This is a genomic window from Acinetobacter sp. ANC 4862 (assembly GCF_004336635.1).
Lineage (GTDB): Bacteria > Pseudomonadota > Gammaproteobacteria > Pseudomonadales > Moraxellaceae > Acinetobacter.
Genome location: NZ_SJXH01000012.1, coordinates 1 through 57,671, shown reverse-complemented (window position 1 = coordinate 57,671; position 57,671 = coordinate 1). Strand labels below are relative to the sequence as shown.

Annotated in this window: 52 protein-coding genes and 1 pseudogene (1 of these 53 running past the window's edge); 35 read left to right on the top strand and 18 right to left on the bottom strand. The window is 40.7% G+C overall.

Annotation, left to right across the window (positions count from 1 at the left end; translation table 11 throughout):
- The 8 genes from E0409_RS07455 to E0409_RS07420 form a co-directional block, all read left to right on the top strand.
- Positions 1 to 647, top strand: partial view of a sulfate ABC transporter substrate-binding protein gene (locus tag E0409_RS07455; RefSeq protein ID WP_131289321.1) — the 3' portion only. Its footprint begins 373 nt before the window's first position; only the last 647 of its 1,020 coding nucleotides appear in the window; its start codon lies off the left edge, out of view; its stop codon occupies positions 645 to 647.
- A 333-nt stretch (positions 648 to 980) separates the two neighbouring features.
- The gene (rsmH, locus tag E0409_RS07450) at positions 981 to 1,904 is read left to right on the top strand and encodes a 16S rRNA (cytosine(1402)-N(4))-methyltransferase RsmH (RefSeq protein ID WP_131217400.1); all 924 of its coding nucleotides are present in this window, start codon (positions 981 to 983) and stop codon (positions 1,902 to 1,904) included.
- Positions 1,905 to 1,945: 41 nt separating this feature from the next.
- Positions 1,946 to 2,236 (top strand): cell division protein FtsL, encoded by a 291-nt coding sequence (ftsL, locus tag E0409_RS07445; protein WP_502699802.1) that lies wholly within the window; start codon positions 1,946 to 1,948, stop codon positions 2,234 to 2,236.
- Positions 2,237 to 2,249: 13 nt separating this feature from the next.
- Positions 2,250 to 4,073 carry a penicillin-binding protein PBP3 gene (gene ftsI / locus E0409_RS07440; protein ID WP_131289317.1) on the top strand — a complete coding sequence of 608 codons (1,824 nt, stop codon included), beginning with the start codon at positions 2,250 to 2,252 and terminating at the stop codon, positions 4,071 to 4,073.
- A 10-nt stretch (positions 4,074 to 4,083) separates the two neighbouring features.
- Entirely contained in the window at positions 4,084 to 5,580 is a 1,497-nt protein-coding gene (locus tag E0409_RS07435; protein WP_131289315.1) for a UDP-N-acetylmuramoyl-L-alanyl-D-glutamate--2,6-diaminopimelate ligase, read from the top strand.
- 9 nt (positions 5,581 to 5,589) lie between these two features.
- A complete protein-coding gene (locus tag E0409_RS07430) occupies positions 5,590 to 6,996 on the top strand; it encodes a UDP-N-acetylmuramoyl-tripeptide--D-alanyl-D-alanine ligase (RefSeq protein ID WP_131289313.1) in 1,407 nt (468 codons plus the stop codon).
- On the top strand, positions 6,996 to 8,114 hold the full coding sequence (mraY, locus tag E0409_RS07425) for a phospho-N-acetylmuramoyl-pentapeptide-transferase (RefSeq protein ID WP_131289311.1): 1,119 nt from the start codon (positions 6,996 to 6,998) through the stop codon (positions 8,112 to 8,114). Before E0409_RS07430 ends, mraY begins: the two co-directional genes overlap by 1 nt.
- Positions 8,115 to 8,195: 81 nt before the next feature.
- A complete protein-coding gene (locus E0409_RS07420; protein WP_131289309.1) occupies positions 8,196 to 8,999 on the top strand; it encodes a putative RNA methyltransferase in 804 nt (267 codons plus the stop codon).
- Positions 9,000 to 9,038: 39 nt separating this feature from the next.
- On the opposite strand, the gene ponA is transcribed toward E0409_RS07420, so the two are convergent.
- Positions 9,039 to 11,567: a penicillin-binding protein PBP1a gene (ponA, locus tag E0409_RS07415; protein ID WP_131289307.1), complete on the bottom strand. Its 2,529-nt coding sequence runs from the start codon at positions 11,565 to 11,567 to the stop codon at positions 9,039 to 9,041.
- Positions 11,568 to 11,732: 165 nt separating this feature from the next.
- On the opposite strand from ponA, the gene E0409_RS07410 reads away from it, so the two are divergent.
- From E0409_RS07410 to E0409_RS07335, 16 genes are all read left to right on the top strand, one after another.
- Positions 11,733 to 12,794, top strand: a complete 1,062-nt coding sequence (locus E0409_RS07410) for a pilus assembly protein PilM (protein ID WP_131289305.1) — start codon at positions 11,733 to 11,735, stop codon at positions 12,792 to 12,794.
- Positions 12,794 to 13,435, top strand: coding sequence for a PilN domain-containing protein (locus E0409_RS07405; RefSeq protein WP_131289303.1), 642 nt, complete (start codon positions 12,794 to 12,796; stop codon positions 13,433 to 13,435). The genes E0409_RS07410 and E0409_RS07405 overlap by 1 nt, the downstream gene beginning before the upstream one ends.
- Positions 13,432 to 14,157, top strand: coding sequence for a type IV pilus inner membrane component PilO (locus tag E0409_RS07400; RefSeq protein ID WP_131289301.1), 726 nt, complete (start codon positions 13,432 to 13,434; stop codon positions 14,155 to 14,157). The genes E0409_RS07405 and E0409_RS07400 overlap by 4 nt, the downstream gene beginning before the upstream one ends.
- The gene (locus E0409_RS07395) at positions 14,157 to 14,684 is read left to right on the top strand and encodes a pilus assembly protein PilP (RefSeq protein WP_131289299.1); all 528 of its coding nucleotides are present in this window, start codon (positions 14,157 to 14,159) and stop codon (positions 14,682 to 14,684) included. Before E0409_RS07400 ends, E0409_RS07395 begins: the two co-directional genes overlap by 1 nt.
- A gap of 61 nt (positions 14,685 to 14,745) precedes the next feature.
- Complete coding sequence (locus tag E0409_RS07390) at positions 14,746 to 16,860, top strand: type IV pilus secretin PilQ (RefSeq protein WP_165541312.1); 2,115 nt, start codon at positions 14,746 to 14,748, stop codon at positions 16,858 to 16,860.
- Between the two features lie 36 nt (positions 16,861 to 16,896).
- A complete protein-coding gene (aroK, locus tag E0409_RS07385) occupies positions 16,897 to 17,445 on the top strand; it encodes a shikimate kinase AroK (protein WP_067726822.1) in 549 nt (182 codons plus the stop codon).
- 17 nt (positions 17,446 to 17,462) lie between these two features.
- A complete protein-coding gene (gene aroB, locus E0409_RS07380) occupies positions 17,463 to 18,548 on the top strand; it encodes a 3-dehydroquinate synthase (protein ID WP_131289295.1) in 1,086 nt (361 codons plus the stop codon).
- Between the two features lie 3 nt (positions 18,549 to 18,551).
- The gene (locus tag E0409_RS07375; protein WP_131289292.1) at positions 18,552 to 19,397 is read left to right on the top strand and encodes a hypothetical protein; all 846 of its coding nucleotides are present in this window, start codon (positions 18,552 to 18,554) and stop codon (positions 19,395 to 19,397) included.
- 454 nt (positions 19,398 to 19,851) lie between these two features.
- Positions 19,852 to 24,327 (top strand): glutamate synthase large subunit, encoded by a 4,476-nt coding sequence (gene gltB, locus E0409_RS07370; RefSeq protein WP_131289290.1) that lies wholly within the window; start codon positions 19,852 to 19,854, stop codon positions 24,325 to 24,327.
- A 73-nt stretch (positions 24,328 to 24,400) separates the two neighbouring features.
- Positions 24,401 to 25,822: a glutamate synthase small subunit GltD family protein gene (locus E0409_RS07365; RefSeq protein ID WP_131289288.1), complete on the top strand. Its 1,422-nt coding sequence runs from the start codon at positions 24,401 to 24,403 to the stop codon at positions 25,820 to 25,822.
- Between the two features lie 154 nt (positions 25,823 to 25,976).
- Entirely contained in the window at positions 25,977 to 26,567 is a 591-nt protein-coding gene (locus E0409_RS07360; protein WP_131289285.1) for a LemA family protein, read from the top strand.
- Between the two features lie 96 nt (positions 26,568 to 26,663).
- Positions 26,664 to 27,647, top strand: a complete 984-nt coding sequence (locus E0409_RS07355) for a TPM domain-containing protein (protein ID WP_252151785.1) — start codon at positions 26,664 to 26,666, stop codon at positions 27,645 to 27,647.
- Positions 27,641 to 28,201: a TPM domain-containing protein gene (locus E0409_RS07350; protein ID WP_131289281.1), complete on the top strand. Its 561-nt coding sequence runs from the start codon at positions 27,641 to 27,643 to the stop codon at positions 28,199 to 28,201. Before E0409_RS07355 ends, E0409_RS07350 begins: the two co-directional genes overlap by 7 nt.
- Before the next feature lie 315 nt (positions 28,202 to 28,516).
- Complete coding sequence (locus tag E0409_RS07345; protein ID WP_004994346.1) at positions 28,517 to 29,053, top strand: hypothetical protein; 537 nt, start codon at positions 28,517 to 28,519, stop codon at positions 29,051 to 29,053.
- 278 nt (positions 29,054 to 29,331) lie between these two features.
- Positions 29,332 to 29,637, top strand: coding sequence for an IS630 transposase-related protein (locus tag E0409_RS07340; protein WP_131289278.1), 306 nt, complete (start codon positions 29,332 to 29,334; stop codon positions 29,635 to 29,637).
- A gap of 44 nt (positions 29,638 to 29,681) precedes the next feature.
- Positions 29,682 to 30,170: an IS630 family transposase gene (locus E0409_RS07335; protein WP_131289276.1), complete on the top strand. Its 489-nt coding sequence runs from the start codon at positions 29,682 to 29,684 to the stop codon at positions 30,168 to 30,170.
- Between the two features lie 160 nt (positions 30,171 to 30,330).
- On the opposite strand, the gene E0409_RS07330 is transcribed toward E0409_RS07335, so the two are convergent.
- Together E0409_RS07330 and truB are read right to left on the bottom strand one after the other, a co-directional pair.
- Positions 30,331 to 31,098, bottom strand: a complete 768-nt coding sequence (locus E0409_RS07330; RefSeq protein WP_131289274.1) for a sulfite exporter TauE/SafE family protein — start codon at positions 31,096 to 31,098, stop codon at positions 30,331 to 30,333.
- Between the two features lie 16 nt (positions 31,099 to 31,114).
- The gene (gene truB, locus E0409_RS07325) at positions 31,115 to 32,023 is read right to left on the bottom strand and encodes a tRNA pseudouridine(55) synthase TruB (RefSeq protein WP_131289271.1); all 909 of its coding nucleotides are present in this window, start codon (positions 32,021 to 32,023) and stop codon (positions 31,115 to 31,117) included.
- A 153-nt stretch (positions 32,024 to 32,176) separates the two neighbouring features.
- Between truB and E0409_RS07320 the strand changes: the two genes are divergently transcribed.
- The 5 genes and pseudogenes from E0409_RS07320 to E0409_RS07300 all read left to right on the top strand — a co-directional run bounded on the left by E0409_RS07320 (position 32,177) and on the right by E0409_RS07300 (position 36,959).
- Positions 32,177 to 33,205 (top strand): lipase secretion chaperone, encoded by a 1,029-nt coding sequence (locus E0409_RS07320; RefSeq protein ID WP_131289269.1) that lies wholly within the window; start codon positions 32,177 to 32,179, stop codon positions 33,203 to 33,205.
- 88 nt (positions 33,206 to 33,293) lie between these two features.
- Positions 33,294 to 34,277 carry an esterase/lipase family protein gene (locus E0409_RS07315; RefSeq protein WP_131289267.1) on the top strand — a complete coding sequence of 328 codons (984 nt, stop codon included), beginning with the start codon at positions 33,294 to 33,296 and terminating at the stop codon, positions 34,275 to 34,277.
- Between the two features lie 200 nt (positions 34,278 to 34,477).
- On the top strand, positions 34,478 to 35,443 hold the full coding sequence (locus E0409_RS07310; RefSeq protein ID WP_131289265.1) for a lipase family alpha/beta hydrolase: 966 nt from the start codon (positions 34,478 to 34,480) through the stop codon (positions 35,441 to 35,443).
- Positions 35,444 to 35,596: 153 nt separating this feature from the next.
- A pseudogene (locus E0409_RS16720) lies at positions 35,597 to 35,734 on the top strand (esterase/lipase family protein); the annotation flags it as partial.
- A 253-nt stretch (positions 35,735 to 35,987) separates the two neighbouring features.
- Complete coding sequence (locus E0409_RS07300) at positions 35,988 to 36,959, top strand: esterase/lipase family protein (protein ID WP_131289263.1); 972 nt, start codon at positions 35,988 to 35,990, stop codon at positions 36,957 to 36,959.
- Positions 36,960 to 37,028: 69 nt separating this feature from the next.
- On the opposite strand, the gene rplS is transcribed toward E0409_RS07300, so the two are convergent.
- The 12 genes from rplS to ispH form a co-directional block, all read right to left on the bottom strand.
- Entirely contained in the window at positions 37,029 to 37,403 is a 375-nt protein-coding gene (gene rplS, locus E0409_RS07295; RefSeq protein ID WP_131289261.1) for a 50S ribosomal protein L19, read from the bottom strand.
- A gap of 149 nt (positions 37,404 to 37,552) precedes the next feature.
- Complete coding sequence (gene trmD / locus E0409_RS07290; RefSeq protein ID WP_131289259.1) at positions 37,553 to 38,293, bottom strand: tRNA (guanosine(37)-N1)-methyltransferase TrmD; 741 nt, start codon at positions 38,291 to 38,293, stop codon at positions 37,553 to 37,555.
- Positions 38,294 to 38,335: 42 nt separating this feature from the next.
- The gene (rimM, locus tag E0409_RS07285) at positions 38,336 to 38,884 is read right to left on the bottom strand and encodes a ribosome maturation factor RimM (protein WP_131289257.1); all 549 of its coding nucleotides are present in this window, start codon (positions 38,882 to 38,884) and stop codon (positions 38,336 to 38,338) included.
- A 28-nt stretch (positions 38,885 to 38,912) separates the two neighbouring features.
- A complete protein-coding gene (gene rpsP, locus E0409_RS07280; protein ID WP_131289255.1) occupies positions 38,913 to 39,170 on the bottom strand; it encodes a 30S ribosomal protein S16 in 258 nt (85 codons plus the stop codon).
- A gap of 143 nt (positions 39,171 to 39,313) precedes the next feature.
- Complete coding sequence (locus E0409_RS07275; RefSeq protein ID WP_131289253.1) at positions 39,314 to 39,736, bottom strand: type IV pilin protein; 423 nt, start codon at positions 39,734 to 39,736, stop codon at positions 39,314 to 39,316.
- The gene (locus E0409_RS07270) at positions 39,736 to 40,329 is read right to left on the bottom strand and encodes a type IV pilin protein (RefSeq protein WP_131289355.1); all 594 of its coding nucleotides are present in this window, start codon (positions 40,327 to 40,329) and stop codon (positions 39,736 to 39,738) included. Before E0409_RS07270 ends, E0409_RS07275 begins: the two co-directional genes overlap by 1 nt.
- A gap of 13 nt (positions 40,330 to 40,342) precedes the next feature.
- Positions 40,343 to 44,413 carry a pilus assembly protein gene (locus tag E0409_RS16600; RefSeq protein WP_213073361.1) on the bottom strand — a complete coding sequence of 1,357 codons (4,071 nt, stop codon included), beginning with the start codon at positions 44,411 to 44,413 and terminating at the stop codon, positions 40,343 to 40,345.
- 17 nt (positions 44,414 to 44,430) lie between these two features.
- Positions 44,431 to 45,117, bottom strand: a complete 687-nt coding sequence (locus tag E0409_RS07260; RefSeq protein ID WP_131289251.1) for a pilus assembly protein PilX — start codon at positions 45,115 to 45,117, stop codon at positions 44,431 to 44,433.
- Positions 45,117 to 46,106 (bottom strand): PilW family protein, encoded by a 990-nt coding sequence (locus tag E0409_RS07255; protein ID WP_131289249.1) that lies wholly within the window; start codon positions 46,104 to 46,106, stop codon positions 45,117 to 45,119. The genes E0409_RS07260 and E0409_RS07255 overlap by 1 nt, the downstream gene beginning before the upstream one ends.
- The gene (gene pilV / locus E0409_RS07250; protein ID WP_131289247.1) at positions 46,096 to 46,584 is read right to left on the bottom strand and encodes a type IV pilus modification protein PilV; all 489 of its coding nucleotides are present in this window, start codon (positions 46,582 to 46,584) and stop codon (positions 46,096 to 46,098) included. Before pilV ends, E0409_RS07255 begins: the two co-directional genes overlap by 11 nt.
- A 19-nt stretch (positions 46,585 to 46,603) precedes the next feature.
- Positions 46,604 to 47,035 carry a prepilin-type N-terminal cleavage/methylation domain-containing protein gene (locus tag E0409_RS07245; RefSeq protein ID WP_131289245.1) on the bottom strand — a complete coding sequence of 144 codons (432 nt, stop codon included), beginning with the start codon at positions 47,033 to 47,035 and terminating at the stop codon, positions 46,604 to 46,606.
- A 163-nt stretch (positions 47,036 to 47,198) separates the two neighbouring features.
- Entirely contained in the window at positions 47,199 to 48,149 is a 951-nt protein-coding gene (ispH, locus tag E0409_RS07240; RefSeq protein ID WP_131289243.1) for a 4-hydroxy-3-methylbut-2-enyl diphosphate reductase, read from the bottom strand.
- A 134-nt stretch (positions 48,150 to 48,283) separates the two neighbouring features.
- Here ispH and gmk point away from each other — a divergent pair, with 134 nt between their 5' ends.
- The 6 genes from gmk (at position 48,284) to bfr (ending at position 53,115) form a co-directional block, all read left to right on the top strand.
- Positions 48,284 to 48,907: a guanylate kinase gene (gene gmk, locus E0409_RS07235; protein WP_131289241.1), complete on the top strand. Its 624-nt coding sequence runs from the start codon at positions 48,284 to 48,286 to the stop codon at positions 48,905 to 48,907.
- Between the two features lie 76 nt (positions 48,908 to 48,983).
- Complete coding sequence (rpoZ, locus tag E0409_RS07230) at positions 48,984 to 49,265, top strand: DNA-directed RNA polymerase subunit omega (protein ID WP_004650579.1); 282 nt, start codon at positions 48,984 to 48,986, stop codon at positions 49,263 to 49,265.
- A 220-nt stretch (positions 49,266 to 49,485) separates the two neighbouring features.
- Positions 49,486 to 51,591 carry a RelA/SpoT family protein gene (locus E0409_RS07225; RefSeq protein WP_131289239.1) on the top strand — a complete coding sequence of 702 codons (2,106 nt, stop codon included), beginning with the start codon at positions 49,486 to 49,488 and terminating at the stop codon, positions 51,589 to 51,591.
- A gap of 68 nt (positions 51,592 to 51,659) precedes the next feature.
- Positions 51,660 to 52,043, top strand: a complete 384-nt coding sequence (gene ridA, locus E0409_RS07220; protein WP_067726797.1) for a deaminase RidA — start codon at positions 51,660 to 51,662, stop codon at positions 52,041 to 52,043.
- 164 nt (positions 52,044 to 52,207) lie between these two features.
- On the top strand, positions 52,208 to 52,402 hold the full coding sequence (locus E0409_RS07215; RefSeq protein ID WP_005259971.1) for a bacterioferritin-associated ferredoxin: 195 nt from the start codon (positions 52,208 to 52,210) through the stop codon (positions 52,400 to 52,402).
- 248 nt (positions 52,403 to 52,650) lie between these two features.
- On the top strand, positions 52,651 to 53,115 hold the full coding sequence (gene bfr / locus E0409_RS07210; RefSeq protein WP_131289237.1) for a heteropolymeric bacterioferritin subunit Bfr: 465 nt from the start codon (positions 52,651 to 52,653) through the stop codon (positions 53,113 to 53,115).
- A gap of 51 nt (positions 53,116 to 53,166) precedes the next feature.
- Here bfr and E0409_RS07205 read toward each other — a convergent pair whose 3' ends face one another.
- From E0409_RS07205 to E0409_RS07195, 3 genes are all read right to left on the bottom strand, one after another.
- Positions 53,167 to 54,801, bottom strand: a complete 1,635-nt coding sequence (locus E0409_RS07205; RefSeq protein ID WP_131289235.1) for a PglL family O-oligosaccharyltransferase — start codon at positions 54,799 to 54,801, stop codon at positions 53,167 to 53,169.
- A gap of 87 nt (positions 54,802 to 54,888) precedes the next feature.
- Positions 54,889 to 55,623: a TfpX/TfpZ family type IV pilin accessory protein gene (gene tfpZ / locus E0409_RS07200; RefSeq protein ID WP_131289232.1), complete on the bottom strand. Its 735-nt coding sequence runs from the start codon at positions 55,621 to 55,623 to the stop codon at positions 54,889 to 54,891.
- Between the two features lie 199 nt (positions 55,624 to 55,822).
- Entirely contained in the window at positions 55,823 to 57,478 is a 1,656-nt protein-coding gene (locus E0409_RS07195; RefSeq protein ID WP_252151783.1) for a PglL family O-oligosaccharyltransferase, read from the bottom strand.
- Between the last annotated feature and the right edge of the window lie 193 nt (positions 57,479 to 57,671).

The following is a 57,671-nucleotide window of genomic DNA, read 5'->3' as shown; positions in this document are numbered from 1 at the left end:
TATTTATGGTACGTAAAGGTAATCCAAAGCATATTAAAGACTGGTCTGACTTAACCAAACCGGGCATACAAATTATTACTCCAAATCCAAAAACCGGCGGTTTACCACGTTGGGTATACTTATCTGCTTGGGGTTATGCACTTAAACAACCCGGTGGTAGCGATGCCAAAGCAAAAGACTTTGTCGGCAAAATGTACCACAATGTAAAAGTGATGGATTCTGCTGCGCGTGCATCGATGACGACTTTTGCGGAACGTGGCATTGGTGATGTGTTGTTGACTTGGGAAAATGAAGCTCTAGTCACTCAAAAAACCATGGGTAAAAACAAGTTCGATATTATCTATCCATCGATGTCAATTTTAACTGAACCTTCAGTGGCAATCGTGGATAAAAATGTCGAAAAAGATGGGAACAAGTGGTTGGCTAAAGGTTATATCAATTACTTGTATTCACCTTTGGGTCAAGACATGGCAGCAAAATATTTCTACCGTCCACGTAACCCGGAAGTGTTAGCCAAATATTCTGCTCAATTCCCTAAACTTAAAACCTTCACCATTGATGAAGTGTTTGGTGGCTGGGCTCAGGCACAAAAAACTCATTTTGTGAATGGTGCGACTTTTGATCAGATTTACAATACTCGTAAATAACTGATTAATTTGTGATTTAAAAAGCCTCCTGAAGTGGGGGCTTTTTATTTCTGACAAGATCTGTTTTTTAAATAAAATTTTGAATCAAAGAATACATTTTCTTTTCTTAATTTTTATAGAGAACTCTATTTTAATAAAGAATCAGAATAAATATTGAATATTAAAATGATATAAAAGCACATGAAATATGAGCTAAATCTGAGTTGAATAAACCCAGAAACAAACGGTTTTCTCTATGGAAAGTAATATTTCCCTACAAAAAGTCGTTTGGAGCTTTGTCAAAACAAGGTAATAATGTGCAGTTACATTTTTCATAGTATTGATTGAACCCTTATGTCGCATATTTCTGTATTACTTCACGAAACTGTTGATGCCTTATTGGCAGATCGAAATACAGGGATTTATGTAGATGGTACCTTTGGCCGAGGTGGTCATACCCGTTTATTGCTTTCTAAATTAGATGAAAATGCACGTGTCTATGGGTTTGATAAAGATCCACAAGCGTTGGAAACTGCGGCACTCTTAGAACAAGAAGATTCACGTTTTAAAATTATTCATGCCAGTTTTGCCGATTTAAAACAAGAGCTTGAAGCACGTGGCATTGGTTTGGTTGATGGCGTGATGGCTGACTTAGGGGTGTCTTCACCACAACTCGATCAGGCGGAACGTGGTTTTAGCTTTATGAAAGATGGCCCACTGGATATGCGTATGGACAATTCAAAAGGTCCGACCGCGGCTGAATGGCTGGTGAATATTGAAGAAGAAGCCTTGGCCAATGTTATTTTTCAATATGGTGAAGAGCGTTATAGCCGTCGTATTGCCAAAGCCATCAAAGCTGCGGGCTATATCGAAACGACAGCGCAACTGGCTGAAATTGTGAAAGTTGCCCATCCGAAATGGGAAAAAAATAAACATGCTGCAACACGAACTTTTCAGGGCATCCGTATTGCCATTAATAAAGAATTAGAAGATATTGAAGCATTCTTGCCGCAAGCGGTGGATGTGCTAAAAACAGGGGGGCGTTTAGCGGTCATTAGTTTCCACTCGCTAGAAGACCGTTTAATTAAACAGTTTATTCAAAAAGAATCCACTTTAGCAGAAGATACCAGTTGGGGTATGCCACAAGAACGGGAAGATACCCGTCGATTAAAGAAAATTTCCCGAGTACGTGCCAGTGAAGAAGAGATTAAAGCCAATTTTCGTTCACGTAGTGCATGGCTTAGAGTTGCAGAACGCTTAGCTTCGAAAGGCGAATAATGAAAACTGAAGTTGTTGAAAAGAAGACAGAAAAATTGCCGATGAAGAAATTCATCAGTTATATCATTTTGCTGGTCTTGGTCTTTTTTAGCGCAATTATGGTGGTGTTTCAGGTGTTTGAATACCGTCATGATTACCGTGAATTAAGTGCCTTTAACCGAGAAAGGGATGATCTGAATGCAGAATGGGGGCGTTTGCTCATCGAGCAGCAAACCTTTGGTGCAACAGCGCAAATTGGCACACGCGCTGTGACTCAGTTGCGAATGTACTCGCCACCTGCAGGGCAGACGGTTGTAATTTCTTTACCAATGACTTCAGAAGATAAAAAATAAGGCTAGCTGTAATATGGTGGACAAGAGAAATAAGCAAGTGCGTAAAAAACAGCAGTCTGTGACCGATAAAAACACCCTTAGTGTAGATATGTGGCGTTTTTATTTGATGTGGAGTGTGGTTTTACTCTGCTTTTTAGCTTTAGTGGGTCGTGCATTTTATGTGCAGATCATCAACAAAGACTTTTTGCAAAACAAAGCCAATGCCAATATTTTAAGAACTGAAAAAGTCAAGGCGATGCGTGGCGTGATTTATGATCGTCATGGTGTGCCTTTGGCGATTAGTACGCCGGTCATGAAAGTGGTGATTGATCCGCGTGATTATTTTGAAACCAAAAAACAGTTTGATGAAATTACTGCTGAACTAGCTAAAGATCCAAATAACCGTAAACTAAAACGTCAATTGCCGGATAAAAACCTAAACTTGGACGAGCTTGCCGATGCTGTGGGCATGGATCGTGCCGAGTTAAAAAAGAAAATGAACGAGAAGCCTCGTTCACGTTATTTAGTTCTGCAAAAAGAAATTCCACCGCAGCAAGCTGAATTGATTGCCAAGCGTGAATTCCAGGCAGTTTATACCGAGAAAAACTATAAACGTTACTATCCGCAGCCGCAGCCGAATGCACAAATTATTGGCCTAACCAATAGCGAAGGCACGGGGATTGAAGGTCTGGAAATGCAGCTGAATACGGCTTTATCGGGTCATGATGGTGAACAGCAGATTGTCCGTGATAAAAAAGGCAATCGTTTTAAAGACCCGGAAGTAATTAAAGAAGTTGAAGCCGGGGAAAATATCACTTTAAGTATTGATTCACGTCTGCAATATATTATGTACCGTGAATTGACCGCTGCTGGTGTAGCCAATAACGCCCGTTCAGCCACTGCCATTGCAGTAGATATCAAAACTGGTGAAATTTTGGCAATGACCAGTTGGCCGTCTTATAACCCGAATGATAAAAAAAGTTTAGGTAATAAAGATGCCATGCGTAACCGGGGTGCGGTGGATTCATTTGAACCCGGTTCAACCATGAAACCCCTGACGGTCGCTATGGCTCTGGAAAGTGGTAAATACACTGCAAATTCAGTGGTAAATACTTCACCAGGTAGTATGCGCATTGGTAACCATACCATTCGCGATACGCATAACTATGGTGCACTGACTTTGGGTGGCATCATTCAGAAATCATCTAACGTGGGTGTTGCGAAACTTGCATTGTCCTTGCCTTATGCCACCTTACCGACTTTTTATAAGCGTGTAGGCATGGGGCAGCGTTCGGCAGTGAAATTCCCGGGCGAAAGTGGAGGCTTGATCTTGCCACCAAGCAAATGGAATGTCTCTGAAGTGGGTACCATGGCTTATGGTTATGGTCTGAATGCGACAGTGCTGCAAATTGCCGATGCCTACGCCATGCTTGCCAATAAAGGCGTCAAGGTTCCTTTGAGTTTATATAAATTGGAACAGCCACCAAAGGGTGAGCAAATTGTTGATGCGAAAATTGCCGATCAAGTGCTCTTGATGATGGAAACAGCGACATTGCCAGGCGGAACTGCTACACGTGCCACTATTCCAGGCTACCGTGTGGCGGGTAAAACAGGGACCGCACATAAACTGCGTGCTGACCGCAAAGGTTATTCAACCAGCGAATATCGTGCTTTATTTGCCGGTGTGGCACCTGTGAGCGATCCGCGTTTGGCCATGATTGTCGTGGTGGAAAATCCCCAAGGCTCTTACTATGGCGGTACGGTTTCAGCCCCTGTCTTTGCACGTGTAATGCAAGAATCGCTACGTTTAATGAACGTGCCTTTAGATAAACCTTTAGATACTCCCAAAATCCAGTAACAGGTGATGAATGTCCATTACATTTCAAAATCTCTACACCGCTGAAAAAATCACTGGATGGATGACCAAGCCATTCAGTGGTTTTGGTTTAGATAGTCGTAAAGTTGAGCCAGGGCAAATTTTTATTGCCCTGAATAGTTTTTCTCAGCCTGAAAAAACCTTGCAGTTTGCCCAGTCGGCTTTGGCAAACGGTGCCTTGGCTGTGGTCAGTGAAGCCGATTTGGGTTTGGAAAATAGTGTAATCGTGCCGAATGTCCGTCATTTGATGGGACAATGGCAAAAGCAATATCTGCAAGCGACTCAGCCCGTACAAGCCGCACGAATTCTGGCAGTGACTGGGACTAACGGTAAAACCACCATTTCACGACTGGTCGCCGAATTGCTGATGTTGCAAGGCAAGAAATGTGCAGTGATGGGGACCACGGGTAACGGAATTTTACCGAATCTGGAAGCATCTTCGCATACCACACTCGATGCCTTGCATCTGCAAAATGCCTTGCATGACTATGCTCAAGCTGGTGCTGAATTTGCTGCGATTGAAGCCAGTTCGCATGGTTTGGAACAGGGCCGCTTGAATGGCTGCGATATTGAAATTGCTGCTTATAGCAATTTAAGCCGTGATCATCTGGATTATCACGGCACACTGGAAGCCTATGCCGAAGCCAAGTCGTGCTTATTTAAATTTGCATCACTTAAAGTCGCGATTATCAATATTGATGACGAATATGCATCGATTATGTTGGATGCAGCAAAAAATAATCCTGCACACCCGAAAATTCTGACCTATTCAACCATGCAGCCGGCGGATTATCAGGTTCAAGATATTCAATACAGTTTGAATGGCGCAAACTTTAAACTGATCACCAATCAAGGTGAGTTTGACGTGCAGAGTCCGTTGCTGGGTCATTTTAATATAGAAAACCTGGTGGCAAGTTTGGTGACTGCAGAACAAGCCGGCTTTGATCTTGCCACGCTGATTTCAACAGTTGGACAATTGAAAGGTGCACCGGGTCGTATGCAGGTGATCCGTGATGCAGACCGATTGTTCGTCGTGGATTATGCCCATACACCGGATGCCTTAATTCAGGTGCTGAAAACCTTGAAACGCCATGTCTCTCAAAATTTATGGGCGGTGTTTGGTTGTGGTGGTGATCGCGATCGTGGCAAACGTCCACTGATGACTCAAGCGGCACTCAATGGTGCTGATATTGTCTTGATTACCTCAGATAATCCACGTACTGAAGATCCAGAACAGATTTTCGCTGACATGAAAGCGAGTATCGATTTTTCTACCCATGTCATGTATGAAATTCATGACCGCCGTGAAGCGATTAAATTTGCCGTGCAAAAAGCCCAAGCAGGCGATATTGTAGTCATTGCAGGTAAAGGTCATGAAAATTATCAAGAAATTGACGGTGTGCGTCATTGGTTTGACGATGTGATTGAAGTGCAATCGGCCATTAATACACAGCATTACACACCAGATTCAGCTTATCCGGCTCAATAGGAAACAAAAATGCATACATCGACTACCAGTACAGTGCCTTTAGAGCCGTGGACAGCTGCACAGCTTGCTGATGCCACCCAAGGTTACTGGTTGAATGAGAAAGTGCCTCAAGGCGAAATTAAACGGATTTTGACGGATTCGCGTGATGCTGAAAAAGCCGATGCTTTTTTAGCTCTGCAAGGTGAACGCTTTGATGCACATGATTTTGTTGCTCAAGTTGCGGCAAATGGTTGTGAAATTGCCATTGTCAGTCATCCTGTTGATGCAGATATTTGTCAACTCGTGGTTGAAGACACGCGTTTGGCCCTCGGTCATTTAGGGGCTTATCGTCGCGCACAAAACTCACAAGTGAAAGTGATTGCGCTGACGGGTAGTAGCGGTAAAACCACGACTAAAGAAATGCTCGGTAGTATTTTATCGCGCTTGGCACCGACGCTGATTACTCGCGGTAACTTAAATAATGATTTGGGTGTGCCAGTGATGTTGATCGAGCTTCGCGCTGAACATCAATATGCAGTGATGGAATTGGGTGCAAGTCATCAGGGGGAAATTGATTACACCTCGAATCTGGTTCAACCGCATGTAGCAGGGATCATTAACATTGGTACTGCACATTTGGGGGAATTTGGTGGGCGTGAGGGCATCTGCCGGGCTAAATCTGAAATTTATGCACATATCGCCAAAACAGGTACATCGATTGTTCCTGCTGCAGATGATTTTGCAGAACCGATTCGTCAAGCCGTACAAACCGAACAGGTATTAAGCTTTGGTGAAAATGGTGATGTTTTTACCACAGAAATTGAATTACATCCGCAATCCTCTACATTCACATTAAACACACCGCAAGGTATTCGTCAGGTGAATCTTCCGTTTGCCGGCGAACATAATGTCCAAAATGCCACGGCTGCGACTGCTTTTGCACTCGCGATTGGTATTGCTTTGGATGATATTGTGACAGGTTTAGAACAGGCAACCGGTGCCAAAGGTCGCCTGAATTTTATTCCAGCTAAAAAACATTTATTTATTGATGATACCTACAACGCCAACCCAACCTCGATGCGTGCAGCAGCTGAAGTACTTGCTCAGCAAGACGGGGTGAAAGTGATGGTGATTGGTGATATCGGTGAATTAGGCGCAAGTGCGGCACAACAACACTATATGTTGGGTCGGGATCTTGTCGCAACAGGTGTCAATTTTGTGGTGGCGGTAGGTGAATTTTCACCTGCCACACAAGAAGGGGCACGCAGTACCCAATATGGTAAAAAAATGCAGGCTTTCCTGACACAGGAGCAAGCTTTGCCTTTCTTACTGAGTCTAATTGAAACACATCAACCTCAATCCATGAGTTTCCTGTTTAAAGGTTCTCGTTATACCCACATGGAAACATTGATGGCTGATTTGATGGAGAAACTTTAATGCTGTTGTGGCTATTTGAACAACTTGCGGGCTACAACAGCTCGTTTCAGGTCGTTCGTTATTTAACATTACGTGCTTTGCTCAGTGTCTTAACCGCACTGACCATTGGACTGGTCATGGGCCCGGTGATGATCCGTAAGCTACAAGCACTCAAATATGGTCAGGCAGTCAGTTCTTTTGCTCCTGAAGGTCATGCCAAGAAAATGGGTACACCAACCATGGGCGGGATTTTGATCCTGCTCTCGATCGGGATATCCACCTTGCTTTGGGCCGATTTATCCAATCCTTATGTCTGGATTGTGCTTGGGGTGATGGTGATCTTTGGTGCCGTAGGTTGGGCAGATGACTGGATTAAAGTTCGTTATAAAGACAATGCTGGCTTGCCTGCACGAAAAAAATTCTTCTGGACTTCAGTGGGTTCTTTAGGTGCTGGTATTGCATTGTATGTGATTGCGACCCAACAGGCGAATCCTGTGCATACCGCGAATATGCTGGATCTGTTGATTCCATTCTTTAAAAACATCAGTATTCCTTTTTCAGCCATTCCGCTGGGTATCGGTTTTATTATCTTTACTTATCTGGTGATTAACGGTGCATCCAATGCAGTTAACCTGACTGACGGTCTGGATGGTTTGGCGATTATGCCTATCGTCTTGGTTGCTGCAGGTTTGGGGGTGTTTGCCTACCTTGCGGGTGATGTGCGTTTTGCCAATTACCTACATATGCCTTATGTGAAATATTCATCTGAATTGGTGGTAATCTGTGCTGCAATGATTGGTGCGGGCTTAGCCTTTCTTTGGTATAACGCACATCCAGCTCAAGTCTTCATGGGTGATGTCGGTGCATTATCTTTGGGGGCGATGCTGGGTACAATTGCTGTAATGGTTCGCCAAGAAATCGTCTTTGCGATTATGGGTGGTGTGTTTGTGGTCGAAGCTATTTCGGTATTCCTGCAAATTGGATCACTGCGTATGCGTAACAAACGTGTATTCTTGATGGCGCCGCTGCATCATCATTATGAGAAAAAAGGCTGGCGTGAAACCCAGGTGGTGATTCGTTTCTGGATTATCACGATTATGCTGGTAGTTTTAGGCTTAATGACCTTAAAATTGCGTTAAGCAAATATTCGAAAAAGCCGGCATTTGCTCCCACATCTGCCGGCTTTTTTTATCGCCTGATTTTAGGCACTGGAGAAAAATATGAATCTGCTGATGTGTCCTGTATGCCGTGAAGCCCTCAAGCTGACCGAGAAAACATGGCGCTGTATCAATAACCACAGTTATGACATGGCAAAACAGGGATATGTGAATTTACATGTGGTACAGCATAAACATAGCAAAAATCCAGGGGATACCGTGGAATCGGTGCAGGCACGCCGGGCATTTTTAAGTGCTGGTTTCTATGCGCCATTGCAACAGGCGGTGATAGAGAAAATTCGTGAGTTACGTATTGAAAACCTGCTCGATATTGGCTGTGGTGAAGGGTATTACACCAATGCCATGCAGGCTGAAGTGCTGCAATGTGTGGGAGTGGATATCGCTAAAAATGCAGTACAGGTTGCGGCCAAGTTGAATAAAAAAGTGACCTGGGTGGTGGGAACCGGTGCAACACTTCCTGTTTTAGATGCTTCAATTGACTTATGCACTAGTTTATTTAGTCCTATTCCAAAGCAGGAAATATTGCGTGTATTGAAGCCCAATGCCTATTTGATGGTAGTGACTCCTGCAACTGAACACTTATATGCGATGCGTGAAGCATTGTTTGAAGAAGTGAACCCACATGAATCGCAAAAGTTCGTTGATCAATTGGCAGATGCTTTTGAATTGGTAGATCAAAGCGTGGTGGATGCGCCTTTTACGGTACAACAAGCGGACTTGAAAAACCTGATTGCCATGACCCCGTATGCTTATAAAGCAAAACCGGAACGTCGTCAGGCTTTAGAGCAGAACGATAATTTTGAGTTAAAAGGGCAGTTCCAAATTTATGTGTTTAAAAAGAAATAAGCCAAATAAAAAGCCCTCATTTGAGGGCTTTTTATTGCTTTATTGAAATACATCAATTAAACGTTCAAGTGCATCCGGTTTATTATTTTGTTTTTGTGTGTTTGAGGAATCTGTATGATCTGGAGTCGGTATTTCTTCTCCAGGCAAATCATCAAAGTCATGTTCAGGTGTTCGCACTGGGGCAACAGGTGCTGGACGATACAATGGGCGGGCCAATGGCGGGGAAGAGCGATCCTCTTTGACAGGTTCACCAATCGTTACCGTCTGGTTTCGGCTGGTCGGTGCTTTGGCATTTTTATCAAAATGTACCCACGCTGCTGGTGTGCCTTTTAAGGCATTACCCATAAAGTTGGTCCAGATCGGTAAAGCTGCAACACCACCATATTCACGACGACCGAGTGTGGTGGGTTGGTCGAAACCGACCCAAGCCACAGTCACTAATTTGCCATTAAATCCAGCAAACCAGGCATCTTTGGCATCATTGGTGGTACCGGTTTTACCGCCAATATCATCACGACCAATTTTAAGGGCTGCACGACCGGTACCCTGTTGAATTACATCACGCAGAATGTTGGCCATGTCATAAGCAGAGCTTGATTTTAAAATGCGCTGTGCTTGGCGATATTGGCTTTTTGACTCATCTAATTGCAGTTGAGCCAGTTCTTTTTCTGCTTGCAAGGTTTGATTGGTGACCTCAATCACTTCGTCATCTGGGGTCACGGGTTCAGCTGATTCTAGTTCTGCATCATTTTGATTGATACAAGAAATACAAGCATATTCTGGATTGCTTTGGTAAATCACTTTGCCATAAGCATCTTCAATACGATCAATAAAATGTGGCTGAATACGGTAACCCCCATTGGCAAAAGTTGCATAACCGGTTGCCATTTGAATTGGGAGAACTTGTGGTGTACCTAGAGCAATGGTGTAGTTACGCGGGATTTGATCTTCATGTAGACCAAAATCCATGAATAATTGGCGTGTACGTTCAATCCCGACAGTTTGTAATAATCGCACAGAAACAGTATTTCGTGATAAATACAAGGCACGACGTAAAGGAATCATCCCTAAATAACGACCATCCGAGTTTTTCGGTGACCATTTGCCAATCGTAATCGGGCTATCATTGACCATGCTATAAGGGGTCATACCGCGTTCGAGTGCCAAAGCATATACAAATGGCTTAATGGTTGAACCCGGTTGACGCCAGCCTTGTAGCGCACGATTGAATTTGGATTGATAAAAATTATATCCCCCGACAATGGCTTCAATTGCACCGTTATTCGGGTTGATTGCAATCAGTTGCCCTTGAGCTTTAGGAATTTGAACAAGTGCCCATGAAGTTTTATTGTCATTAGGACGTAATCGAATAATATCTTTAACTTTAACAATTTGAGAAGCTTGACGTGGAGCAGGGCCAACACTGTTGGCATTTCTATAAGGATAAGCCCATGACATCCCTGACCATGGCACGGTCACTGTAGACCCATCTTGCATCAGTGCTTCAAAAGAATTTCTGTCTACTTTAATGACTTTCGCGGGATAGGTGTTTGCATAAGCACTGAATTCAGTAAGTGGTTTGTCGTTTGCTTCAGCACCGCGCCAACCATGGCGACGATCGTAAGCCTCTAAACCTTCTTGTACTGCCTGTTCTGCATAAGCTTGGCGCTTGCTGTCGACGGTTGTATAAACTTTATAACCAGAATCAATGGCTTGTTCGCCAAATTTTTCAACCAGTTCCGAGCGTACCATTTCCCCGACATAGGGATATTTGTTATTGATTCCACGGTCTGGCATATCGAGGTTGACGGGTTCGGCAATGGCTTTTTGATACTGTGACTGGTTGATATAACCCAATTGCAGCATACGTCCAAGAATCCAGTTACGACGTTCTAACGCGCGTGTTGGGTTGACTACAGGATTATATTTAGAGGGCGCTTTGGGTAGACCAGAAATCATTGCCATTTGGGCAATACTCAGCTGATCCAGATTTTTGTTGTAATAAATTTTTGCTGCTGCAGCAATACCGTAGGCATTTTTTCCCAAGAAAATTTTATTCACATACAGTGTTAAAATTTCCTCTTTGGTTAAGTTTTGTTCTATTTTGCGCGCAAGGAAAATTTCAGTCAGTTTGCGTTTGAGTGTACGTTCAGGACTTAAATAATAATTTTTTGCCACCTGCATGGTGATGGTTGAACCACCCGTTTGCACATTTGATCCCGTGACTGTTTCACTGACTGCTCGTCCTAAGCTTTTAAAACTAATACCACTATGCTCAAAGAAAGAGGAATCCTCTGCTGCAAGGAAGGCAGAGATGAATGGTTTGGGAATTTGTTTGTATTCTACAGGGACGGATAGCTTGCCACCATACTCTGCAATTAGCTCATTATCGGCACTATACACCTGCAAAGGCTTGAGTAACGGCGCCTTTTTTAAAGTGGTCATTTTAGGTAAAGATGGGGCAATATAGAGATACATGCCATAGAATCCCATCGGAATTGCGACCAAGGCTATAATTATGATCAAAAAAAATGGATGAACATGGCCCGAACGAGATAGCTTTTTCATAACAAGTAAGTTTTAATAAGAGCTAATGGCAAACTAATTGGCGGTCAGTATAGCCTTTACACATACAGATTGTTAGATGCGTTATTGTATCTGTATAAAATTATAGACCAACACTGATTAGTAGGTTACTTTTATTGGGGATAAAAAAATAATAGGAATTATATAGTGCTCAGGTTATATCGTAAGCCGAATAAGGGGTTAATTGGAGTAGATATTAGTTCTACTTCTGTTAAGTTGTTGGAACTTTCTGTTAAAAGCGGTAACAGGTATTGGGTGGAAAGCTATGCGCTGGTGCCTTTGCCTGAAGGTAGTGTTGTCGAAAAAAATATATTGAATCCAGAGGCGGTAGCAGATGCATTAGAGCGAGCACTCAATCTAGCAAATACCCAATCCACAGCTGCAGCACTTGCAATTCCGACTTCAATGGTGATTACCAAAACGATTGAGATGGATGCAGATATGACGGACGATGAACGAGAAGTTCAAATTCGTATGGACGCTGAGCAATATATTCCTTTCCCATTGGATGAAGCGAGTCTTGATTTTGAGGTGTTGCCTGAGCGTTTGGCAAACCCGAATCGGGTGAATGTGCTTTTAGTTGCCACCCGTATTGAAAATGTTGAAGCACGTTCAGAAGTTTTAGAGCTTGCTGGCTTAACACCAAAAACTGCTGATGTTGAAAGTTTTGCGATCGAAAATGCCTATCAAGTGTTTTCCGATACTTTGCCTATGGGTGTGAATACTGTAGGTATTTTAGATATCGGTCATACCATGACGACCTTATCTGTGATGCAAAACAATAAGGTAATTTATACGCGCGAGCAGGTGTTTGGCGGCAAACAGCTCACTCAAGAAATTCAAAACCGCTATGGTTTGTCTTTTGAAGAAGCCGGTCGTGCCAAGAAAAGCCGTTCATTACCAGATGATTATGATGTTGAGGTTTTAGAACCCTTCTTGGAAGCAGTGGTTCAGCAGGCAGCAAGATCATTACAGTTCTTTTTCTCATCTTCACAGTTTAATGAGATCGATCATATTTTATTGGCAGGAGGTAATGCCAATATTCCGGGGCTCGCGAAGCTACTACAACAAAAACTTGGTTATCGTGTGACTATTGCCAACCCATTTTTACAAATGGGCTTTTCTCCACAAATTGATATTAAAAAGATAGAGAATGATGCTTCCTCACTCATGGTGGCATGTGGTTTGGCATTGAGGAGTTTTGATTAATGGCGAGAATTAACCTGCTCCCTTGGCGTGATGAGCTAAGAGAGAGACGAAAAAAAGAATTTATTACCATTTGTATTGGGATGGCATTAATCGGGGCTTTAGCGGTCGGATTGGCCTGGTTCTTCTATGACCATAAACTTGAAGATCAAGAACAAGCGAATCAACTGATTACCAGTACCAATCAAAACCTTGATGTGCAATTGAAATCCTTAGAAGGTTTAGAAGCTCAACGCAATGCAATTATTGAGCGCATGAAGCTGATTCAAGGTTTACAAGGACAACGCCCCATTGCGGTTCGCCTCATTGACGAAATGGTACGGGTTACGCCAAGCAATTTGTACATTACCAAATTTGCCCGTACAGGGGATAAATTTACCATTGAAGGTAAAGCGGAAAGTCCGAATACGGTTGCAGAATTCTTGCGTAGTTTGGAAGCATCAGCTTGGTACAGAAACGCATTTATGAATTCTTTTTTAGCTGTTGAAGAGAAGAAAGATAAAGTGGCAAGTTCGATCGTACCTCGTATTGAAGAAGGTTATGGTTCATTCGTCATTACTGCTGACCTGGATGAAATTGCACAACCGACGACACCTGAAGCACCACAAAATACAGCTAATTCAACAGCGGGGGCAGCACAATGAGTCTCGATGAATTTGATGAATTAAATCCAAATGAAGGTGTTGCTACGCATAAAAAGAAGATGACCTTAGATAAGTTTCTTCAGCAGTTCAACACCTTGGATCCAAATAATTATGGCAGTTGGCCATTATCCGTTAAAATCACTTGCTGGATTTTAATTATGATGATGATTGGTATTCTGGGTTATTTTGCGCTGATTAAAGGTCAAATAGACGCAATTTCCAATGCCAATGCTCAAGAACAAAATTTACTGAATGAGTTTCGTGAAAAAGATTCAAAGCTTCGCAATTTGCAACAGTTGCAAGCGCAGTTACAGGAAATGGAAGCGAATTTTAATCAGCAACTCGAACAATTACCTAAAGAAACTGAAATCCCCGGACTGGTTGAAGATATCAACGTCAGTGGGGTAAATTCAGGTCTGAAATTTAAAAATATCCGTTTAGAAAATGAAATTAAGCAAGAGTTCTTTATTGAACAGCCCATTTCTATTGAAGCAACTGGTGATTATCATGCCTTTGGTTCTTTTGTAAGTGGCATAGCAGCGCTTCCGCGTATTGTCACCTTGCATGATTTTGATATTACAGGTACGGAAAATAAAGAGAAAAAAACCGATATTCCTCAAATTACCTATAATGTTAAAGCCAAAACCTATCGTTATATCGGTGCTACGGATACTCAAGCAGCAGATGCGAATTCAACTGCTACAGCTGGGGGGGCACAGTAATGAAAATAGAAAAAATGACTTTAAGCCTGATATTCGGCTTGTTATTGGTGGGGTGTGATTCTCGTATTGATGCGGTCAATGAGCAAATGGCAAGTATTCGTAATCAACCGCCATTACCGATCGATCCGGCACCGGTTTTTCCACCTGTGCCAACATTTGACTATGCAGCCCATCAGCTGAAAAGCCCTTTTTTGCCGAGCTCACTTGCTGCTGAATTGAGAATTATGGCAGGAAAACGTGTCTATCCTAACTTGTCACGTCCACTGCAACCTTTAGAAAGCTATGCTATCGAATCCTTGAATATGAAGGGAAGTATGCGTAGCCAGTCGGGGCAGATCCTGGCATTAATTCAAACACCCGATGGCGAAATAGAGCGCGTGCAGCGTGGTAGCTACATGGGTGTGAATCATGGTCGTGTAGTGAATATCACGCCAACACAAATCGATCTAGTGGAAATTATTCCAGATGGGCGGGAAGGATATGTAGAGCGTCCAAGAAGTCTGATATTAATTGGACCAGCGCCTTAAGTTTAAAGGAATAAAAATGAATAACAGTTTGAAAGATTTTATATTTGGGGATGGCAATACAATGAACCATTTGTTCCGTCAATTTTCTATGGGTGCGGTTGCAATCGCAGTAATGCAAGTTGCCAATGCACAAGTCAGTATTACCAATATTGTGCCTATGCAAATTGCAGGTCAGGGTACAGAAATTCGTGTCATGTTTAATGGCTTACCTCCGCAGCCGCAAGCTTATCAGTTAGAGCAGCCATCACGTCTGATTCTGGATTTTGATAAAGCACAGCAAAATTTAAAGCAAAATAGCATTGCAGTTGCAACCAAAGAAGCCAGTTCTGTTGATGTGAGTTCTGATGCGCAACGCTCACGTTTAACGGTGAATTTGGCGGATGCCGGTGCCTTTACCACACGCGTGGAAGGCAATACTTTTATTTTAAAAATTAATTCAGCTGCGGGTAATGCATTTGCTACTCAGCAGGTAGCGGCTCAAAAATCTACCCAAGGAATTTCCAATATTGGCTTCCAGCGCGGTGGTCAGGGTGAAGGGCAGGTTGTTATTGATTTGCTCGGTACAAACACACAGGTTGATGTGCAGCAGCAAGGCAGTAAAGTTGTTGTACGTACTTTAGGCAGTAAAGTTCCTGCACATTTGGCGCGTCGTTTAAATGTGAATGATTTTGCAACGCCAGTTTCTACTATCGATGCAAATAATAATGGTGGAAATGGGGTAATTACCATTCAGACTTCTGGTAGCTATGAATATATGGCATATCAGGCAGACAATAAACTTACAATCAGTTTAAAACGACCTGAAGATAAAAATCCGCTTAAACCTAAAGCAGCCAATAGTTATACTGGTAAAAAGATTTCTCTAGATTTTCAGGATATTGAAGTACGTCGTGTGCTCCAGTTATTGGCAGACTTCACTGAAATCAATATGGTGACCGCTGATACAGTACAAGGGAATATTACTTTACGCTTAAAGGATGTACCTTGGGATCAGGCATTAGATATTATTCTAAAAACCAAGAATTTAGATAAACGCCGTAATGGTAATGTAATCTGGATTGCCCCTGTTTCAGAATTAATTAAAGCAGAAGAAGAACAGGCGAAGGCGATAGAGCAAAGTGTAAAATTGGCGCCAATGCAAACCGAGTATATGCAACTAAGCTATGCAAAGGTTACGGATATTGAGAAACTGATTACCCAAACAAAATCTTCAAATAACTCTAATTCTGGCAATAGTAGTAACAATAATAATTCTAATGAAAGTTTATTAAGTTCACGTGGCACGATATCTGTTGATGCGCGTACCAATACGCTGATTATTAATGATACGGCACAGAATATAGATAAAGTCCGGAAAATGGTCGACTTGCTAGATATTCCAGTCAAACAAGTGATGGTTGAAGCCCGTATTGTTCGAGCTTCAACAGAGTTTAGTAAAGAAATGGGCGTGAAGTGGGGGATCTTGTCGCAAGGTATTGCTCAAAATAATGATTTGTTGGTCGGTGGTAGTGATACAACCTTATGGGATTTAAAAACGCCTGACGATGATGGTAAATATACGATTCAACGTCCACAGAACTTAAATGTGGATTTAGGCGTAACTAATGCAGCAGGTAAAATTGCCTTTGGTTTAATCAGCTTATCTGATTTTATGCTGGATCTAGAACTTTCTGCCTTGCAAGCAGACGGCTATGGTGAAGTGATTTCAACACCTAAAGTCCTCACTGCAGACAAACAAACAGCCAAAGTTTCATCAGGTACGCAAATTCCATATCAATCATCAGAAGGTGGTGGTGCAAATGCAGTTTCAACCACTGAATTTATTGATGCTGTACTTAGTTTGGATGTAACGCCAAGTATTACACCTGATGGTAAAGTTCAAATGCTACTCAACATCACCAGCGATACTCCAGGAAATCCAACACCGACAGGTCAATTGACGATTAATAAAAATCAAATCAATACCAATGTCCTGGTAGATAATGGAGAGACAGTTGTACTCGGTGGTATTTTTGAACAAGAAACCCGTAATGGTCAAACTAAGGTGCCATTCTTGGGTGATATTCCTTACGTAGGTCGTTTATTCCGTAAAGATATCAAGTCTGATAATAAACGTGAGCTATTGATTTTTGTTACACCACGAATTGTTAATGACAGTGTTTCAAGAAATCATTAATATATTTTGAATTTAGCAAAATAAATAGGTGACTCCTTGCCAAGCAATGAGTTTGAAACCCTGCCAAATATTTATTTGGTAGGGCCAATGGGGGCTGGAAAAACAACGGTTGGTCGACATTTGGCGGAACTGTTAGGACGTGAGTTTCTTGATAGTGATCATGAAATTGAACGGAAAACAGGTGCGACAATTCCTTGGATTTTTGAAAAAGAAGGTGAAAAGGGATTTCGTAACCGTGAAACCATGGTGATCGATGAACTCACAGCTCGTTCACAACTGGTTCTGGCAACTGGTGGTGGTGCAGTGACCCAAGCTCCCAATCGTGAATTTTTAAAACAACGCGGAATCGTTGTTTATCTATATACTCCTGTCGAAATTCAATTACAGCGCACCTACCGGGATAAAAACCGTCCTTTATTGCAAGTTGAAAATCCTGAACAAAAGTTACGTGATTTATTGGCGCTTCGCGATCCTTTATATCGAGAAGTTGCGCATTATATTATTGAAACCAATCAGGGAGCTGCTCGTGATTTAGCTCAAAAAATCTTACATATGATTGTTTCTCAAGAAGCAGATTTAGTCTAATTAACGGTTTTAATTTCATGCAAACTTTACATGTTGAACTCGGTGATCGCCGATATCCTATTTTTATTGGCAGTGATTTAAATCCACAATCTTTGCTTGAACCTTATATTAAAGGTAAGCAAGTGATGATTGTGACCAATACAACGGTTGCACCTCTGTATTTGGATCATTATGTGACTGCGATAGAAGCTTTGGGGAAAACCATTGCAACATGTATTTTGCCTGATGGTGAAAAATATAAAAATATTGAACATTTAAATTTAATTTTTGATGCCTTATTGGAAGTAGGGTTTAATCGTGATGCTACAGTTTTAGCTCTGGGTGGTGGCGTGATTGGGGATATGGCAGGTTTTGCATCTGCATGTTTTCAACGAGGTGTTTATTTTGTTCAAGTACCCACTACGCTGCTTTCACAAGTGGATTCGAGCGTGGGTGGGAAAACTGGCATTAATCATCCCTTGGGTAAAAATATGATTGGTGCTTTCCAGCAGCCACAAGTGGTGTTGGCGGATATGGCGCAATTAAGCACTTTACCTGATCGTGAACTGTCAGCAGGTTTGGCAGAAGTGATTAAATATGCCTTATTAGGTGATCTGGATTTCTTGGTCTGGCTCGAAGAAAATATGGATGGTTTGGTGGGACGTGATTCAGAATTGCTGGCTGAAGCGGTTTACCGTTCATGTGCACATAAAGCACGTATCGTTGCTAATGATGAAAAAGAACAAGGTGAGCGTGCCTTACTTAACTTAGGGCATACCTTTGGTCATGCTATCGAGTCTTACTTAGGATATGGTGTTTGGTTACACGGTGAAGCGGTCGCAACCGGTATGGTGATGGCTGCGGATTTGTCGCAACGAATGGGCTGGATTTCAGCGGAAGATTTGGAACGTACAAAAAAAATCATTCAACGTGCCCATTTACCCGTAAAATGCCCAGCTATTCCACTGGATGAATTCCTCGCATATATGGCACATGATAAAAAAGTGCTGAATGGACAATTACGCCTGGTACTGTTGAAATCTTTAGGGCAGGCTGTAATTACAAGAGAATTTGATGTGGAATTGATGAAACAAGCGATTTTAGCGAATCAAGAGAAGGCATAAGTCATGGCAACCATCCGTACACAATGGCAACGTATTCAAAACTATATCTGGCTAGTGTGTGGGTTGGTGTGTCTGTTTGCAGCACTTATTTTTTGGGCAATCACGGACAGTGATGCTTTAGTTGAGGTGGAAAAATCTGCTGAAACTGAAGCTGAATTGCAAATTCAACCGGAAAAAGTTGCTGCAACCAACCTTCTTGGTGCACTTCAAAAAGAAGTACGTCCTTTGGAAATGACTACGCGTGTGGTCAATACTGCAACTTATGAACCAGAGTTTCGTGGCACTAAATTTATTAATGACAATAAAAATGCGGCCACGATTGAACTGTTTCGAGCGACCAAAGATGATGTGATTCGAAGTTTTCTAAAAAAACAGTCCGATCGTAAGAACTTTTTCTATATTCGCCTGAGTGGTGAAAATCAAATTGAGCAATATGTTCTGCTTTATGGCATCTATGGAAATAGTGATCAAGCAAAACAAGCCCTTCAACAATTGCCATTCCAGTTTCCCAAGTCTATTCAACCTCAAGTTCATGAGATTGAAAATTATGCAGTCTTGGTCAATGACATGGGGGCAGAAGAAATGGGTTCGAATAGCAAACTCTATGCAGTCAATTTAAAATCTGCACCATTGCCGCGCATTGATGAGAGTCTTGTGGTTCCACCTAAACCCAAACCGACTGTACCAGTCGTTGATCCTAAAGCAGCAACCACAACCACAACGGTCACACGTCGTGATGAAGAGGGTAATGTCGTGGATGTGCAGCAATCTCATTCTGGTGTTGAATCTGCACCGAAAAAAAATGGCAATAAAGTAGCAGAAACTGAAATTAGTGATCCATTTAATTAAAAATAGAGTTCTAAAATAGAGCAAAGTAAGTTATAAAAATATCTATATGCACAAATATAGTGCGAAAATTGGTTTCAAGAAAATAAGATGAAGCAGATGAAACTTTAATATTTCTATATTTAAAACATTTAGCATTGTCTTTTTTTAATTGGCATCATTTTTGCTTTATTGGTGCATGAATTGAGTTATTGTCCCTATTTTGGCGCGAAAAGATTCAATGATTGTGCGAAGTTACTGAATTTGCCTGCTTTAAAAGAGTGCGTAAAATCAATAAAACATTTTTGTAATTGATCCATGCACAGAAGATGAAATGCGATTATCTTTAGTATGTGAAGAAAATGATTCTGCCCAATCTTGATCTGAGTGTAAGTAAATTGGACTAAATCGCAAAGAAGATATTTGATTGTTAGATGCCCGCTTTATGGGCCATGTTGAAGAAGGGTACGCTATGCACATGCCATCGCCTAATACTGTAGCTCCCGCTCAAGGTTTATACCAACCGGATGAGTTTAAAGATAACTGTGGTTTCGGTTTAATCGCCCATATGCAGGGTGATGCAAGCCATGATTTGGTCAAGACCGCGATTCATAGTTTAAGTTGTATGACCCACCGTGGTGGTATTGCCGCAGATGGCAAGACAGGAGATGGTTGTGGTTTATTGCTGGCTATGCCGAAAGCATTTTTCCGTGAAGAAGCAAAAAAACTCAGTGACATCACTTTAAGTGAAGTGTTTGCAGTCGGTACGGTATTTTTAAATCTTGATCCAGCAATTGCAGCACATTCAAAGCAGGTTTTAGCCAAAGAAATCGAATCTGAAGGCTTAAAAGTGCTTGCTTGGCGTGTGATCCCAACCAATGTCGATGCTTTGGGTGAAATTGCACTTCAATCGATGCCGGCATTTGAACAAATTATTGTCAATTGCCCAATGGGTGTCACCGAAGTTGAATTTAACCGTAAGTTATTCCTTGCACGTCGTCGTGCGGAACAATTACTGAGCAATGATCCTTCATTCTATGTCACAACATTGTGTTCAACAGTCATCACCTATAAAGGTTTGATGATGCCTGAAGCAATCGCAGACTTTTATACAGATTTAGCGGATCCGCGTCTGGAATCACACATTGTGGTCTTCCATCAGCGTTTCTCGACCAATACATTACCGCGTTGGCCTTTAGCGCAGCCGTTCCGTTATCTTGCACACAATGGTGAAATTAACACCATTACAGCAAACCGTAACTGGGCAATGGCACGTGTTCCAAAATTTGAAAACCCATTGCTTCCAGGTTTAACTGAGCTCAATCCAATTGTGAACCGTACCGGTTCGGATTCTTCAAGTTTGGATAATATGCTGGAAATTCTGGTCGGTGGTGGTATGGATCTGTTCCGTGCGCTACGCATGTTAGTTCCACCAGCTTGGCAGAATGTAGAAACTTTAGATGCCGATCTGCGTGCATTCTATGAGTTTAACTCTAAGCATATGGAAGCATGGGATGGTCCTGCAGGTCTGGTGATTCAAGATGGTCGTCATGCGATTTGTATGCTGGATCGTAATGGTTTGCGTCCTGCACGTTGGGTCATCACGAAAAATGGTTACATCACGCTTGCATCAGAAATTGGTGTTTGGGGCTATCAACCTGAAGACGTAATTTCCAAAGGTCGTGTCGGCCCAGGTCAAATCTTGGTAATTGATACCCTCACTGGTAAATTGCTTGATACTCAAGATGTTAGTAACCATTTGAAAAAAATGCGTCCTTACCGTGAATGGTTGCGTGAAAACTCAATTCGCCTACAAGGTAGCCCGGAACTTGAAGAATATTTATGTGATCAAGGCTTAAAAGGCGATGACCTAAAAGCATCACAAAAAATGTTCATGGTGACGTTTGAAGAACGTGATCAATTGCTTCGTCCAATCGCAGAAAGCGGTCAGGAAGCCGTCGGTTCAATGGGTGATGATACGCCAATGGCCGTATTGTCTCGTCAGGTTCGTCATGTATCGGATTACTTCCGTCAACAATTTGCCCAAGTCACCAACCCGCCAATCGATCCATTGCGTGAATCGATCGTGATGTCTTTAGAGACTTGCTTGGGCCGTGAGCAAAATGTATTTGAACAAAGTCCTGAACATGCAGATCGTTTGATTATTTCTAGCCCTGTACTTTCAAATTCAAAAATGCACCAAATGCGTACTTTGGGTCGTAAAGGTTACGAAATTGCTGACATAGACTTGAACTATGTTGCAACTGAAGGTTTAGAAGCAGCGATTGCACGTATCTGTGAGGAAGCAGCTCAAGCAGTTCGTGATGGCAAAACTTTACTGGTGCTTTCTGACAAGAAAATCCGTGAAGGTTATTTGCCAGCCAATGCACTCATGGCAACAGGTGCGGTTCACCATCATTTGATTCAAGTGGGTTTACGTACCGATGCCAACATCATTGTAGAAACAGCTTTGGCACGTGATGCGCACCAATTTGCCGTGATCTTAGGTTTTGGTGCGACTGCGATTTATCCATATTTGGCCTATGACGTGATCAATGACTTGATTGCCAAAGGTGAATTGTTGGGTGACCCAATTCATGCCCAAGCGAACTTCCGTAAAGGGATTGAGAAAGGTCTATTAAAAGTTCTTTCTAAAATGGGTATTTCAACGGTTGCGTCTTATCGTGGCGGTCAGTTATTCGAAGCCGTTGGTTTGTCGAATGAAGTGGTTGATAAATGCTTCACTGGCGTTCCAAGCCGTATTAAAGGTGCAACCTTTGCAGACCTTGAAAATGATCTTAAAAAATTGGCTGAAAATGCGTGGAAAGCACGTAAGCCAATTGATCAGGGTGGTTTACTGAAATTTGTATTCGACAAGGAATATCATGCATTTAACCCGGATGTGATCAATTCTCTTCATAAGGCAGTACGATCAGGTGATTATGCTGACTTTAAAGAATATGCGGAATTGGTGAATAATCGTCCGGTTGCAACGATTCGTGATTTATTCAAGCTGAAAACAGATAATTCAATTGCGCTTGATCAAGTGGAATCAGTTGAAGAAATCTTACCGCGTTTCGACTCTGCAGGCATGTCACTCGGTGCATTGTCACCTGAAGCCCATGAGGCGATTGCGATTGCCATGAATACCATCGGTGGTCGTTCAAACTCGGGTGAGGGCGGTGAAGATCCTGCACGTTATGGCACTATCCGTAACTCGAAAATCAAACAAATTGCATCAGGTCGTTTTGGTGTGACACCAGCGTACCTCACTTCTGCGGAAGTGTTGCAGATTAAAGTCGCGCAAGGTGCGAAACCGGGTGAAGGTGGTCAGTTACCGGGTGGTAAAGTGAATGGCTTAATTGCACGTTTACGTTATTCCGTTCCAGGTGTAACCCTGATTTCACCTCCACCACACCATGACATTTACTCAATTGAAGATTTGTCGCAATTGATCTTTGACTTGAAACAAGTCAATCCTCAAGCAATGGTGTCGGTAAAATTGGTGTCTGAACCGGGTGTAGGAACCATTGCGGCAGGTGTGGCGAAAGCATATGCCGACTTCATTACCATTTCCGGTTATGACGGTGGTACTGCGGCCTCTCCATTGTCTTCAATTCACCATGCAGGTTCGCCATGGGAGTTAGGTTTATCTGAAGCGCATCAAGCCCTTCGTGTAAATGACCTACGTGGCAAAGTACGCGTACAAACCGATGGTGGTTTGAAAACAGGTCTAGACGTGGTTAAAGCGGCTATTTTGGGTGCAGAAAGCTTCGGTTTTGGTTCTACGCCAATGATTGCGTTGGGTTGTAAATATCTGCGTATTTGCCACTTGAACAACTGTGCAACCGGGGTAGCAACTCAGCAAGACCATTTACGTCAAGAGCATTACATTGGCGAGCCGGAAATGCTGATCAATTTCTTCCACTTTATTGCAGAAGAAACTCGTGAGTGGTTAGCGGCTTTAGGTGTATCAAGCCTGAAAGACTTGATTGGTCGTACAGATTTACTCGAAGTCTTACCGGGCGATACAGACAAACATGCTCACCTAGATTTAAGTGCATTGTTGACCTCTCATCCTTCTGCTGAAGGTAAAGCACAATATTGTGAAGTTCAAGGCAATGCACCATTTGATAAAGGCTTGTTGGCTGAGAAAATGGTTGATGAAATGCTTCCGACCATTGAAGCGGGTAAGAGTGGCGAGTTTAACTACAATGTTGTCAATTGTGACCGTTCAATTGGTGCACGTATTTCAGGTGAAATTGCACGTCGTTATGGCAACTTGGGTATGGAAACACATCCTGTAGTCATGAATTTGAAAGGTACTGCAGGTCAGTCACTCGGTGTTTGGAATGCCGGTGGTTTGCATATCAAACTTGAAGGTGATGCCAACGATTACGTGGGTAAAGGTATGGCAGGTGGTCGTATCTCCATCTTCCCACCAAAAGGTTCACCGTTCCAAACTCAAAATACTGCAATCATTGGTAACACATGCTTGTATGGTGCAACTGGCGGTAAAATCTTTGCGGCGGGTACTGCAGGCGAACGTTTTGCGGTTCGTAACTCGGGTGCATTTGCCGTGATTGAAGGTGCAGGTGACCACTGTTGTGAATATATGACTGGTGGTATTGTGACTGTACTGGGTAAAGTAGGTCATAACTTCGGTGCTGGTATGACCGGTGGTTTTGCTTATGTACTTGACCTTGATAATGATTTCGTGGATCACTATAACCATGAGTTGATCGAGTTAAATCGTATCTCTACAGAAGCGATGGAAGAACATCAAGAATTCTTGCTTCGTATCTTGGATGAACACATTAAAGAGACAGGTAGTGCTTGGGCGTACAAGATCCGCAATGAGTTTGATTTTTACAGCCGTAAATTCTGGCTTGTAAAACCAAAAGCTGCTAATTTGCAAACGCTTTTGAAAACGACTAAAGCTGATCCACAATAATTCCACTACTGCAGATTTGATAGGCAGGTGTAGCGGATAAATAAACCGACTACACCTACCCACGGAGAGAGACATGGCAGAGCGCCTAAACAATGACTTTCAATTCCTGGATGTAGCACGCCAAGATCCAGAAAAAAAAGATCTAACTGTCCGCAAAGCAGAGTTTGTGGAAATTTATAAACCTTTTACAGCGGAAATTGCGACCAATCAATCGCACCGTTGTTTAGGTTGTGGTAACCCGTATTGTGAATGGAAATGTCCAGTACATAACTACATTCCAAACTGGTTAAAACTGATTGCTGAAGGTCGTATTTTCCAGGCAGCTGAACTTTGCCATCAAACCAATACCTTGCCAGAAGTCTGTGGTCGTGTATGTCCGCAAGACCGTTTATGTGAAGGGGCTTGTACCTTAAATGACGGTTTTGGTGCTGTGACCATTGGTAATGCTGAAAAATACATCAATGACACCGCTTTTGCTTTGGGCTGGCGTCCAGATATGTCCAATGTAAAATGGACAGATAAAAAAGTTGCAATTATTGGTGCCGGTCCTGCAGGTTTGGGCTGTGCAGACATTCTGGTACGTAATGGTGTTAAACCGATTGTATTTGATAAACGTCCTGAAATTGGTGGTTTGCTGACTTTCGGTATTCCAGAATTCAAGATGGAAAAAGACGTCATGAAACGCCGCCGTGAGATTTTCGCGGGTATGGGTGTTGAGTTCCGTTTAAATACTGAAATTGGTACAGATATCACCATCGAGCAATTGCTTGCAGACTATGATGCAGTGTTCATAGGTATGGGAACATACACCTACATGAAAGGCGGTTTCGCGGGTGAAGATCTTGAAGGTGTGCATGATGCGCTTGATTTCCTGATTGCCAACGTGAATCGTACCCAAGGTTGGGAAAAAGACGCTTCGGAGTATGTCAGCGTTGAAGGCAAAAAGGTGATTGTACTGGGTGGTGGTGACACTGCGATGGACTGTAACCGTACTTCAATTCGTCAAGGTGCGGAATCTGTGGTGTGTGCTTACCGCCGTGATGAAGAAAATATGCCGGGTTCACGTCGTGAAGTAAAAAATGCGCGTGAAGAAGGCGTGGACTTCATGTTCAACCGTCAGCCAATTGAAATTGTAGGTGAAAACGGTAAAGTCACTGGCGTTAAAGTGGTGACTACACAATTGGGCGAGCCTGATAGTCGTGGCCGTCGTAGCCCGGAACCGGTTCCGGGTTCAGAAGAAGTTTTACTTGCTGATGCAGTGCTTTTAGCTTTCGGTTTCCGTGCAAGTCCAGCAGACTGGTTTGCTGGTGCTAACATTGGTCTGGATGGTTCTGGTCGTGTGGTTGCAGCTGAAAAGCAACAATACAAATTCCAAACCTCTAACCCGAAAATTTTTGCCGGTGGCGATATGGTTCGTGGTTCTGACCTGGTGGTTACTGCAATCTGGGAAGGTCGTGAAGCAGCTGAAGGCATCCTTGATTATTTAGATGTTTAATTGATAACTTCTAAGTTAGAGATTTAAAAACCCGCTTCGGCGGGTTTTTTTATTTATATGATTTGCAGTACTGAAATTAAACAAAACTAGGCCTAAATATGTTTACAATAAAAATATTCAAACAAATACAAAGAAATATAGAGGATATAGGCATATGAATGTAATGAAAAAAAGTTTAGTTACTATGGCTCTTGTAAGCACTTTAACCTTGTCCGGTTGTGGCTATAACACGCTACAGGTGAAAGATGAAGCGGTGACAGCTTCTTGGTCTGAAGTGCAAAACCAATATCAACGCCGTGCTGACCTTGTACCCAACTTGGTCAATGTAGTGAAAGGCTATGCTAAACATGAAGAAAAAGTTCTAACAGAAGTCACTCAAGCACGTGCTAATGTCGCAGGCTTAAAAGTAGATAAAGAAGTCTTGGAAGATCCTGCCTTATTCCAGAAATATCAAGAAGCACAGGCGCAGATGACCAGTGCATTATCTCGTTTAATTGCAGTTTCTGAAAATTATCCTGACTTAAAAGCCAATGAACAATTCCGTGATTTACAAGTGCAACTTGAAGGCACTGAAAACCGTATTGCAGTAGCGCGTAATCGTTATATTGCATCAGTTCAAGATTTTAACGCGTATTCACGCCAATTCCCTCAGGTGATGACGGCTAAAGTGATTGGGATGAATCCAAAGCCGAATTTTAGTGCAGAACAGAGTGCACAAACAGCACCTAAGGTTTCATTTGAATAATTGGGTATTTGTATAAAACAGGATGCGCTTATGTCTGCTCCAGAAAATAAAAATGCTCTCACTATCATTTTGCAGCTAGTGGTTTTGTGTTGTGCAATGCTATCGAGTTCATTTGCTTTAAGCGAAGTGGCAACCGCATCTGACACAGAAGAAGCGATTATAGCGGGTAGGGTTATTCAGGAGCAGCAACAATCACAGACTCAACAAAAAGCATCAACACCAGCACAAGTTCAGCAGCCGAAAATTGCCAATGATCTGGCGGAAGGAGAATCCATACGTGGATTGCCGACCTTAAATGAGCCGGTTGTTGATCAGGCAAATCTATTAACAGAAAGTCAGAAGCAGGAAATTAGTCAGCGGATTCTAAAGTTGCACGAACAGGGAAAAGCACAAATTGGTGTAGTGATTGTTCCCACCACAGGTCAGGAAGATATTTTTGATTTTGCCATGCGTGTTGCTGAGAAATGGCAATTGGGTTCAGCCAAACAGGATAATGGTCTATTGATGGCGATTGCTGTGAATGATCGTCGCATCCAAATTCTGACAGGTTACGGCTTGGAGGGGGTAATACCGGATATTGTGGCCAGTCGTATTATTCGAAATCAGATCACGCCTTATTTCAAGCAAGCCCAATATGCACAAGGTATTGATGCGGGGCTGGCTGAAATTGAACGTATTTTAAATATGGATCCCGAGGTAGCACAAAAAGCCGCGCAAGAACTTAAAGAACGTCATGATCAAGCTTTGCATGAGCAGCAAGCTAAAGAAAAAACTTTTAGTACCGCATTATTTATACTGATTGCTGGCATCATTGGTTCCTTTATTTTTGGCAAGGGCTTAAGTGCATCTACTGCGGCGGTGGCTGGAACGGTAGCAGGATTGGTGAATGGTGCAGGATTAGTGACCAGCTTATTGATTGGTGGTGGGATATTCTTTTTACTGATTACGGCTATTGCACAAACCATTTTCCAACTGTTTTTGGCTTCTGCCGGTCGTGGCGGTGGTGGCGGACGAGGTGGCGGCGGATTTAGTGGCGGAGGCGGTGGTTTTGGCGGGGGAGGAGCATCAGGCTCATGGTAATAAAAACAGAAACGACAGAAATTGTCACACAGCCTAAAATAGAAGAAGTAAGCCAACCCAGTTTTAAACGCTGGTTAAAGCATTTTTTATATATGCCTGCAACCAAGCGATACTTTTCCAAACAGGATCAGGCTGCGATCGCACAGGCAGTGTCTGAGGCTGAATATGGTCATGTCGGGGAAATTCAGGTGGTGATAGAAGGTCATCTGCCTGTAAATCAGGCATATTTTCAAAATACCCGCATGCGTGCTCGTCAGTTGTTTGCAGAACTTGGAGTATGGGATACTGAATATAATAGTGGTGTACTGCTGTATATCAATTTATGTGAGCGTAAAGTTGAAATTGTCATTGATCGGGGGATTCTGCAAGCGACAGAACAAGCCATTTGGAATGAAATTTGCCAAAATATGATTGCTCAATTGGCTCAGAAACAGTTTAGATTGGCTGTAATAACTGGGGTAGTGAGCATAGGTGAAGTGCTTAATCGGTTTTATACACACTCTATCAAAGATGAAAATAATGAATTGGGGAATGCTCCAATTATTTTGGGCTAGAAAATAGGTGGATTAGTGACATAAAATGTCACTTTTTTACTAAAAAAAACATTAAAACCACATTGTAACAATTTTATTTTTTTAAAGTGCTGTTTTTTCTGTTAATTTTATTATAATCAGTTTTGGCACAATTAGTGCTAAATATAAATTAGCTTACAAAGCTTATAAATAAACAAAAAACATTTGTGGAGAATGTTATGAACGCACAAAAGGGTTTTACTCTTATTGATACTCCATAAGTGTCCACATAAAATGAACAATCCATAAGTAAGTCAATATGGACATCATCGAATAATCGACAGACCCGTTCCCGCTATGAAGCAGAAATATTCCTTTGCTCTTCTTTTGTTTCTTCCTACATTGATTCATGCACAAGCGTTAGACTTAATTCAATATTCAGATATTTCATCAATTCCTCAAATTGCTTTGAATCCAAAAATCCAAACAGAACTTCAAACATTGTTAAAGCATGATTATCTAAAATTTCAATCTAATTTCGATAATTACTCAGCGCCCTATTTACTAAAGACAGATGAGGCTCTGTATTATGAAGGTCGGTCTGGAAGCAGTTTAGATGCTTCATCAGCGATTGTTTTTAAAGATGGGCGATTGTTTGCTGCAATTTATTTTGCCAAAACCAAGACGTTAAAATACTTTAGCAATGATGCAAGTTGCTCAAAACAGTTACATCCTGCGATTCAAGTCTTTGCTCAGCAGCGTGAAATTCAAAGTATTGAGTATGTGACAGCAAGAGTGGAAAGCGCTTTAAAATATCATCTTGGTTTAGCTGCTCAATGTGAGGCTTATATAGAAAAACTAAAGAAAGGAAACTCAAGCTTTTTGAACATCTAAACCAAGATGAAAAATCTATAATGGCTCAATGGAAAGGTAAGTGAGTCGTATAAAATAAACGGGGAATATTTTTCCTTCAATAAGCTCAGGAAACTGTTGGCTGAGACTTCGGCGTGAGCTTAGTCGGACGCTTGTCGAAGCCATTGTGTGACAATATACTCCTATGGACTAACTTATACTCAACTTGCACAAATTATGTTGTGTAACGTATGTAACATGTTGAAATTGTTAAAAAATAGGATATAGCCAAATACTCAAAAATATAGAACAATAGAAGCATGGGATATTCAAAAGATTTTAAAGACAAAGTCATAGAAATTATGGCTAGAGATAAAATGTCTGTGCGAAAAGCAGCACAGCATTTTAACGTCTGTATACAGACGATTCAGAATTGGAAAAAGTCCACTGTAACTAAACCTATTCCTGGTCGCCCAGCTAAAATTAGCAAAGAGCAAATATTGAAGGATGTTGAACAATATCCCGATGATTACATCAGTGAACGGGCAGAACGTTTTGGTGTCAGTACACATGCAGTATTTAATGCGCTACATGCCGCAGGAATATCGCGTAAAAAAAGACGTTAAAGCACCCTAAAGCAGATCAAAATCAACGTCGGCAATTTCAGAACTTGATTGAATGTTTAGAACAACAATTACCACTGGTTTATATCGATGAAAGTGGTTTTCAAAGCGAAAGTACGAGATCGCATAGTTATAGCCCTAAAGGAGCGCGAGCTGAAGCTGAATTTAACTGGCAGTTAAAAAATTGTAGCAATGCGATTGGTGCATTAATCGAAAATAGATTGCTTACAGTTGGAGTATTTGATTGTTCAGTGAACACTGAGGTATTTGAATGCTGGATTGAACAGGATTTATTGCCGAAGCTGAAAGAAACCAGTGTATTGATTATGGATAATGCCACCTTTCACAAAGGAAAAAGGCTTCAGGAGTTGATACGCTGTGCAGGCCATTACATTGTGTGGCTTCCTAAATATAGCCCGGACTTAAATCCTATAGAAAAAATGTGGTCACGAGTAAAAATGATTCGCAATAAGTTTAGAGTTAAAGATATTGATAAATTGTTTAAAGATTACTGTAATGATTTATTTGGTATTTAGCTATACATCACCCTGCTATTTTTTACAGACCCGATATGTTGAAAGGACTGTTTATCCTTATTGTGAAGATATTCTGTTGGATGATCTTAAAAGCGAATGCCCGGCATTTGGGTGACGAGATGAAGCAATTTGTATAATAAAGTTTAATATTGAGCAGAATTTACGGAAAAAAAGTTTGATAAGCCAAACGGCAGATCAATAGGCTCACCAAAATCAAAAACAGAATCCGGATAAAACCGCTGCCATATTTTAAGGCGGCACGTACACCGACCAATGAACCGAGTACATTGGCGACCGCCATCATCAAACCGATCTGGAACAGCACATGTCCAGTGGGTGCAAAGAAGCTTAAAGCCGCCAGGTTGGTGGTTAAATTCGCTACTTTAGACAAGGCCGAGGCATGAATAAAATCCGCTTTTAAATAGCGAATAAAATAGAAAATAAAAAAACTGCCGGTCCCGGGACCAAAAATACCGTCATAAAAACCAATCAGCAAACTGCCGACTGCAGCCAGCATCAATATTTTCGGTGTCAGTTCCTGACGAATATGCACCTGACCAAACTGTTTTTTGCTAAAGGTATAGATCGCAATCACAATCAGCATGATCAGGACAAAGGGTCTGAGGACTTCCTTTGGAATCATCGCGACACAGGCAGCACCTGCAAACGAGCTGATAAAGGCACAACTGGCAATTACTGCCAGCAATTTCCAGCGCAGTTTGACTTTGCGGACAAAGCTCCACGCTGCCGATGCCGTACCACAAATTGAAGACAACTTATTGGTACCAAACACCGTCGCTGGACTGAGTTGTGGCATCGCATTCATAATGGCAGGAATCTGGATCAGACCACCGCCACCCACAGCCGCATCAATCGCCCCCGCACAAAAAGCAAAGACAAATAGGCTGATTAAAATTTCAATTTCCATACATGGTCTTCAAAGCCTATTCGAGATTCAGTACACGTTTCGGTACCAGACGCTTGCGGTCAGTAATCTCTGCCAAGCCCAGACATTTTTCACCATCAAAAACCAGAACCTGTGCTTCGACCTCATGTTCAATATTACTTTCCATGCCGCGGCTAAAGTATTCCGCACGCCCTTCCGGCGCCTGCACTTTTGGAAAATGATCGACCGGGGCATAAACAGGCAGCAACAAAGCTTCACGCTCCTGCTCAGTCAAACTTTCCAGATACTCAATGGTGTATTCGGGAATCAGGTCAAACTGACCCGTTTTAATCCGGTGCAGATAGGTCAGATGTCCAAAAGTGCCGAGGGCTTTGGCAATATCTTCACCCAAGACCCGAATATAAGTGCCTTTAGAACAGGTAATATCTAAAGTCAGACTATTTTCAGTAAAGGACAATAACTCAATCGCCTCAATGGTAATGGGCCGCGCTTCACGTTCAATTTCAATGCCTTGACGCGCCAACTCATACAACGGACGCCCTTCTTTCTTCAAAGCGGAATACATCGGCGGAACTTGCTGAATATCCCCCGTAAAGCTTGCCAGAACCTGCTGAATTTTTTCTTCCGTTAGCACCGGAACAGCTTGCTCCAACAACAGCTCACCTTCGACATCACCCGTCGTGGTGCTATGACCTAAATAGATGGTGGTTTGATAACGCTTGATCGAATCTAACAAATAGTGAGAAAACTTAGTCGCTTCACCCAGACAAATCGGCAACAATCCGGAAGCTAAAGGGTCTAAAGCACCGGTATGACCACCTTTTTGCGCCCGATATAATCCACGCACTCGCTGTAAAGCGCCATTAGAACTAATACCCAAAGGCTTATTAAGTAAAAACACGCCGCTAATATTCCGGCGTTGAATCTTAGGTGAAGTCTTTTTCATAGCGAAAGATCAGGCAAGTTGAAACGGATGACATGTTAACAACCGCTTGTCTGCATTTACAACTTTTCTACGTTACATTTACAGCTTTAATGGCAAATTTAAATCCTATTTTTAGACTTATAAAACAAAACAAGCAAAAAGGTTGCATAGGAAATGCGAAAATATAAGTTATGGATTATTTTGGCGCTTATTATTGTGGCTATCGGCGCACTATTATTTTGGTTAGCGCCCTCGCAATCGAGTGCAGAAAAAACACGTGCAGCACAGACTGTTGATCCTCAAGCTAATAGCTTAACTGAAAACACGCCAGCAAATGTAGTTCAAGGCAGGGCTTTTATGAGTAAAAGCCAACAGGACACTGAAGTGAACTGTCAGTTGAGTCTCGATGCTGCCAACCGTTTAATTGTGAATGAGCAAACACGTAACTGTTTTGAATATTTCATTACCCAGTATGGGGAAAAAGATCTCAAGCAAATTAAAAATGATTTTAAGGCTTACATCCAGCAAACGTATAAAGCGCCTGCCCTCGCACAAATTCTAGATCTGTGGAATCGCTATATCGATTACCGTGAAAAACTCGGTGATCTACAAGCACCGAATATTGATAAAGAAGATCCTAAATATTATCAAAGCATCTTTGCCAGTATGAAAAATCTGCGTAAACAGCTTTTCTCAGATTACGAAATTGAAGGCTTATTCGGTACCGAAGATACTTATCATGAATACACCTTAAGTCGCATGATGGTCATGGATGACAAGAGCTTAACTGAAGCGCAAAAAGCACAAAAATTAAAAGATTTGTTCAATCAATTACCCCAAGACTGGAAAGAAAATTTAGAGCAGCTCAACAAACTCGAAGACTTACGCAAACTGACTGCAGACATTAAAGCACGGGGTGGTTCTACGGAAGAAATTCATCAGATGCGGATGAATTTGGTCGGCCCTGAAGCCACACAGCGTCTAGAAAGCTTAGATGGACAACGCCGCGACTGGAAAAACAAGGTCGATGGCTATCTGAAAGAACGCGACAACATTATGAAAAGTGGCATGAGTGAGGATGCCAAACAAAAAGCCGTTCAACAATTAAGGATGCAGCATTTTAATAAACCAGAAGAACAACTCCGGGTAGGAACGTTTGAATCAGTTCATGATCAGGGAGGAAAATTACCCTATGGCGAGTAATCGCAATGTAGCTCCATCAGGTGACTAGATTGATCATCTGATTTATGTACTTATATAAATAAAAACAAAAATATTTAAGGAAAAGTTGATGAAAACTTTAAAAAACAAAAAAGTGATCATGCTTGCGGTAATGACGATCCTGACCATGGGTTTAACCGCTGAAACACAAGCAGCAAAAGGCATTTTGCAAATCAAAGAAACGGTCAAATCTGACTATGCAAAAACCAAATACCCCATTGTCATGACCCATGGCTGGCTGGGCTGGTCACGTATCGGAAATGATAGTTTCAACATTGATTATTGGTATCAAATTTTGCCCGATATGGCGCGTAATGGTTCAACCGTATTTGCAGCACAGTTATCCCCTGCCAATACTACTGAGTTTCGTGGTGAACAACTGGTTGCTCAGGTTGAAGAAGTGCTCGCGATTACAGGTCAGGATAAAGTCAACCTGATTGGTCACAGTCATGGTGGTCCAACCGTACAATACGTAGCGGCAGTGAGACCCGAATACATCGCATCGGTGACTGGCGTGGGTGGAACATATCGCGGTTCTAAAGTGGCCGATGATATTCAAAACAATACGCTTAGCCGTACTGCCTTCAATATTTTGGGACAATATATCATTGGGCCACTGATGACCTGGGCTCAAGCCAATACGGATATTCCGGTGAACTTTGATGCTTCGATGAAGTCATTGACCGAAGTAGAATCGGCAAACTTCAATAAACGCTTCCCAACAGCTGCTTTAGCTTCTGACTGTAACAAGAGCGGTGCGGAAGTGGATAAGGAAATCTACTACTATTCTTGGGGTGGAACTGCGCAAACCACCAACCTTCTGGACATTGATAGCATTCTGATGCAACTCGGGCCATTGTCTTATGGCAACAAAGACAATGATGGTATGGTTGCCCGCTGTAGTTCACATATCGGTCAAGTCATCCGTGATAATTACAACCTCAATCATACTGACCTTGCCAACATGATGTTTGGTTTAAAAGGGATGTTTGCTCCTGATCCAGTGGCCCTGTTTAGACAACATGCCAACCGTCTAAAAATGAAGGGTTTATAAACCGAGCTTCTAAACAAATCCATGCACATAAAGACCCTATTTTTATGGGCATTTTCATATTCATACCTTGTTACAACTCTATATTGCATTGGTCTGTTAAATTTAGAAATCTGACCACTTATATTCAATACTAAATTTTGACAATTTAAATTGTCTAATAAAACAACTGGTTTAAAACAATAATATTTTGAGTACTCAATATGAAATACGGACTCTTCATTGCTGGCTTAATGTCACTCAGTGCTTTTAGCCAAGTACAAGCAGGCAACGCTACCCAAGTCACGGGAAAAGCAACCTCAAGCTATGCAAAAACCAAATACCCGATTGTTTTTAGTCATGGGATGGCTGGTTTTATCACTGTAGGAACCGACCAGTTTGGTCTCGACTACTGGTATCAAATTCTGCCGGACTTGGCCCGTAACGGTGCCAACGTCTGGGCAACCCGTGTATCGCCATTTAATTCATCTGAAATTCGTGGTGAACAACTGGCACGACAAGTCGAAGAGATTCTGGCATTGACCGGGGCAGAAAAAGTCAATCTGATTGGCCACTCGCATGGAGGTCCAACCATTCGCTACGTTGGTGCAGCCTTACCGGGTAAAGTTGCCTCAATGACGGGAGTAGGTGCGCCACATAAAGGCTCGCCTGTAGCGGACTTGATCTTGTCTGCTGAAGGTACGGCTCTTGAGGGCCCACTCATAGGTGTCATCAATTTTGTTTCCAAAGCGATTACCTGGGCACAAGGTCTTGACCCACAAAGCTTTCCGCATGATTCTTTAGCCGGTGGTAAAAGTTTAACTCTTGAAGGCTCTGCACAGTTTAATGCCAATTTCCCCATAGGCATGCCAAGCACAGCATGTGGAGAAGGCAAGTTCCTAGATCAGGGTATTTATAACTATTCCTTTACCGGTATCGGTACAGTGACCAATTTACTGGATCCTGACGGTGCTTTAAAGGTCACCAGTTTGTTGATTAATGGTGGTAAAGAAAATGATGGCCTGGTATCCCGTTGCAGCGCCAAGTTTGGTAAAACCATCCGTGATAATTACAACTGGAACCATTTAGATGAAGTGAATCAGGTACTCGGTCTGAAATCGTTATTTGCACCCGATCCGGTCGATGTCTATCGTCAGCATGCCAACCGCTTAAAACAGCAAGGTTTATAAAAAATAAGGGATTTATCACTCACTGTATAAATCCCTTTTTAGCACTTAAAAATAAAAAATCATTTTGTTTAGATTCTTCAGAGCACTTATGAATAAATTCTTTCTCGCATTGATCCTATCTGGCATGACGACATTACAATTGACCCATGCCAAAATGATGGGGCTCTGCCCTTATGTAGCGGTCGTTATGGGCAAATTATTCGTCAAGACTATAAGCATAATCCCTTTGATGAAGTGAATCATTTCTTTGGAATTATAGGTGTATTTGCACAAGATCCTGTCACCTTGTAACGCCAACATGCCAACCGTTTAAAACTAGAAGGTTTATAAGTTCCACCTTGCTAAAAAGAGCGGAAAATCGTTCTTTTTAATAAAAATAAATACCTAAAATCTCTATCTGTTGATCTTGAATCCTGATGATTTCAAAATTCACCACTCATCCTCTATTGCTTTATTTATAAACTAAAAATTGTTAATTCACCCAATATTGACAATATGAATTGTCTAAAAATAAAAGTGTTAAAAAAATAATCAAGGATATTCAATGCAACTTAAACACATCGTCCTCGCTGCACTGAGCAGCGTTGCATTCGTGCATTTACCTGCGCAAGCTGCCGGCTTAACCCAATATCAGGCAAAAGCTGTATCGAATTATGCAACCACCCAATACCCGTTAGTGATGGCACATGGTTTCGGCTTAGGCTTTTCGCGTATTGGCACACAAATGTTGGGCTTAGATTATTGGTATCAAATTTTGCCAGACTTGGCACGTAATGGTGCGACGGTTTTTGCAGCGGAAATGTCTGCGGTGGAATCGACTGAAGTTCGTGGTGAGCAGCTTTTACAGCAAGTCGATGAAGTTATGGCCCTCACCGGCAAGAAAAAAGTGAATTTGATTGGTCATAGCCACGGTGGCCCGACCATTCAATATATTGAAGGTGTTGCACCTGAGAAAGTTGCCTCCATGACGGCGGTCGCAGGAGCAATGAAAGGCACAAAACTGGCCGATGTGATGGTAGAAAGTAAATTTCTCGATCCGATTGCAGAAGTGGTTTTTGGTTTATTGGGTAAAAGTATCGCGCTGATCCAGTCGAATCCAAAACTTAGCGTTGATTATGAAGGCTCGATGCAATCTCTAAGCACCACGGGTATTATGGCATTTAATGCGAAATATGGTTCAGCAGCCATTCCCCAAGATTGTAATAGTCAGGGGCAAAAACAGACTGCTGATGGTATTTATCATTATTCCTGGATGGGCAATCAACAAATTACCAATCCTTTAGATGTGATCGATACCTCAATTGTAGCTTTAGGGACAACTTTATTAAAAAGCAAAGACCATGATGGCCTTGTCTCCCTGTGTAGTGGTCGCTACGGCCAAGTGATTCGTCAAGATTATAAACACAATCACTTTGATGAAATTAACCACTTCTTTGGGATACAAGGCATATTTGCACAAGACCCTGTGGCAATTTACCGTCAACATGCCAATCGTTTAAAACTGCAAGGTTTATAAAACTAAAAAGATTCAGACATAAAAAATGCGCCAAAAGGCGCATTTTTTAACTCGAGATAAAACTTAAAATTAAGCTTTAACTTTACGAGCTGGTAATTTTTCACGAATACGTGCAGCTTTACCAGACAATTCGCGTAGGTAGTAAAGTTTAGCACGACGCACGTCACCACGACGTTTAACTTCGATTTTAGCAACGATTGGAGAGTGAGTTTGGAATACACGCTCAACACCAACACCGCTAGAAATTTTACGTACTGTGAACGCAGAGTTTAAACCACGGTTTTTGATTGCGATTACAACGCCTTCAAAAGCCTGAAGACGTTCGCGATCGCCCTCTTTTACTTTTACAGATACAATAACTGTATCACCTGGTGCAAAAGCTGGGATATCAGTTTTTAATTGCGCATTTTCAATAATTTGAACTAAAGGATGTTTACCACTCATGTGGGAATCTCCAATGTGCGGACAGAAGAGGTCTGTTACCGCTGGGGACAGAGGCTAAAGCGCATATCAACCCGTTTATCTTTCCCTTTATCACCCAAGTCTTCACTTCGGTCGATAAAGAGCCTATTTAAAAATACTTAAAGTCGACTTTAAGTATTCAAATCTTTTAGCCATTTCTTTTGCTGCTTGGTCAACTCAACTTTTTCTACAAGCTCGGGCCTGCGGTCAAGGGTTCGTTGATAGCGCTGCAAAAACCGCCATTTTTCGATATTGGCATGATGCCCAGACTTTAACACCTCAGGCACATCCAAACCTTCAAAATGGTCTGGCTTGGTATATTGCGGGCAGTCTAAAAGACCATCCACAAATGAGTCTTGTATCGCCGATTGTTCATCCGACATCGCACCCGGAAGTCTCCGAATAATACTGTCCAATAAAACCATCGCAGGAAGTTCGCCACCCGACAAAACATAATCACCAATTGACCATTCCTGATCAACATATTGCTGGATCAGACGTTCATCGACACCTTCATAACGACCACAGAGCACAATCAATCCGTCATATTCGACAAATTGCTGTACTGCCGGCTCATTTAAGGTTTTTCCTTGTGGAGACATATACACCACAGGAACCTGAACACAACCTGCTTGCTTTGCAAGCTCTTTGGCATGGTTAATTGCTTTTGACAAGGGTTCTGCCATCATCACCATACCCGGACCACCACCAAATGGACGTTCATCCACTCTTTTGTAGTTGCCCTCAGCATAATCGCGAGGATTAATACAAGTGACTTGTACTATTTCACGTTTTGCCGCACGCCCGCTAATACCGTAGGCTGTAATCGCTTCAAACATTTCAGGAAAAAGCGTAATGACTGCAAAAAACATCGCAGACTCCTCTATTTTCCTGCTGCGTTCATCCTTAAAGGATTAATAATCTACGCCCCAATTTACGTAGATACGACCAGCTTCAAGATCAACTCGCTGTACCACATCTTTATGCCATGGAATCATACGCTCTTCAGCATCAACGCTGTCTGGTGTTGCGTGAACCACCATCACATCATTAGCACCGGTCTCAAACATTTCATGGATTTTGCCGAGATTTACTTCTTGTTCAGCATCGTCCAAACCTAACACTGTTAAGCCTTTCAAATCTGTCCAGTAAAACTCATCCATTCCTGCTTTCGGAAGTTGCGATTTTGAAATCCAAACATTGGTGCCAACCAAGCCATCTGCTGCAGTGCGATCGCTCACACCTTTTAAGCTAACAACCAAGCCTTTACCATGCGGTTTCCAGCGTTTTACATCTACTGTTTGCCAACCTGCTTTAGTCTCAATGTACCAAGGAAGATAGTCAAAGATGTTGCTCATGGGTTCTGTATTGGAATAGACCCAGAGCCACCCATTTAATCCATATGCTGAACGTAACTGTCCAATCTGAATACGATCTTCGGGAACATTCTGTGTTGGTGTCATGGGCTACCTACTACTTAATTCGCAAAAATTATGCAGCAGCTGCAGCTTTCTTAGCTTGAGCAGCTAAAGAAGCAACACGTTCAGAAGGTTGAGCACCTTGTGCAACCCAGTGAGCAAAACGATCAGCATCTAAACGAAGTTTTTCTGCTTGACCTTGAGCTGTAGGGTTAAAGAAACCAATACGTTCGATGAAACGACCGTCACGTGCATTGCGGCTATCAGTCACAATAATTTGATAGAACGGACGTTTTTTAGCACCACCGCGTGCAAGACGAATAACAACCATGATAGAACCTTATAGTTTTTACGGATTATCCATGAACCGACCACCGGAACATTTCAAACCCCTTTCATAGAGGGCAATATTTTACGTTATATTTGCTATGAAAGAAAGATCAAATTTTAGGTTATCCACAGTTTGAATTTATATTAACGGCCGTCCCAGTTTGAAGTTTGAGAAGGTGTACAAGCTACTAAGGTCTTAGTCCAACATTTTTGACCTTGGCTGTCGAGAATCACACTTCCATTGCCTACCTGAGCAGTGCCTGATTTAGGTGCTGCAGTTAATGTATAGGTTTGACCAGTAGGAACAAGTGTAATGCTATAAACAGGATTAGATGCGGGATAATCCTTGCTAGTTGTTCCATTAAGGGTTGCACTCGTATAATTATGATTAATAATATGGTAGCTCTGTAATCGCTGTGCAATTTGCATCATTTCACTTTGTACATCAGCGCGGTTAGTACGAATTTTATATTGAGTATAAGATGGGTAAGCAATTGCAGCTAAAATAGCAATAATTGCTACTACAATCATTAACTCGATTAACGTAAATCCCTTATTTTTATTCATTACCATGCCTCCCCATACCCACCACACCCTGTATAGCTTATAACAACATCTTTTACTTTCGTCATACAGCGTAGTCCTGTATTACTCAATAATAGATCATAATTTCGGGGCTGTTTGGGTTCACCGGAACTATCTTTTACCCGTTCTACCGATATCATCCAACTTAAACCATTCACACCGGCAGAATCTGCCGTCTCAGTCCCATCGTTGTTTTTAGTAATTGTTAAAGGTTTATGTCCTGTACCTCCATCAACCAAAGTTAAAGTATATTTAGATGTTGATGTTGTAGCACCTAATGGCAAAGACAATTTACCAGTGGTTTTATCATAATAATTTGCTGCTATCGCATTTCCATCGCTATCTACACCTTCATAAGTATATAAATAACTAGCATCAAAACCTTTGTAGCTAAAATTTTTCGATTTAAACCGTTCAAGCTCAGCAGAAATCCTCAAGGCTTCCTGTTTTGCAATTGCTAAATCCCGTCTTTCCATATATTGGGTATAACTCGGATAAGCTATAGCTGCCAATATAGCGACTATAACAATCGTTATCATTAACTCAATTAGGGTAAAGCCTTTTTGACTAATCATGACCTTTTCCCCTTTATCGAGTTTCATACCAACGCAACTGTCTAAGTTTTGCAGTTGTATTAAATTGTTGGCATTCGGGCTTATTTTTATTTTCCGTAGTTGTACAATCCTGTGTCGTAGGGCGATTGACCGTTAAACGTTGCAGATCACTGTTACCACTACCTTGCCCCAAACCTGTTCCTAAAATCCCACCGCCGATTTTCACTCGATTGGGTGTGGTTTGCCCGGTTGCATAGAAGTTATTAGCGCATTTTCCAGTAGGTAAACAGAACTGATACACATAGGAGTCACCATTCACACCACCAGTACAAGTACTACCAATGCCTGTACCATCTCGATCATACACATTGACATAAAGCATCCCATCTACTGCAAAAATCTCATTCATGCCTTTATAACGACCAGCTGTTGTTGCATATTGATATTTCCAGCCACGGTTATAAGTCGCATTTGTTTTTTGTGCTACACCACTTGCAAGTATCATTGTATCTAAAGCATCCCCTGCGTCTACAGAGGTTGGGATTCTTAATGTTATATCGCTATATAAATCGGTACGCGCGACATCATTATCATAAATCACATACACTGCATCGTTAGCACTATTGGTTGCAGTTGCCATTGGTGAACTACGATTGCCTGAACTTAAAGCAACCGTACCAAATATGCCATCTACTCCTTCATGTACAGAGAAACTTGGCATCTCATAGAAGCGTGGACTTAGACCTCCACTGACATGACCGTTATATAAGCGCACAACTCGTTTAACAAAATTGCCTTTTTTAGCACTCGCATCATCACCTATTGCAGCATTATTTATATCAACACGGAAGGCCTGGCCACCTAAGTCACCAAAATATAAGTTATCAACAAGTCCATCATTATCACGATCAATCGCATTAATCTGACTGACCACACTATATTTCATATTAATCGCAGATGCGCTGGCATCAGTATATGCTTCTGCTCCTTTAGCTGCTGTAGCATTGGCACTGGTCCACCATAACAAATTACCTTGATCATCACCGCCAGCACTAAACATATAGACGCCTGCGCCACCACCTGTAGTAGTACTTTGATCATAGGTTGTGTTTTCATAGCCTATGTCATAGCCTCCGCCAACAAACATTACCAATTTTTTAGTACCGCCAAATTTGACATAAGCAATTGTTGGTTTAGACCAGCTTTGCCCCATATAGCTTAGTGCATTAGTAGTATCTGCTGCTCCAGTAGTAGTCACTGCTGCATTAGGATTAATATGAAATTTCAAACTTGGTTTTTCCATATCGGATAAATCTAATGCATAGTAGCTGCGTCCCCCCATACGCAGACCACCATACACCCACTGTAAACCTTTAAGTGAAAGATCTGTATTAGTACTGCCGTCACTGGTACGATCAGAACTATTCACAGTTAATTCCCCATCTGCTTTTGACACATATTGGGTATAAGCTGTCCAAGGTGCATCTACACCGTAGAATAAATTCGCAGAACCTAGTGTACTACTCGTTCCAGATAAGAACGCTGCTTTCTGATTTTCCATCATTTCATGTGGTGCAAAAGCAAATTTCTCTACCCCTGTACCAACATCAACTACATGCAGTAAACCCTGTGTACTACCAAAGAGTAGATAGTCATCACGGTTTGTTGTATCTAATGTTCCTGCTGAGTTAACAGTAATTTTACCCCTTTGCGTGAGTAGAATTGGAGTCGAGTGCATCACGGCACCGACCTGACGAAGTTCAGGCTTCGTAGCAAGATTATTTGAAGTAATATCTGTTTCGGTTGCACCTACATTATAACCCAGCAAATTGAGCCAATAATTCTTGTCTGGATCATTGGCAAATAGAGCTGTTGCACCTGTACCGAATAAACTTTCCACATTAACTTTTTTCAGTGAATTAAGCTCACTAACCCCAAATGGGGCAGCGGTGCCTGTAATTTCTCGATTGGTATAAATAGTACGGTTTGCAACTGTTTCACTTTTTGCATTAGTACTAACACCTAAAGGCAATTGCCCTCTCATACCATTAGTCCAAATACCATGAGCATTTACATTCAGTGAACCATCTGTGTTAATTAAACGGGTGCTTTTGGCAATATTGTAGAGTTCTCCACTCACGACATGGTATTTATTCAGATTACCTATCCACAGTTGTGTTAGATCTTGGGGTCTGGGTGTAAATTCAGCATAATAACCATAAGGCTGAATGCGTAATGGATTTAATGAGTCTTTTGGTAAAGTTGGGGACCCTGTCACAACCAGTTCTGGAATATCCGTATTAAAAATATCATCTAGAAAAGCACTGATACTATCCACAATGCCTTGTTTTGCACTATTTGAACCACTTAAATTTACTGCTGTATATCGCCCACCACCTGCTGTTGCCCAATTTGATAATGAAGCTCCAGTATAGTCAAATCCAACAGTAGAGGTTTTAATTTTAAGACTTCTATTATTCGCAGTGTATCCTGAGGCTTTTAACAGTCCTCTTGCCATTGTTTGCGCACACGTATCAAAATTATTACAAGAAATTGAACTCCACCCCATCGATGAAGCAAATAATTTATCATTGGTATTAGTTGCCCCCCTCATATTAAATTCTGCATCACCATCTGTTAAAAAATAAATTCCATGCTGACCACATTGCTGTTCTTTCAGGTAGGCAGCAGCATTGTTTGTATTCGTAGAATTTGCTAAGTAGTCACTTACACTTTTGATTGGACTAATATATTTAATATCGCTGCCAGCACTGGTAGTTAAACCACTAAGAGCAAAATCAATAGAAGTATTAGCAGGATTTGAATTAGTTAATGGCTTTGTACTATTGCCCAGCATATAAGCTACAGTTTCAGCATAGAGTGCATTAGACGGAGTAGCTGTATCTGTTAGCAGTCTTTGCACCTGTAAATTCATAGATTGCCGAGCAATCATAGAGCCTGCTATTCCTACATCACCTAGGTTTGTAATCTTTTGTGCACTTGATCGCTTGGTATCTGTAAACATACAGTTATTGTTTCGAATTGCATTATCGCTTAGCGTCCAATCTATATATAGTTTGGGATTAACTCGATCTTCTTGATCCGCATAAAATTTATAATTTTTACTATTGTCCCGAGATAATTCAAAAATTATATCGCCCATGCCACACCAATTCGTATTATCCCTAATTAAGTTTTCCATCTCGCTCTTAACACTCATGGAATAAACATACATAGGATTACCAATATTGTCATTCTTATATGAATTCCTATATATATCAATTGCTCTTTGTGTAGTAGCATTCGTAAAAATTTTATTTAAATAATCGTTATTTACACTACTTGCTATAGCTTTACTGGTTGCCCCAGAGACAAAAGTCTGCAAAGAAGTAATCTGCGGATTTACTGCATACAAATCATTATGTTTTGCAACACGAACCTTTAATTTATTTGAACCGTAATCAGTAGAATTTCGTAATTCCAAATATGCAGCATTAATTGTTGCACCTCTTGGTACATCTACTTGAAAGCGGATGTAGACTTTTTTAGTATCATTATCAATCGAAACATCACCATTTGTTTTTACAGGTTGATTGTTACCATCTTTAAAAATAACATCACCATTAGATGGAAATAAATCTTTACGAGTAGAGGGATAAACAATCCGATCATCAAGCATTTGTGCTGGACTGGCGATATATCCAGCATCACGACGGGGTACTTTAATTGTTGTATCTGAGTCTACTTCAGCAGTCGCAGGATGAACTGTAGTCTTGTAGAGTTCCGTAGTACCATTTTTTATTGGATACCATGGCGGACTTTCAAAAGTAGATAATCCTGCCCTAATATTCCGTGCTGGCCGAATACTTCCCTCACCCAATAATACCGCCTGCATAGAATCTTTTAAGTCAAAAGCACGACGACGACCATTTACAGACATCGACCCTGAGTTATCTAGTGCAAACATCACGACTGGATTTGGTGTAAAACCTGTCTTATAAATTTCAATATCACTGGCTTGTGTTGCTACACTTTGACAAACAGCTAAGGTCATCATCATTGATACCGATACTGAAAGCATATTTCTTTGATTTATTTTTTTCATCTTTAAATTCTCTTTCTTTACGATACCAACTTAGGCTGACCGCCAACCGTATAATCCGAATGCTGCATGTTATAGGGAATACCTAAACCCTCAAAACACGCCCCCACTGCCGAAGCACGCTGCTTAAAACAGGATTCTATTTGTGTAGTCGTCGCACCTGCAAAACTTGGTAACACTGAAATTACAGTTGCCCCGATATTATTGGTGGTTACAGGCACATTACTTTGCCCAAGACTTGTTCCTTTGGGCACACCACCAAATGGTGTAGACGTTGTTGCATTTTTGGTTAAATACACTTGAGACAGTACTGCGGAACGCCCCATTGAAAATTGGTTGGCTTTACAAAAGCCATCCACACCAATCTTGGTTGTTGAACCATCCGTTGTAATCGCACTAGCTTTTGATAATTTAAAAAAAGAATTTTCCGATGCGCGATAACAAAATACCAATTCATCATTGGCATTTGCTGAAGAATTTAAATAAGCAAACATCCCATCTAAAGCCAACTGCCTTGCCACTTGATCGGGATTCTCAACATTAAATAAAGCAGAGTCGGAATTCCCCATCAATAAGTTATTCACCTGACTATTTGTTGCAATTTTTAATCCTAAAATTCCAGTTTTCACAGCAATTGTGCCCAGTAATGTCACAAGCACCAATACAATCAAAACCGTAATAAGAGTTGCACCTTGTTGTTGTTTCATTACGATGCCCCCAATGTATTCCGAATCGCTACAACCTGATTCACGGCCTGACGCAAATATTTTTTATTAATGACGTCTTTTCCAGAGCTATCATCCAAAGTTACATCCGCACCTGCAAGATTAAAGGTAGTTTGGGTATTTAAACTTGCATCAGCTCCAATCGTCCCTGTCGAACGAGATAAAATACCCACCTCCATTGAAGTCACTTGCAGATAAGTTTTTGCACAAGTATCTTCAACAATTGGTATTGCGCATGCAGTACGAATTGCATTCATTGCAGTGATGTATTCATTGATGGTCATATAACGGAATTGACCAGAAGGATTTTTAACACCTAAGCGTATTTTAAAGGCATCCACACGCTGCATCATTTGCTGAGCATCATTGGAACCATGTACACCTAAGCCAGAAATTGCGGTTGCCGCACTTTTAGGATATGAGCCAGCATCACAATATAACGAGTAAGCTGTTGGTTCACCTGTAATTTGCTGTGGACTAGCAGCCAAATAATAACGCTGTACAATCACTAAATTGGAAGCAGGTGCAACAGCAGTTCCTATTGTCGCTCCTTCACAGTTAATAATGCTTTCAGTTTCAGGTGTATATTGAATAGTTAATCGGTCACTTTTACCCGTACTATTATCAGTATCTTTGTTTTGCAAGCTGACCAATTCAGTTTCTAAATTCGTGCTTGTTTGTAATGCTGCAGGCAAATTTTCTTTTTTAAAAATAATTCCTGAACCATTCGTAATATTATTCACTCTCTGTGATGAAACAGTATTTAAATTGGTATGACGTAGATCATGCGCAACCAAAGACAAACCAAAATTGGCATTTTGTTGTAATTCACTCATACCTGATTGCAACCCCAAAGAACGCGAACTACTTAAAAAAATAGCCAAACCAGCCGCAACAATAAGCAAACCCAAGGTTAAAGCAACCATCAGTTCAATCAGAGTAAAGCCCGAGGTATAATGCTTATGAACCATAGTTATATACCTCCATAATGATACATTTGGCATTTGGGACATAAGCAGTGCCATTCGTACAGTTTGGACTGCCCGTACCATTTGTTGCCGTTGTACCCTCCCATGCCACATAGACGCATTTACGAACTAGAGTAGAACCTTGACAATTTAATACATTCATACTCATGCCCAAATTACTTGCTCGGCTTTCCACTTGAGCATAATCATATTGAGCCATTTCGTTTGCAGTACAAAATGCACTTGCACAAGTAGTCGGCGGCGTAGTGACTTTTTTATATTCTGCTAACCCATCCCGATTCACGCGCATCCTTTCCGACAAATCCCTAGCAATATTAGAAGCTTGCACATTCATCCCAGCCTCTGCACTAGCCCCCATAGCCCTTATTTGTAATGCTACAAAACCCAACACAGCAATACTTAAAAGCATCAGTGCAACCAGCACCTCTACGAGCCCAACCCCTTTTTGAGTATTTTTCATTTATAATTATTCCTTATTCTCAGGTTGGGCAACTTGTTGCCACTTTGTTATAAACTACCGTTCCACCTTTTTGCACATACACATAAGATTTCAAAGTTGCATCACTACTATGTTTAAATACAAAACACTGACCGTTGGTTGTTATGATGGATTGCCCTAAACGGTTAAAAGTGACACTGGCATCACCACTGTCTTTCGTCACATGATTTGGTCCCCACTTTTTATAGAATGTTGAAACACTGTTATCCACGGCCAAAACCCGTTCACCTTGTTTAAAAATTGCTTCAGACCTTGTTTCTGCCAACAAATCTACAAAATCACGCGTATCCCTTATCAGTTGGTTTTTTCGAATCGTTTGGGAAAAAGAAGGAACTGCCATTGTTGCAATACTTGCCAACACAGCTATCGTTATCATTAACTCAATTAAAGTGAATCCTTTATTTTTTTTCATACTTTCCCCAAGGCAACAAAAATTTACCCTAGTAAAAATAGTATCGGACTAACTTACAAAACTGACACAAATAGAGATAAAAGGTATAAAAAAACAGATAACTGTCAAAACACAATTATCTGTTAAATTTTTAAAAATTTCAGAATGTTAAATCATTCACGCTTTATGCTTGAGTTACAGGAATACGTAACTCTTTCGGCAAACTAAAGGTAATATTTTCTTCACGCCCTGCAAGCTCTTCTGGTGCTTTAGCTCCCCAGTCCTGTAAACGTTGAATTACTTGTTTAATTAAAATTTCTGGTGCAGATGCGCCTGCCGTTACCCCAATTTTAGTATTTTCATTAAACCAGTTTTGATCAAGCTGATCTGCATTATCAACTAAATAAGCCTGTTTCCCCATACGCTCAGCCAATTCACGTAAACGATTTGAGTTAGATGAGTTTGGAGAACCTACCACTAAAACCACATCGCACTGCATAGCCAAATCACGCACCGCATCTTGACGGTTTTGGGTCGCATAACAGATATCATCTTTACGCGGTCCCTGAATTTCAGGAAATTTTGTACGTAAAGCATCAATCACTTTCGCAGTATCATCAATTGATAAAGTCGTTTGCGTAACAAAAGCCACTTTTTTAGGGTTATGGACGACTAAAGCTGCAACATCTTGTTCATCTTCAACCAAGTAAATTTCACCGCCATTTTTTTTGTCATATTGCCCCATGGTTCCTTCAACTTCAGGATGACCTTCATGACCAATTAAAATAGCTTCAGTCCCTTCACGGGCATATTTAGTCACCTCAATATGTACCTTGGTCACCAATGGACAGGTCGCATCAAAAACCTTGAGCCCACGACGTTCGGCTTCTTGCTGTACTGCTTTAGAAACACCATGCGCGCTAAAAATCACAATATTGTCATCAGGCACTTCGTCCAGCTCATCGACAAAAATTGCCCCGCGCTGACGTAAATCATCGACTACAAATTTGTTGTGTACCACTTCATGGCGCACATAAATAGGCGGATTAAAGCATTCAAGTGCTCGATTGACGATCGCAATTGCTCGGTCGACACCTGCACAAAAACCACGTGGATTGGCCAATACAATTTCCATAAGACCCTCAATGTTCACTTGAATTTAGACTGAATAATTTGAAATAAATGCAAACAACCTACGATCAGCTATTTAGTTTGCGGGCTGTCTGCTCTAAAATAGAGAAGATATTTTATCATATCAGGAAAAATATCATGTCGGGTCTCTTGTTTGTCGTTTCTGCTGCATCTGGAACAGGCAAAACATCTCTCGTTAAAGCCCTACTTGAGCGTGTGAATAATTTACACGTTTCTGTCTCTCACACAACTCGTGGTCAACGCCCTGGTGAACTCGAAGGTGTGCATTATCATTTTTCGCAAAAAGAAGATTTTCTTGCTCTAGTTGAGCAAGGTGGTTTTATTGAATATGCCGAAGTTTTTGGTAACTATTACGGCACAGCTCAAGCCACAGTAAAACAACAATTGGCCAAAGGTCATGATGTTTTACTTGAAATCGACTGGCAAGGTGCAGAACAAGTTCGTAAACTTTTCCCAGAATCTAAACAAATTTTCATTTTACCGCCAAGCCAGTTTGATTTGCGTCAACGTCTATCAAATCGCGGCACAGACTCTGTTGAAGTGATTGAACATCGTTTAGGTTGTGCTGTGGAAGATATGCAGCAATATACAAATTTTGACTATGTCATTATTAATGATGACTTTAATAAAGCTCTACATGACTTGGAATGCGTGATTATTGCCAATCGTTTGGTTATATCTCAACAAGCAGATCGTCATCAGGAATTGATTGAAAAATTAATTACTCCTGTTGAATTGTGATTAAAACTTGAGTCTACAGGCAAAGCCTTTTATACTGCTCAGTCTGTTCAAATTTAATATTCAAACGAGAATTCTTATGGCACGCGTAACCGTTGAAGATTGTTTAGACCATGTAGACAACCGCTTTGAGCTTGTACTAGTGGCAAGCAAACGCGCGCGTCAATTGGCACGTCAAGGTATCGAACCAACTGTAGAGTGGGATAACGATAAACCGACTGTAGTTGCTTTACGTGAAATTGCAGCGGGTCATGTATCTAAAGATATTTTGAAACAACGTGATCAAGACTATCAAACATCTAGTCTTGACCTTGCACTTTCTGCAAACAATTTGAATTTAGATGGCTTTTCTTTCCAATAAGAAAAAAAATCTTAAAAAAGCCTAGTTTTTAACTAGGCTTTTTTTATTGGAAAACTTTTATATTTGCTCAATAACCGTTATAACATAAGTAGAAAGATACGTTATTCAAGATGTATCTTTTTGCTTTTTTTTGAATGAAAAATTTGACAAGTCATGCAATATGTTCTTCATTAAAGGGCTAGCGATTTAAACTGTAAAATTGAAGTAATAAAGGTGTTATATGCCAGGCCCACAGGTCAGCCAAGCCAGACAACAGCTCAAAATTATTATCGACGCTTACTTAAGTGCAAGCGATGTCGAGCGCGTGCTTGTGGCTTGCGATTATGCCGATATTGCACATGATGGGATCACCCGAAAAAGTGGTGAACCTTACATCCTGCATCCGATTGCGGTGAGCAGTATTCTTTCGCATATGCGCTTAGATGCAGAAACCCTGATGGCTGCGCTTTTACATGATGTGATTGAAGATACTGACTTCAATAAAGAAGACATCGCTGAAAAATTTGGACGTACCGTGGCAGAACTGGTCGATGGCGTCACCAAGCTCAGTCATTCCAGTGATAAAGAATATAATAAAGCGGCATCCTTCCGTAAAATTCTGCAAGCGACTCTACAAGACCCACGTGTCATTATTATTAAACTCGCAGACCGTTATCACAACATGACCACACTGGGTTCATTACGCCCAGATAAACGAGCACGTATTGCTCAAGAAACCTTTGATATTTTTGTTCCGATGGCGCGTATTGTCGGTATGAATGAGATGGCCGATAACTTAGAACATTTGTGCTATCAAAATCTCGATCTCGATATGTTTAATAATGTGCAAGAAGCACTCTTTCAAACCAAACCCAAACGCTGTGAATATCAAAGTATTTGGGAAAAAAACCTCACTGAACTGCTGCAGCAGCATCAAATTTCAGGTCGTATTAAAAAGAAAAATAACAATATCGAATTACTGCGTCACTTTGTTAAAAATGATATCAATCTACAAGAACTCACGCATAGCCATGCTTTTGAAATTGTTTTACAAAGCATTGCTGACTGTGACCGTCTGGCAGAAATTCTGCGGGAAAATTTCCAAATTTTGCATTATGAAGATCATATTCGCCGTCCACTTCCAGGCGGCAATCAATCACTGATGATGCGTTTAAAAGGCGAGAAAACCACACTATCACTAACCATTCAAACAGAGCTGATGCGTAAGGCTGCTCGTTTTGGTGTGGTTCTGGGTGAAAATGCACCTCAAGCCTGCCGTTCAGCCATTCAAGCTTCAATGCAAAACCTCAATGTCCTGATTGATGGTGCATGTGCCAAGACCACATTTAGCGACCTGTTAGATTATTTACATCAAGAAAAAATTTGGGTTTATACTCCCCATGGCAATTTGCATGAACTCCCTCAAGGAGCAACAGCAGTCGATTTTGCTTATTCAGCCAGCCTATTTTTAGGCAATCATGCTGTAGGTGCAAAAGTAAATGGTGAAACCAAACCGCTTTCAACCCCATTAATCAGTGGGCAAGTGGTTGAGATTATTACTGATGTCCTCGCGACCCCAAACCCAGATTGGCTCAGTTTTATTAATACCCAAAAAGCACGTCGCGCCTTACAAAATATTTTGCGTGATCAAGATATTGAAGAGCAGCAACTGGTAGGTCAACAAGCGCTCAATCGTGCACTGAAACTGTTTAATCGCTCGATAAAAGACTTAACCGAAGCAGATTGGATTGATATCTTGGAATGGCGACATATCGAATCTAAAGAGCAGTTATTTGAACAAGTCGCTGTGGGTGATTTGCTTCCGCAATTGGTTGCCAATCATCTGTTTGCACAAGGTAAAAGTATTGAGACTCAATCTTCAACCCGCCTGATTCAAGGCACTGAAGGTGTGGATGTCAAATATGCGCATTGCTGCAACCCTGTTCTCGGTGATCCAATTCAGGGACATTTATCGCGTCGTGGATTAATCGTCCATCGTGCCCGTTGTCACAATCTTCTACACGAACAACACCAGCATCCAGAAAATATTATGCCTTTACAGTGGGCTTCTGAAGATGCCGATGATATTAGCTTTACCGCCTATTTAAGCATTGATATGGTGATGAATGATGAACAGATTTCCGATCTCATCTACCAATGCCGTAAAGAAAAAACCGGTGTAGAAATGGTGCATAATCACGAAGGGAAAACTTACGTGAATATTGTGGTGCATAACCGCAAGCAAATTGCTCAAATCATTCGTGATTTACGCATGCATTTTGGTTTTCCGCGCATTACCCGTTTAGTCCAACCGATTAATATTACAGAAGCATCTAAAGCAAGTTAATTCAATCATATGCAACTTTTTTGACTGATATGCGCTATGATGTATGAAGATGATATAAGGAGAAATCAATGTCCCGCCAAGTAATCCATACGGAAAATGCACCAGCCGCAATTGGTACATATTCTCAAGCGATTTTAGTTGAAAATACACTGTATCTTTCAGGTCAAATTGGCTTAGATCCTTACAGTATGGAATTGGTTGAAGGTATTGAGGCTCAGATTCGTCGAGTATTTGATAATTTAAAAGCAGTCTGTGAAGCAGCGGGTGGCTCTTTGGCAGATATCGCCAAATTGAATATTTTCCTGACCGATCTTTCGCATTTCCAGCTGGTCAATCAGATTATGGGTGAATATTTTGCACAACCCTACCCTGCACGTGCCGCTTTAGGTGTTGCAAGCCTCCCTAAAGATGCTTTAGTGGAAATGGATGGTGTGGTCATTATTAATAAATAAAATCAGATAGTTAAATAATTGTCTAAAATACCACCGATCAGGTGGTATTTTTTTATTCAAAAACTCAATAAACAAGAATGATATTTCAAATGAATTTCATTGACAAACGATAACAATTATCAATAATATTACTTATCCTATTTCACTCTTGTGGCGAGTTGAAAATGTACGTTTGTTTATGTCGTGGTATTACCGATCAAGATATTAAAGATGCTGTAGCCAATGGTGCTGAAAGCTATCGCGAAATTCGTGACTTACTTGATTTGGGTACATGCTGTGGTCGCTGCGCACCAGAAGCGCGCGCCATCATTAGCGATGAACTTTCAGAAATCGCTGCCCGTATATCAATAGCCGCTTAAAGACTCTAACCTTAATAATCAAAGTTTAATGATCGAAAGATCATCTTCCTCCCCCGCTTATGACTCTAAGCGGGTTTTCTTATCCCATTATTCTAATTGGACCTTTAATCGTTTTTGATTCCGATTTTCATTTGCCGTTCAATAAATTACTCGCCATTATTTCGGTTCTTGTTTAAGATCATTGCAATAATAATTTTTTGATTGCCTGACACCTAGTTAAGGCAGAAATTGTTGATGGAGAACTTGCAATGAAAGGCAATCGTGATGTGATTAATCAGTTAAATCAGGTGCTATATCACCAGTTGACTGCCATTAACCAATATTTTCTTCATTCGCGTATGTTTAATGACTGGGGAATTGAGAAACTCGGTTCTGCAGAATATAAAGAATCCATTCGCCAAATGAAAGATGCAGATAAAATCATTGAACGTATTTTATTTCTCGAAGGCCTACCTAACCTACAAAATTTAGGCAAGTTGTACATTGGTCAGCATACTGTTGAAGTACTGAATTGTGATGTACGCAAAGTAAACGAAGATATTGAAGCACTACAAAAAGCTGTCAGCTTGGCTGAGCAGGAAATGGATTATGTGACCCGTGATCTTGTACAGGAAATCCTGGAAAAAGAAGAAGAATATTTGGACTGGACCACAACCCAGCTTGATTTGGTTGAGAAAGTCGGTATTGAAAACTATATTCAAAGCCAAATTTAATTCTCTATAAAAAAAGCCAGTCAATCGACTGGCTTTTTTAGTTTTTAAATATCACTTTGCAGTAACTGGTTTTGCTAATGAAGCATAATCCAGATCGACTCTATGTAATGTTTTTAATAACCAAAGCTGATGTTTTGCTTCTTGTTCATAACCGTTAAAAGCCAAGACTTTAGCATATTTAATCAGATCATATTTAGTTGGATAATTCAGCACCATCTCCTTAATATCTTCCAACTGTTGCGCATTTACCTTGGTATATGGATTCATCCGAATCCACTCAATACGTCGATCAAACTCTTCAAGTAAATAAATTTGATCTTGATTGGTGATTTTCTCAGGTGTTTGCTCATAACGCATCGACTGATTCAGTTTTGGCACCATAACCGAATAATCTCTGACAATTAAAATCAGTAATATTAAAGAAACCGCATATCCTGCACGCATATAGTTGGGTGAAAGTGTAATGGTTTTAATATTGGATTGCTGAGACTGAACCAGACCAACAATAAAACCGACCGGTAACAAGAAATAAGCATAATACTGCGGAAATTCCAGCATTGAGTGAATCAGCACAGCGCCAATCATTAAAATACTAATAACTGATTCAACTGAATTGACATGCTTATTGAGTTGATATCCCCAATAGCCAAAGTAGGCCAGAAAAGGAATTCCTATAATGAGGCCGTTCCAAAGGATAAAATCCAAAATAAAATTATGTGCACTACGAACCCAAACAGGTCCCTGAAAATGATCGCTAACCAGTGTATAAGCGACGCTGGTTTGATTCCAGCCATAGCCAAACCATGGACGGTCTGCAATCGCATGTAGCATTTGCTGCCAAATGGCTAAACGTGACATATCGCCTGTTGCACGACGTGCGATATCTACAGATTTAATTTGAGTATCAGCAAGCTGGGTGAGAAAGCCACCAATGGTCGGAAGTAAAAATATAAAACCGACAAACAGTGCTGTCCAAGCAGTGAGGTAATACCACTTGATTGAGATATAACCTTTAAACTGCTGATAAGCTAAATATACAATAATGCAGATGCAAGCCACCCATGATGTACGAGATTGGCTTAATGCCAGACTCATCAACATCATAAATACTGCTGGAATTAACCATTTGGTATGAACTTTCTTTTTTTCGTATAAATATAAACATGCTAAAAGAGACATGAGCAAAAAAGTGGCCATATTATTGGGCTGGGCAAAATTGGCATATGGACGAACAGCACGTTGCATATCCACCATCCCGGGGATATAAGCATCGAGTGTTAACCATTGACAGATCGCAATAATACCTGTCGCTGTTCCCGCCATGAAAAACACGTAGCTGAGTCCGGTAAAAATGCTTACCCGGTCTACCTTTTCGCTCGATAAGTTATATCCTGCTACTGTACTCAGCCAGAAGCCTAGGACGAATAACGTACAGATAAGAACTTTATCAAAGAAAAAGAGCTCATCTGTCCAATATTGAACAAGTGGAATAGCCGCAAGGAATAATAATGGCAGGCTGATCACTGGTAGTTTAATTTTGTCTCTTAAATAAATGGCAGCTAAGGCAAATAATGATAAAAAGGCAAACAGTTCACCCGTGTAGGTGACCCAAGGCCTGTAGTGGATAGGCAGGAGCCAAGCCAGTGAGATAAAGATTGCTGCAAGCAGCATTAAAGCGAATTTCATGATGGAATCAGTGAAAATAGAATGGGCATATGATAATAAAAAAGCAGATTAAAAGGTAATCTGCTTTTTTCAGGATGTTCTAGAGATTTAGTGCCATGGTCTTAAGTCAACAATTTTGACTACTTCGCCTTTTTCTTTATTGATTAATACAGTCATATCTAAAACTGTGGCTTTTAAAGGTACAAAAGCGTTCGCTTCTGGATATTTTGCCAAAGTATGTTCAACCTGTTTTTGGTCATTATATTTTTTAAGGTCTTCTAAATTTTGTGCACGACTTTGGATTTGCGTTTCGGCTTGTGCAAAATCGACATAACGTTCAGGCTGTTGAGCAAGAGAAACACCTCCCAATACCGCTGTAAACATATCATCTTGACGTTGCTGTGCACTTGCTGCCAATTTTACTGCAGCAAATTGTGGACTAGCCCATGATACATGTTGAAATTGAGGTTGAGCTTGATCAATATTTTCTAAAATAATGTCATTTTTTCGCACTAACTCAAAGCGATCCACATTATAGACTAGCCATGCAGGACGACCTTGTTCAATGCTATATACTCCATAACAAAACGCAGCAATTTGAATAATAATAATCACGCTTAGGTCAAATTTAAGTGTTTTTTTACCTTCTTTATAAACTAGTAGCCCTAAAAGTGGTCCTAGAACCACATCTACAACCAAGAGCATTAAAAGAATATGGGTAACACCAACTGCAGTTGCGAGTGGAGATTCATACCAAATAAAGAAAACCAATCCCACAACCAATAAAGCGATTAGAAATGAAATAGATAAATGGCTAAAGAAAAATTTTATACGTTTGGACATGAGCAAATTCTATTCCTACTGCTTTGGAAAATTTGATTCGATTTCAAATTTAGCAATTTCATCAGTTGTAAACACTATTAATCATAAATATTTTACTCCTATCGCTTTTGATAAAGGCTCAACATAACAGTTATCAAATACTCCTAATAAAACCATATAAGCAATAAATAACTTAAACGTTTATTCATATGAAAAACTACTAATGTCCCGATTTCTTCCATTGATATGCCTTAGAATCACGAACAGAATACAATGAATTAAATTCAATATTTTCACTGTACAGCCTGTTTAGAATATCTAAATAATGTTTAGATTTTTCCTCTTGTTTATTTAATAACAAAACTTGAGCATATTTATATAAATTATTGGGTGTTGCATATCTATAAGTAACTTTTTTCATCCACAATAACTCTTCTTCAGAAATATTTTCTTCTACAGGTGTCCGTAAATAACGAATTCTTTCTCTTAACTGTGTCATTAAAATTATATCTGGAGCAGCCTGATTCACTTGAGAATTACCAATATTCAATATTTCAGCACGTACTAGCCGTGTTTCATTTTCGATTATAAAATATTCATAAAAAATAATTCCATATAAAATCACTGAACCCGAATAAAAAGGGATCATGACTTTTCTTGATAGATTTATTAATTTTTTATTCCCTCTATCAACATATACGTAACCAATTAAAAAACCAATTGGAAGTAAAAAAGTTGCATACTCTAAAGGAAACTCTAATAATCCATGACTAAGAACAGCACCGACCATCGCTAATGCAATAAAGTTTTCAGTATTATGAGCCAATTTGCTTAGTACAAATAACCAATAAACAAAAAAAATAATAATTACTAAACCAAGTGGAATTCCATTCCAAATAAGCAGATCAAGCAAAATATTATGACTATGTTCAGTCCATTCAGTAGTTGGATAATCAGAAAAAACTGTAATTTGGGCAACACTGACTTGATTCCAACCATATCCCCATATTGGTTCTTGTTTTAAAGCAAGGATTAACTGGTTCCACATTGGAATTCGAAGATTTCCAGAAGTTACTCTTTCAATAAAATCACTAGTCCCAATAATACCTAAATAAGTAGAAATTTTAGGTAATATATAAACAAATAAACTATAAATACTAATAAAATATAAAACACTATTTTTGTTTAAACGTGTATGAAAATAACTTGATTTCCAGTACCACCAAATTATAAAACAGATTATAAAAACCCAAGCAGAACGTGACTGTGTCAAAGCAAGGCAAAATAAAAATAAACAACTTAAGGCAATGCCAGTCATAGAATTTAAGATTTTTTCTTCAAATAAATATAATGTAGCCATTATACTTAATATTAAAAATGTAGCACAATTATTAGGCTGTGCAAAATTCGCAAATGGTCTATTGTGTGGTACTTCTATAATCCATATACTATCATTTGTAATTATTAACCATTGCTTCAACATAATATATGATGAGATTAGTGCTGAAAAAATAAAAATAAAACTGATAAATTTTAAAATTTGTTTTTTATTATCATTTTGAGTTAAATTAAAACCAAATGTTATTACACATGCAAAACCAAAAATATAAATAAAAGCAATAAGTGCATCACCAAAAAAATAAACTTTACCAAATAAGTATTGCACCAAAGGAATACATGAGATTAAAAATACAATAATAATTTTTTTATCTAAAAACATTTTATATTTTTTGATAAGTAATATACTAAAAACCAATAAAAATAAAAAATAAATTGAAAATTCATGGTGTGCACTTAACCATGGATAATAACGATTGGGTAAGATAAAAGCGAGACAACCGAACAAAAATATAGAGATATAAAGATATTTATTCAAAAAAATTCCCCAAAAAAAAGGAGGTTACCCCACTGCTGTCCCATAGTTTGATTTAAATAAAAAAACCTGAGTCCGAACAGTTAAAATATGAGTGCAAACAAACACTTTAACGACCAGGATTCAGGTTTTGTCACATCAGAATACCGTATTTCATCAGTTAATTAAACCAGTCTTACGACAAGATTTTGAACGG

Coding starts and splice junctions, on each gene's coding strand:
- E0409_RS07365 (WP_131289288.1), top strand. CDS start 24,401: ATGGCAGAGCGCCTAAACAATGACTTTCAATTCCTGGATGTAGCACGC.
- E0409_RS07375 (WP_131289292.1), top strand. CDS start 18,552: ATGGCAACCATCCGTACACAATGGCAACGTATTCAAAACTATATCTGG.
- gmk (WP_131289241.1), top strand. CDS start 48,284: ATGTCGGGTCTCTTGTTTGTCGTTTCTGCTGCATCTGGAACAGGCAAA.
- rpoZ (WP_004650579.1), top strand. CDS start 48,984: ATGGCACGCGTAACCGTTGAAGATTGTTTAGACCATGTAGACAACCGC.
- bfr (WP_131289237.1), top strand. CDS start 52,651: ATGAAAGGCAATCGTGATGTGATTAATCAGTTAAATCAGGTGCTATAT.
- pilV (WP_131289247.1), bottom strand. CDS start 46,584: ATGAAAAATACTCAAAAAGGGGTTGGGCTCGTAGAGGTGCTGGTTGCA.
- E0409_RS07310 (WP_131289265.1), top strand. CDS start 34,478: ATGAAATACGGACTCTTCATTGCTGGCTTAATGTCACTCAGTGCTTTT.
- E0409_RS16600 (WP_213073361.1), bottom strand. CDS start 44,413: ATGAAAAAAATAAATCAAAGAAATATGCTTTCAGTATCGGTATCAATG.
- E0409_RS07340 (WP_131289278.1), top strand. CDS start 29,332: ATGGGATATTCAAAAGATTTTAAAGACAAAGTCATAGAAATTATGGCT.
- E0409_RS07430 (WP_131289313.1), top strand. CDS start 5,590: ATGCATACATCGACTACCAGTACAGTGCCTTTAGAGCCGTGGACAGCT.
- E0409_RS07275 (WP_131289253.1), bottom strand. CDS start 39,736: ATGAATAAAAATAAGGGATTTACGTTAATCGAGTTAATGATTGTAGTA.
- E0409_RS07215 (WP_005259971.1), top strand. CDS start 52,208: ATGTACGTTTGTTTATGTCGTGGTATTACCGATCAAGATATTAAAGAT.
- E0409_RS07330 (WP_131289274.1), bottom strand. CDS start 31,098: ATGGAAATTGAAATTTTAATCAGCCTATTTGTCTTTGCTTTTTGTGCG.
- E0409_RS07405 (WP_131289303.1), top strand. CDS start 12,794: ATGGCGAGAATTAACCTGCTCCCTTGGCGTGATGAGCTAAGAGAGAGA.
- E0409_RS07345 (WP_004994346.1), top strand. CDS start 28,517: ATGAAGCAGAAATATTCCTTTGCTCTTCTTTTGTTTCTTCCTACATTG.
- E0409_RS07270 (WP_131289355.1), bottom strand. CDS start 40,329: ATGATTAGTCAAAAAGGCTTTACCCTAATTGAGTTAATGATAACGATT.
- E0409_RS07420 (WP_131289309.1), top strand. CDS start 8,196: ATGAATCTGCTGATGTGTCCTGTATGCCGTGAAGCCCTCAAGCTGACC.
- ponA (WP_131289307.1), bottom strand. CDS start 11,567: ATGAAAAAGCTATCTCGTTCGGGCCATGTTCATCCATTTTTTTTGATC.
- E0409_RS07315 (WP_131289267.1), top strand. CDS start 33,294: ATGAAAACTTTAAAAAACAAAAAAGTGATCATGCTTGCGGTAATGACG.
- E0409_RS07255 (WP_131289249.1), bottom strand. CDS start 46,106: ATGGTTCATAAGCATTATACCTCGGGCTTTACTCTGATTGAACTGATG.
- E0409_RS07225 (WP_131289239.1), top strand. CDS start 49,486: ATGCCAGGCCCACAGGTCAGCCAAGCCAGACAACAGCTCAAAATTATT.
- gltB (WP_131289290.1), top strand. CDS start 19,852: ATGCCATCGCCTAATACTGTAGCTCCCGCTCAAGGTTTATACCAACCG.
- ftsI (WP_131289317.1), top strand. CDS start 2,250: ATGGTGGACAAGAGAAATAAGCAAGTGCGTAAAAAACAGCAGTCTGTG.
- trmD (WP_131289259.1), bottom strand. CDS start 38,293: ATGTTTTTTGCAGTCATTACGCTTTTTCCTGAAATGTTTGAAGCGATT.
- E0409_RS07350 (WP_131289281.1), top strand. CDS start 27,641: ATGGTAATAAAAACAGAAACGACAGAAATTGTCACACAGCCTAAAATA.
- ridA (WP_067726797.1), top strand. CDS start 51,660: ATGTCCCGCCAAGTAATCCATACGGAAAATGCACCAGCCGCAATTGGT.
- E0409_RS07205 (WP_131289235.1), bottom strand. CDS start 54,801: ATGAAATTCGCTTTAATGCTGCTTGCAGCAATCTTTATCTCACTGGCT.
- E0409_RS07300 (WP_131289263.1), top strand. CDS start 35,988: ATGCAACTTAAACACATCGTCCTCGCTGCACTGAGCAGCGTTGCATTC.
- E0409_RS07435 (WP_131289315.1), top strand. CDS start 4,084: ATGTCCATTACATTTCAAAATCTCTACACCGCTGAAAAAATCACTGGA.
- E0409_RS07360 (WP_131289285.1), top strand. CDS start 25,977: ATGAATGTAATGAAAAAAAGTTTAGTTACTATGGCTCTTGTAAGCACT.
- aroB (WP_131289295.1), top strand. CDS start 17,463: ATGCAAACTTTACATGTTGAACTCGGTGATCGCCGATATCCTATTTTT.
- rimM (WP_131289257.1), bottom strand. CDS start 38,884: ATGACACCAACACAGAATGTTCCCGAAGATCGTATTCAGATTGGACAG.
- ftsL (WP_502699802.1), top strand. CDS start 1,946: ATGAAGAAATTCATCAGTTATATCATTTTGCTGGTCTTGGTCTTTTTT.
- E0409_RS07260 (WP_131289251.1), bottom strand. CDS start 45,117: ATGAAACAACAACAAGGTGCAACTCTTATTACGGTTTTGATTGTATTG.
- rplS (WP_131289261.1), bottom strand. CDS start 37,403: ATGAGTGGTAAACATCCTTTAGTTCAAATTATTGAAAATGCGCAATTA.
- E0409_RS07390 (WP_165541312.1), top strand. CDS start 14,746: ATGAACCATTTGTTCCGTCAATTTTCTATGGGTGCGGTTGCAATCGCA.
- E0409_RS07400 (WP_131289301.1), top strand. CDS start 13,432: ATGAGTCTCGATGAATTTGATGAATTAAATCCAAATGAAGGTGTTGCT.
- truB (WP_131289271.1), bottom strand. CDS start 32,023: ATGAAAAAGACTTCACCTAAGATTCAACGCCGGAATATTAGCGGCGTG.
- mraY (WP_131289311.1), top strand. CDS start 6,996: ATGCTGTTGTGGCTATTTGAACAACTTGCGGGCTACAACAGCTCGTTT.
- E0409_RS07395 (WP_131289299.1), top strand. CDS start 14,157: ATGAAAATAGAAAAAATGACTTTAAGCCTGATATTCGGCTTGTTATTG.
- ispH (WP_131289243.1), bottom strand. CDS start 48,149: ATGGAAATTGTATTGGCCAATCCACGTGGTTTTTGTGCAGGTGTCGAC.
- tfpZ (WP_131289232.1), bottom strand. CDS start 55,623: ATGTCCAAACGTATAAAATTTTTCTTTAGCCATTTATCTATTTCATTT.
- rpsP (WP_131289255.1), bottom strand. CDS start 39,170: ATGGTTGTTATTCGTCTTGCACGCGGTGGTGCTAAAAAACGTCCGTTC.
- E0409_RS07320 (WP_131289269.1), top strand. CDS start 32,177: ATGCGAAAATATAAGTTATGGATTATTTTGGCGCTTATTATTGTGGCT.
- E0409_RS07355 (WP_252151785.1), top strand. CDS start 26,664: ATGCTATCGAGTTCATTTGCTTTAAGCGAAGTGGCAACCGCATCTGAC.
- E0409_RS07245 (WP_131289245.1), bottom strand. CDS start 47,035: ATGAAAAAAAATAAAGGATTCACTTTAATTGAGTTAATGATAACGATA.
- rsmH (WP_131217400.1), top strand. CDS start 981: ATGTCGCATATTTCTGTATTACTTCACGAAACTGTTGATGCCTTATTG.